This is a genomic window from Streptomyces sp. NPDC043896 (assembly GCF_056435605.1).
The window spans coordinates 242636-299565 of sequence record NZ_JBWKEE010000007.1; the positions used below are offsets into that span (position 1 = coordinate 242636).

Annotated in this window: 51 protein-coding genes and 1 pseudogene (2 of these 52 running past the window's edge); 26 read left to right on the forward strand and 26 right to left on the reverse strand. The window is 72.9% G+C overall.

Going from position 1 to position 56930, the window contains the following annotated elements; genetic code table 11:
* Positions 1-104: the beginning of a type I glutamate--ammonia ligase gene (gene glnA / locus AC069X_RS12945; protein WP_478727966.1), read on the reverse strand. 1306 nt of this gene lie to the left of the window's left edge; 104 of the gene's 1410 nt are visible here — the first part of the coding sequence; its start codon is at positions 102-104; its stop codon lies beyond the left edge, outside the window.
* A 185-nt stretch (positions 105-289) separates the two neighbouring features.
* On the opposite strand from glnA, the gene AC069X_RS12950 reads away from it, so the two are divergent.
* Entirely contained in the window at positions 290-757 is a 468-nt protein-coding gene (locus tag AC069X_RS12950; protein ID WP_478727967.1) for an RDD family protein, read from the forward strand.
* 258 nt (positions 758-1015) lie between these two features.
* Here AC069X_RS12950 and AC069X_RS12955 read toward each other — a convergent pair whose 3' ends face one another.
* The 5 genes from AC069X_RS12955 to AC069X_RS12975 form a co-directional block, all read right to left on the reverse strand.
* Positions 1016-1714: a DUF4191 domain-containing protein gene (locus AC069X_RS12955; RefSeq protein WP_478727968.1), complete on the reverse strand. Its 699-nt coding sequence runs from the start codon at positions 1712-1714 to the stop codon at positions 1016-1018.
* Positions 1715-1724: 10 nt separating this feature from the next.
* Positions 1725-1922, reverse strand: coding sequence for an SCO2195 family GlnR-regulated protein (locus AC069X_RS12960; protein WP_267035224.1), 198 nt, complete (start codon positions 1920-1922; stop codon positions 1725-1727).
* A gap of 242 nt (positions 1923-2164) precedes the next feature.
* Positions 2165-3139 carry a lipoyl synthase gene (gene lipA, locus AC069X_RS12965; RefSeq protein WP_478727970.1) on the reverse strand — a complete coding sequence of 325 codons (975 nt, stop codon included), beginning with the start codon at positions 3137-3139 and terminating at the stop codon, positions 2165-2167.
* Positions 3140-3250: 111 nt separating this feature from the next.
* On the reverse strand, positions 3251-4048 hold the full coding sequence (lipB, locus tag AC069X_RS12970; RefSeq protein ID WP_478727971.1) for a lipoyl(octanoyl) transferase LipB: 798 nt from the start codon (positions 4046-4048) through the stop codon (positions 3251-3253).
* 78 nt (positions 4049-4126) lie between these two features.
* Positions 4127-4435 carry a hypothetical protein gene (locus tag AC069X_RS12975; RefSeq protein ID WP_478727973.1) on the reverse strand — a complete coding sequence of 103 codons (309 nt, stop codon included), beginning with the start codon at positions 4433-4435 and terminating at the stop codon, positions 4127-4129.
* Between the two features lie 173 nt (positions 4436-4608).
* Here AC069X_RS12975 and AC069X_RS12980 point away from each other — a divergent pair, with 173 nt between their 5' ends.
* A complete protein-coding gene (locus tag AC069X_RS12980; RefSeq protein WP_125595524.1) occupies positions 4609-6048 on the forward strand; it encodes an NsdA family TPR-like regulatory protein in 1440 nt (479 codons plus the stop codon).
* A 49-nt stretch (positions 6049-6097) separates the two neighbouring features.
* Here the strand turns inward: AC069X_RS12980 and AC069X_RS12985 are convergent, their stop codons facing one another.
* Complete coding sequence (locus AC069X_RS12985) at positions 6098-7372, reverse strand: FAD-dependent oxidoreductase (protein WP_478727975.1); 1275 nt, start codon at positions 7370-7372, stop codon at positions 6098-6100.
* Between the two features lie 162 nt (positions 7373-7534).
* Positions 7535-8428 carry a TIGR01777 family oxidoreductase gene (locus AC069X_RS12990; RefSeq protein WP_478727977.1) on the reverse strand — a complete coding sequence of 298 codons (894 nt, stop codon included), beginning with the start codon at positions 8426-8428 and terminating at the stop codon, positions 7535-7537.
* Between the two features lie 236 nt (positions 8429-8664).
* Between AC069X_RS12990 and AC069X_RS12995 the strand changes: the two genes are divergently transcribed.
* The 3 genes from AC069X_RS12995 to AC069X_RS13005 all read left to right on the forward strand — a co-directional run bounded on the left by AC069X_RS12995 (position 8665) and on the right by AC069X_RS13005 (position 10649).
* Positions 8665-9750, forward strand: a complete 1086-nt coding sequence (locus AC069X_RS12995) for a PP2C family protein-serine/threonine phosphatase (protein WP_478727979.1) — start codon at positions 8665-8667, stop codon at positions 9748-9750.
* A gap of 8 nt (positions 9751-9758) precedes the next feature.
* Positions 9759-10022, forward strand: a complete 264-nt coding sequence (locus tag AC069X_RS13000) for a hypothetical protein (protein ID WP_478727981.1) — start codon at positions 9759-9761, stop codon at positions 10020-10022.
* A 63-nt stretch (positions 10023-10085) separates the two neighbouring features.
* On the forward strand, positions 10086-10649 hold the full coding sequence (locus AC069X_RS13005; RefSeq protein ID WP_478727983.1) for a hypothetical protein: 564 nt from the start codon (positions 10086-10088) through the stop codon (positions 10647-10649).
* An 88-nt stretch (positions 10650-10737) separates the two neighbouring features.
* Here the strand turns inward: AC069X_RS13005 and AC069X_RS13010 are convergent, their stop codons facing one another.
* Complete coding sequence (locus tag AC069X_RS13010; protein WP_478727985.1) at positions 10738-10995, reverse strand: hypothetical protein; 258 nt, start codon at positions 10993-10995, stop codon at positions 10738-10740.
* A gap of 106 nt (positions 10996-11101) precedes the next feature.
* Between AC069X_RS13010 and AC069X_RS13015 the strand changes: the two genes are divergently transcribed.
* Positions 11102-11485 carry an ArsC/Spx/MgsR family protein gene (locus AC069X_RS13015; protein ID WP_478727987.1) on the forward strand — a complete coding sequence of 128 codons (384 nt, stop codon included), beginning with the start codon at positions 11102-11104 and terminating at the stop codon, positions 11483-11485.
* Between the two features lie 130 nt (positions 11486-11615).
* On the forward strand, positions 11616-12890 hold the full coding sequence (locus AC069X_RS13020; protein ID WP_478727989.1) for an alpha/beta hydrolase: 1275 nt from the start codon (positions 11616-11618) through the stop codon (positions 12888-12890).
* Between the two features lie 5 nt (positions 12891-12895).
* On the opposite strand, the gene AC069X_RS13025 is transcribed toward AC069X_RS13020, so the two are convergent.
* Positions 12896-13831 (reverse strand): alpha/beta fold hydrolase, encoded by a 936-nt coding sequence (locus tag AC069X_RS13025; protein ID WP_478727991.1) that lies wholly within the window; start codon positions 13829-13831, stop codon positions 12896-12898.
* Between the two features lie 62 nt (positions 13832-13893).
* On the opposite strand from AC069X_RS13025, the gene AC069X_RS13030 reads away from it, so the two are divergent.
* A complete protein-coding gene (locus AC069X_RS13030; protein WP_478727993.1) occupies positions 13894-14376 on the forward strand; it encodes a MarR family winged helix-turn-helix transcriptional regulator in 483 nt (160 codons plus the stop codon).
* Here AC069X_RS13030 and AC069X_RS13035 read toward each other — a convergent pair.
* Positions 14366-14869 carry an ATP-binding protein gene (locus AC069X_RS13035; protein ID WP_478727994.1) on the reverse strand — a complete coding sequence of 168 codons (504 nt, stop codon included), beginning with the start codon at positions 14867-14869 and terminating at the stop codon, positions 14366-14368. The genes AC069X_RS13030 and AC069X_RS13035 overlap by 11 nt on opposite strands.
* Before the next feature lie 195 nt (positions 14870-15064).
* Here AC069X_RS13035 and AC069X_RS13040 point away from each other — a divergent pair, with 195 nt between their 5' ends.
* Positions 15065-15874: a helix-turn-helix domain-containing protein gene (locus AC069X_RS13040; RefSeq protein ID WP_478727996.1), complete on the forward strand. Its 810-nt coding sequence runs from the start codon at positions 15065-15067 to the stop codon at positions 15872-15874.
* A 2-nt stretch (positions 15875-15876) separates the two neighbouring features.
* On the forward strand, positions 15877-16071 hold the full coding sequence (locus AC069X_RS13045; RefSeq protein ID WP_478728193.1) for a DUF397 domain-containing protein: 195 nt from the start codon (positions 15877-15879) through the stop codon (positions 16069-16071).
* Positions 16072-16508: 437 nt separating this feature from the next.
* Here AC069X_RS13045 and AC069X_RS13050 read toward each other — a convergent pair whose 3' ends face one another.
* A complete protein-coding gene (locus tag AC069X_RS13050; RefSeq protein WP_478727998.1) occupies positions 16509-17156 on the reverse strand; it encodes a TetR/AcrR family transcriptional regulator in 648 nt (215 codons plus the stop codon).
* A 101-nt stretch (positions 17157-17257) separates the two neighbouring features.
* On the opposite strand from AC069X_RS13050, the gene AC069X_RS13055 reads away from it, so the two are divergent.
* Both AC069X_RS13055 and AC069X_RS13060 read left to right on the forward strand, forming a co-directional pair.
* The gene (locus AC069X_RS13055) at positions 17258-17650 is read left to right on the forward strand and encodes a VOC family protein (protein WP_478728000.1); all 393 of its coding nucleotides are present in this window, start codon (positions 17258-17260) and stop codon (positions 17648-17650) included.
* Between the two features lie 103 nt (positions 17651-17753).
* Positions 17754-19370 carry a TlrC/CarA/OleB/SrmB family ABC-F type ribosomal protection protein gene (locus tag AC069X_RS13060; RefSeq protein WP_478728002.1) on the forward strand — a complete coding sequence of 539 codons (1617 nt, stop codon included), beginning with the start codon at positions 17754-17756 and terminating at the stop codon, positions 19368-19370.
* On the opposite strand, the gene AC069X_RS13065 is transcribed toward AC069X_RS13060, so the two are convergent.
* On the reverse strand, positions 19349-20272 hold the full coding sequence (locus AC069X_RS13065) for a GDSL-type esterase/lipase family protein (protein WP_478728003.1): 924 nt from the start codon (positions 20270-20272) through the stop codon (positions 19349-19351). The two genes, AC069X_RS13060 and AC069X_RS13065, sit on opposite strands and share 22 nt — an antisense overlap.
* Positions 20273-20864: 592 nt before the next feature.
* Between AC069X_RS13065 and AC069X_RS13070 the strand changes: the two genes are divergently transcribed.
* On the forward strand, positions 20865-21380 hold the full coding sequence (locus AC069X_RS13070; RefSeq protein ID WP_478728005.1) for a hypothetical protein: 516 nt from the start codon (positions 20865-20867) through the stop codon (positions 21378-21380).
* Here AC069X_RS13070 and AC069X_RS13075 read toward each other — a convergent pair.
* Positions 21373-22308, reverse strand: coding sequence for a Gfo/Idh/MocA family protein (locus AC069X_RS13075; protein WP_478728195.1), 936 nt, complete (start codon positions 22306-22308; stop codon positions 21373-21375). The genes AC069X_RS13070 and AC069X_RS13075 overlap by 8 nt on opposite strands.
* A 229-nt stretch (positions 22309-22537) precedes the next feature.
* Here AC069X_RS13075 and glnII point away from each other — a divergent pair, with 229 nt between their 5' ends.
* Complete coding sequence (gene glnII, locus AC069X_RS13080) at positions 22538-23587, forward strand: glutamine synthetase (protein WP_478728007.1); 1050 nt, start codon at positions 22538-22540, stop codon at positions 23585-23587.
* Between the two features lie 579 nt (positions 23588-24166).
* On the forward strand, positions 24167-24784 hold the full coding sequence (locus AC069X_RS13085; protein WP_478728009.1) for a winged helix-turn-helix domain-containing protein: 618 nt from the start codon (positions 24167-24169) through the stop codon (positions 24782-24784).
* Positions 24785-24859: 75 nt separating this feature from the next.
* Here AC069X_RS13085 and AC069X_RS13090 read toward each other — a convergent pair whose 3' ends face one another.
* Together AC069X_RS13090 and AC069X_RS13095 are read right to left on the reverse strand one after the other, a co-directional pair.
* Positions 24860-26347 (reverse strand): PepSY-associated TM helix domain-containing protein, encoded by a 1488-nt coding sequence (locus tag AC069X_RS13090; protein WP_478728011.1) that lies wholly within the window; start codon positions 26345-26347, stop codon positions 24860-24862.
* 72 nt (positions 26348-26419) lie between these two features.
* Positions 26420-27475 carry a hypothetical protein gene (locus AC069X_RS13095; RefSeq protein ID WP_478728013.1) on the reverse strand — a complete coding sequence of 352 codons (1056 nt, stop codon included), beginning with the start codon at positions 27473-27475 and terminating at the stop codon, positions 26420-26422.
* A gap of 92 nt (positions 27476-27567) precedes the next feature.
* On the opposite strand from AC069X_RS13095, the gene AC069X_RS13100 reads away from it, so the two are divergent.
* From AC069X_RS13100 to AC069X_RS13130, 7 genes are all read left to right on the forward strand, one after another.
* Positions 27568-28152, forward strand: coding sequence for a rhomboid-like protein (locus AC069X_RS13100; protein ID WP_478728015.1), 585 nt, complete (start codon positions 27568-27570; stop codon positions 28150-28152).
* Positions 28153-28289: 137 nt separating this feature from the next.
* A complete protein-coding gene (locus AC069X_RS13105; protein WP_478728017.1) occupies positions 28290-29084 on the forward strand; it encodes a tyrosine-protein phosphatase in 795 nt (264 codons plus the stop codon).
* Positions 29085-29222: 138 nt separating this feature from the next.
* Positions 29223-31145 (forward strand): hypothetical protein, encoded by a 1923-nt coding sequence (locus AC069X_RS13110; protein ID WP_478728019.1) that lies wholly within the window; start codon positions 29223-29225, stop codon positions 31143-31145.
* Positions 31146-31363: 218 nt separating this feature from the next.
* Entirely contained in the window at positions 31364-32260 is an 897-nt protein-coding gene (locus AC069X_RS13115; RefSeq protein ID WP_478728021.1) for a metal-dependent hydrolase, read from the forward strand.
* Positions 32257-33300: a PDR/VanB family oxidoreductase gene (locus AC069X_RS13120; protein ID WP_478728023.1), complete on the forward strand. Its 1044-nt coding sequence runs from the start codon at positions 32257-32259 to the stop codon at positions 33298-33300. Before AC069X_RS13115 ends, AC069X_RS13120 begins: the two co-directional genes overlap by 4 nt.
* Positions 33301-33355: 55 nt before the next feature.
* Entirely contained in the window at positions 33356-34063 is a 708-nt protein-coding gene (locus AC069X_RS13125; RefSeq protein WP_478728025.1) for a TetR/AcrR family transcriptional regulator, read from the forward strand.
* A 70-nt stretch (positions 34064-34133) separates the two neighbouring features.
* Positions 34134-34658: an N-acetyltransferase family protein gene (locus tag AC069X_RS13130; protein ID WP_478728027.1), complete on the forward strand. Its 525-nt coding sequence runs from the start codon at positions 34134-34136 to the stop codon at positions 34656-34658.
* A gap of 121 nt (positions 34659-34779) precedes the next feature.
* Here the strand turns inward: AC069X_RS13130 and pulA are convergent, their stop codons facing one another.
* From pulA to AC069X_RS13145, 3 genes are all read right to left on the reverse strand, one after another.
* Positions 34780-40185 (reverse strand): pullulanase-type alpha-1,6-glucosidase, encoded by a 5406-nt coding sequence (gene pulA / locus AC069X_RS13135; protein ID WP_478728029.1) that lies wholly within the window; start codon positions 40183-40185, stop codon positions 34780-34782.
* Positions 40186-40225: 40 nt separating this feature from the next.
* Positions 40226-41971 (reverse strand): carbohydrate-binding module family 20 domain-containing protein, encoded by a 1746-nt coding sequence (locus tag AC069X_RS13140; protein WP_478728031.1) that lies wholly within the window; start codon positions 41969-41971, stop codon positions 40226-40228.
* A gap of 647 nt (positions 41972-42618) precedes the next feature.
* Complete coding sequence (locus AC069X_RS13145) at positions 42619-43383, reverse strand: alpha/beta fold hydrolase (RefSeq protein WP_478728033.1); 765 nt, start codon at positions 43381-43383, stop codon at positions 42619-42621.
* Positions 43384-43529: 146 nt separating this feature from the next.
* On the opposite strand from AC069X_RS13145, the gene AC069X_RS13150 reads away from it, so the two are divergent.
* Entirely contained in the window at positions 43530-43784 is a 255-nt protein-coding gene (locus tag AC069X_RS13150) for a hypothetical protein (protein ID WP_478728035.1), read from the forward strand.
* A 534-nt stretch (positions 43785-44318) separates the two neighbouring features.
* Here AC069X_RS13150 and AC069X_RS13155 read toward each other — a convergent pair.
* The 5 genes from AC069X_RS13155 to AC069X_RS13175 all read right to left on the reverse strand — a co-directional run bounded on the left by AC069X_RS13155 (position 44319) and on the right by AC069X_RS13175 (position 50310).
* Positions 44319-45341 carry a LacI family DNA-binding transcriptional regulator gene (locus tag AC069X_RS13155; protein WP_478728037.1) on the reverse strand — a complete coding sequence of 341 codons (1023 nt, stop codon included), beginning with the start codon at positions 45339-45341 and terminating at the stop codon, positions 44319-44321.
* Positions 45329-46918, reverse strand: coding sequence for a glycoside hydrolase family 13 protein (locus AC069X_RS13160; protein WP_478728039.1), 1590 nt, complete (start codon positions 46916-46918; stop codon positions 45329-45331). Before AC069X_RS13160 ends, AC069X_RS13155 begins: the two co-directional genes overlap by 13 nt.
* Positions 46919-47081: 163 nt before the next feature.
* A complete protein-coding gene (locus AC069X_RS13165) occupies positions 47082-47948 on the reverse strand; it encodes a sugar ABC transporter permease (protein WP_478728041.1) in 867 nt (288 codons plus the stop codon).
* Positions 47949-47950: 2 nt separating this feature from the next.
* Positions 47951-49027, reverse strand: a complete 1077-nt coding sequence (locus AC069X_RS13170; protein WP_478728043.1) for a carbohydrate ABC transporter permease — start codon at positions 49025-49027, stop codon at positions 47951-47953.
* Positions 49028-49035: 8 nt separating this feature from the next.
* Positions 49036-50310 carry an extracellular solute-binding protein gene (locus tag AC069X_RS13175; RefSeq protein WP_478728045.1) on the reverse strand — a complete coding sequence of 425 codons (1275 nt, stop codon included), beginning with the start codon at positions 50308-50310 and terminating at the stop codon, positions 49036-49038.
* A gap of 222 nt (positions 50311-50532) precedes the next feature.
* Between AC069X_RS13175 and AC069X_RS13180 the strand changes: the two genes are divergently transcribed.
* The 3 genes from AC069X_RS13180 (at position 50533) to AC069X_RS13190 (ending at position 54346) form a co-directional block, all read left to right on the forward strand.
* On the forward strand, positions 50533-52305 hold the full coding sequence (locus tag AC069X_RS13180; protein ID WP_478728047.1) for a glycoside hydrolase family 13 protein: 1773 nt from the start codon (positions 50533-50535) through the stop codon (positions 52303-52305).
* Between the two features lie 26 nt (positions 52306-52331).
* The gene (locus tag AC069X_RS13185; protein ID WP_478728049.1) at positions 52332-53363 is read left to right on the forward strand and encodes a LacI family DNA-binding transcriptional regulator; all 1032 of its coding nucleotides are present in this window, start codon (positions 52332-52334) and stop codon (positions 53361-53363) included.
* Positions 53364-53458: 95 nt separating this feature from the next.
* Positions 53459-54346: a phosphatase PAP2 family protein gene (locus tag AC069X_RS13190; protein ID WP_478728051.1), complete on the forward strand. Its 888-nt coding sequence runs from the start codon at positions 53459-53461 to the stop codon at positions 54344-54346.
* Between the two features lie 55 nt (positions 54347-54401).
* Here the strand turns inward: AC069X_RS13190 and AC069X_RS13195 are convergent, their stop codons facing one another.
* Together AC069X_RS13195 and AC069X_RS13200 are read right to left on the reverse strand one after the other, a co-directional pair.
* Positions 54402-55985 carry an amidohydrolase gene (locus AC069X_RS13195; protein ID WP_478728053.1) on the reverse strand — a complete coding sequence of 528 codons (1584 nt, stop codon included), beginning with the start codon at positions 55983-55985 and terminating at the stop codon, positions 54402-54404.
* A pseudogene (locus AC069X_RS13200) lies at positions 55907-56930 on the reverse strand (APC family permease) (it continues 573 nt past the right edge of the window). The gene AC069X_RS13195 and the pseudogene AC069X_RS13200 overlap by 79 nt, the downstream one beginning before the upstream one ends.

The window sequence follows — 56930 nt, forward strand, 5'->3', positions numbered from 1 at the left end:
GTGAAGTGCTGCATCACACCAGGCAGGTCGCAGAAGCGGACGTCGACGAACTTGACGTCGTTCTCCTCGATGTACTGCTTCACTTCGTCGGCGTTCTTGAACATCCAACTCCTCCTACTCCCGGTCCCGGGGCAGGGACGGGCTTTATAGCTCGTGGTGCGTCAGTGCGGTGCCGCACGCTGACCCGACCATAAGCAGACGGGATTTCCCAAGCATGACCCATTTGTTTCGCACAAGTTAACCAGGGTCCGGTCCAGGTGCCGTGGAGGACCACCGGTACCGTGGTGGAGTGGACAACAGGCAAGCAATCGGATCCTGGCTCTCCGGCCCCCGCGCGGCCGCCGAGGAAATGGGCGTCGACTTCGGGTATCCGGGCCAGCGTCTCGGCCTGCCCCAGTCGGGCCCCGGCTCCGCGGCCCGTTTCGGACGCCGGCTCGGCGCCGTCGCCGTCGACTGGATCGGCTGCCAGCTGATCGCGTACGGGCTCATCACCCACGGCGACCTCGCCGCGGCGGGCAACTGGACGCTGGCGCTCTTCCTGTCCCTGACCCTGCTGACCGTGGGCACCGTGGGCTTCACCCCCGGCAAGCGGATGTTCGGCCTCCGGGTGATCGGGCAGAACGGGGGCCGCCTCGGCGTCCTCCGCGTACTGCTGCGCACCGTGCTGCTGGCCCTCGTCATCCCGGCGCTGGTCTGGGACCGCGACGGCCGCGGACTCCACGACCGCCTCGCGGGCGCGGTGCAGGTCCGGATCTAGCGCTGCGGCGCCACCGCGGCGCCCGGCAGGGACCGGATCCGGCCCGTCCGGATCCGGCCGCGCCGGCCTCCCGCGAGTCCGGATCGACCGGTACACCACCGCCGTGGGGTACCACGCGTACGCGCGGCTCGTATACACACGGCGCGCACCGTCGGCACGCCCGCCGGTACGCACCTCCGGTACGGCACCGCCGGTACGCACAGGGGCGCCCCCGAAGCCGGCCGGCTCGGGGGCGCCCCTGTGCGTGTACGAGGAGGGTCAGCGCATCTTTCCGCCGCGCGGCATGCGCATGCCCTTGGGCATCGGGCCCTTCGGGACGGGCATGTTGCTCATGAGGTCGCCCATGGCCCGGAGCTTGTCGTTGACCTGGGTGATCTGCGGGCCGGACAGGACGCGCGGCAGCTTCAGCAGCGTCGTACGGACCTTCTTGAGCGGCACCTCGCCCTCGCCGGTGCCCACGATGAAGTCGTGGACCGGGACGTCGGGCATGATCCGCGCGAGCTTCTTCTTCTCGGCCGCGAGCAGGGTCTTGACCCGGTTCGGGTTGCCCTCCGCGATGAGGACCACGCCCGCCTTGCCGACGGCCCGGTGGACGATGTCCTGGTTGCGGTTCATCGCGATGGCCGGGGTGGTCGTCCAGCCCCGTCCCACGTTGTCCAGGACGGCCGCGGCAGCGCCCGGCTGCCCCTCCATCTGCCCGAAGGCAGCCCGCTCGGCACGCCGCCCGAAGACGATCGCCATCGCGAGGAACGCCACCAGGAAGCCCAGGATGCCCAGGTAGACCGGGTGGCCGATCAGGAAGCCGATCGCAAGGAAGACACCGAAGGTGACGATTCCCACGCCCGCGACGATCAGACCGACCTTCGGGTCGGCCTTGCGCGTCATCTTGTACGTCAGGGCGATCTGCTTCATTCGCCCGGGGTTCGCAGCAGTCTCTGCGTTTGACTTCCTCGCCATAAGGCGAAGTTTACGTGTCCTGCGGGGTCCGGGTCGCCGCGGCCTCGAGTACGTGCTCGGTTTCCACGCGGTCCTTCGCCCGGCGGCGGTCCTCCAGGACGGCGGTCCACGCGTTGCGCCGCGCACCGCTCATGAGCAGCGATTCCAGGCCGCGGAAGGCCTCACTGAAGGACGGGATGGCGATGGCGCGGACTGGCGCGGCCTGCATGATGTCGACCCCTACTCTCGCTGCTCGCATCGATGGCGTGTGCGGTGCGTGGATCCAGCGTCACTGACTGGTGTTACCAGGGCGTGACCGGTCGGTCAAATGTGATGGACACGTTGCAAACACAGACGCGACCCGCCGGGCTCTCCACACGAAAAGAGCCTAGGGGCCGCGTCGATGCGTGTTACCGATTGGTAGGCATTGTGCGTGACTTCACACGCACACAGAGTCAGCCGACGGCCGGATCAGACGGCGGCGTGCTGCTCCGCGCCCCCGGTCGAGCCGCGCTTCTCCATCGCCTGGGTGTAGAGGCGGCCCGCCCGGTACGAGGACCGGACCAGCGGGCCGGACATCACGCCCGAGAAGCCGATCTCCTCGGCCTCCTTGGCCAGCTCGACGAACTCGGCCGGCTTCACCCAGCGCTCCACGGGGTGGTGCCGCGGCGAGGGGCGCAGGTACTGGGTGATGGTGATGAGCTCGCAGCCGGCCGCGTGCAGCTCCTTCAGCGCCTCCGAGACCTCCTCGCGCTCCTCGCCCATGCCCAGGATCAGGTTGGACTTGGTGACGAGGCCGTAGGCGCGGGCCTGCCGGATCACGTCGAGCGAGCGCTCGTAGCGGAAGCCGGGGCGGATCCGCTTGAAGATCCGGGGCACGGTCTCGACGTTGTGCGCGAAGACCTCGGGGCGGGAGGCGAAGACCTCCTCCAGCAGCTCCGGGACCGCGTTGAAGTCGGGGGCCAGCAGCTCGACCTTGGTGTGGCCGCCCTCGCGGCCGGCCGTCTGCCGGTGGATCTGGCGCACGGTCTCCGCGTACAGCCAGGCGCCGCCGTCGGCCAGGTCGTCGCGGGCGACGCCGGTGATGGTGGCGTAGTTCAGGTCCATGGTGACGACGGACTCGCCGACGCGGCGCGGCTCGTCCCGGTCCAGCGCCTCGGGCTTGCCCGTGTCGATCTGGCAGAAGTCACAGCGCCGGGTGCACTGGTCGCCGCCGATGAGGAACGTGGCCTCGCGGTCTTCCCAGCACTCGTAGATGTTCGGACAGCCGGCTTCCTGGCACACGGTGTGCAGCCCCTCGCCCTTCACGAGGTTCTGCATCTTCGTGTACTCGGGACCCATCTTCGCCCGGGTCTTGATCCACTCGGGCTTGCGCTCGATGGGGGTCTGGCTGTTGCGGACCTCCAGGCGCAGCATCTTGCGTCCGTCGGGTGCGACTGCGGACACGACCGGCTCCCTGTGACTTCGATTCTTCGGCGCCCACCAGGGTACGCCCGTAATTCGTACGCTCTTACGTCCGGCCAACCGGGGGGAGGTCGGACGCATTCCCCGGGCCCGTCAGGCCCCGGCGGCTTCGATCTCGCGCGGGCGCAGCTCGGCGTTCTCCAGCACGTCCTTCAGGTGCCGTTCGACGACCGGCAGGACTTCCGCGATGGTGATGTCGCGGCCCAGTTCGTACGAGAGCGAGGTCACACCGGCGTCCCGGATCCCGCAGGGGATGATCCGGTCGAACCAGGTGCTGTCCGGGTTCACGTTGAGGGAGAAGCCGTGCATCGTGACGCCCTTGGCGACGCGGATGCCGATCGCGGCGAGCTTGCGGTCCTCGCGGCGCTGGCCGGCGTTGGACGGGGCGTACTCGGGGCCGTTGAGGCGGGCGTCGAACTCGTCGTCGCCTATGCGGGGGTCGAAGTCCAGGGAGAGGCCGCCGATCTTCGGGCGCTCCTCCACCGGGTCGCCGAGCACCCAGACACCGGAGCGGCCCTCGACCCGGGTGGTCTCCAGGCCGAAGTCGGCGGCGGTGCGGATGAGGGCGTCCTCCAGACGGCGGACGTGGGCGACCACGTCGACCGGGCGGGGCAGCTTCATGATCGGGTAGCCGACCAGCTGGCCCGGGCCGTGCCAGGTGATCTTGCCGCCGCGGTCCACGTCGATGACCGGGGTCCCGTCCAGGGGACGCTCGCTGGGGTCGGTGCGCCGGCCGGCCGTGTAGACGGGCTCGTGTTCCACCATCAGGCAGGTGTCGTCGATCTCGTCCGCGAAGCGGGCGGCGTGCACCCGGCGCTGCTCTTCCCAGGCCTCGGTGTACTCGACGGATTCCGGCCCGAAGCCCAGATGGACAAACCGAAGCTCAGTCACCGCAGCGCCTCCTCGTTGAACCTGCTGTGTGCACCCATCGCACTCCGGTCAAGGGTACGGCGACCCGCGCGCGGCCCCTCAGGCCCCCGGGACCGGCCCCGGTACGGGCCCGGCCGGGAGCTCCGGCGGCACGGCCGGCAGCTGCCGGGGGCGGCGGCGGCCCGCGCGCGGCCGGTCCGGGTCCTCGTCGGCCCGCGGCAGCCTGCGGTGGCCCTCGGAGTGGTCGTTGACCCAGCCGCACACCCCGCACGCGTAGCGCCCGTCGAGTCCCGCGATGAGCGTGCCGCAGCGGCGGCACTCCGCCTCCGTGAGCTCGGGGGCGGGCAGCGGGGCGGTGGATTCCGCGGACGGATCGGGGAGGTACGCCCCGTGGGGACGGCGGTTCATGTGGCGCAGAGTACGCGGACCGAGTGGGTCGGTCCGTAAAGAGCCCTACCCATTCTGCACACGATCGGATGAATGTGGGGCAGAGAGGGCGGTGTGAGCGGAGTTGGCCGCTACATTCACGCCGTTCACAGGGCCGGGACCCCGGTCCGTCACGTACGGAAACCGTGGAGCCGATGACCGAACGACCCGCCCAGCGTGTCCCCAACCGGCAGCTCGCGGCACTGATCGCGGAAGCCGGGTTCTCCAACGCCGGGCTCGCCCGCCGTGTCGACCAGCTCGGCCTGGAACACGGACTGGACCTGCGGTACGACAAAACATCCGTGACCCGCTGGCTGCGCGGCCAGCAGCCCCGCGGCACCACGCCGGCGCTGATCGCGGAGGTCTTCACCCGGCGCCTCGGGCGGCGGCTGTCGGCGCAGGATCTGGGCCTGGACGCGTGCGCCCCCGTGTACGCCGGGCTGGAGTTCGCGGCCACCCCGGAGGAGGCCGTGGACATCGCGAGCGGGCTGTGGCGCAAGGACTCCGGCTCGCACGCCGAGCTCCGCAAGATCGCCTTCACCCCGGCCGGGCTGGTGGTGCCCAGCCGGGACTGGCTCATCGGCCGGGCCGACGAACGCGTCGGGCGCGGCGCCGACCCCGCGGCGCACCGGGTGCCCACCCAGGGCCGTACCTCCGTCCCCCGCCAGCGGCAGATCGACCGCGGCCCCGGGCAGCGGGTGACCAGCGGGGACATCGCGGCGCTGCGGTCGGTGAGCGAGCTGTTCCGGACCCTGGACCACACCTACGGCGGCGGCCACGCCCGGCAGGCCCTGGTGCGGTACCTGGAGCACGAGGCCGAGCCGATGCTGCGCGGCACCTACGGGGAGACCACCGGGCGCCGGCTGTTCGCCGCCGCCGCGGACCTCACCCGGCTCGCCGGCTGGACCTCGTACGACATCGCCGCGCACGGGCTGGCCCAGCGGTACTTCGTCCAGGCGCTGCGGCTGGCGCAGGCCGCCGGCGACCGGCCGTACGGGTCGTACGTGCTGATCACCATGAGCCGCCAGGCGGTCTACCTGGGGCACGGGCGGGAGGCGGTGCAGCTGGCCCGGGTCGCCCAGCAGGGCGTGGGCTCGGGCCCGCCGCCGGTGGTGCAGTCGCTGCTGCACGCGTCGGAGGCGCGGGGGCACGCGGTGCTGGGCGAGGTGCGGGCGGCGACGGCCTCGCTGGTGCGGGCCGAGCGGGCGCTGGGCGCGGCCCGGCCGGGGGACGACGTACCGCACTGGGCGCGGCTGTTCGACGAGGGGCAGCTGGCGGACGAGTTCGGGCACTGCCACCGCGACCTCCAGCAGTACCGGGCCTCGGCCCAGCACGCGGAGCGTTCGCTCCAGCTGCGTGCGCCGGGGTTCGCGCGCTCGCGGCTGTTCTGCCGGGTGGTGCTGGCGACGGCGCGGCTGGGGCTGGGCGAGCTGGACCAGGCGTGCGCGCTGGGCGCGGAGGCCGCGCAGCAGGCGATGGAGATGCGGTCGGTGCGCGCGGTGGAGTACGTACGGGACTTCGAGCGCCGGCTCGAACCGTACCGGGACGCCGCCGCGGTGCGGACGTACCGGGACCGGGTGTCGGCGCTGTCCTGACGCGGGTGGGCCCGGCCCCGCGCGGGGACCGGGCCCGTCGGGCGCGGGCTCAGGCCGCCGCCGGGAGGGCCGGCTCCGGCTGGGCCGGGAGCGGGATCCCGAAGTCGCGCAGCAGCGCGGTGGCGGCGCGGCGGGCGGAGTGCAGGGCGCCCTGGACGGTGTTGGAGTCGCGGTGGTCGCCGCAGACGTAGAGCCCGGCCAGGACCCGTACGGGCCGCTGCCGGTCGTGCGGCGGGGGCATCGCGGGGACGGCCTCCGGGGTGTGGTGGACGGCCAGGAGCTCCCAGTCCCGGGTGGAGGTCTCGTACAGCCGGGCCAGCCGGGAGGCGACCGTCCGGGCGGGCGGTGGCGGGCCGTGCACGGTGGTGGTGACCAGGCTGCGGCCGGCCGGCGCCCGGGTGGGGTCGACCGCGCTCATCACGGTGGTGTGGGCGACGGGCCACTTGGGGTCGGCGTCCAGCAGCAGCGAGCCGTCCCAGGGCAGGGTTTCGGGGGTCGCGTGGTGGATGACCGTGACCTGGTGGAAGGCGGGCACCCTGAGTCCCGGGAGGAGTTCGGCGGCGGCCCGGGCGCCGGTGGCGAGGAGCACGGCTCGGCAGCCGAAGTCCCCGTGTTCCTCGGTGGTGACGAGGTTCGTCGCCACCGACCGGACCCGGATGCCGGTGCGGACGGTGCCGGGCGGCAGGGCCGCCGCGAGCAGTCCGGGCAGGGTGGCGGCGCCGCCTTCCGGCACGGCGAGGCGGCCTCTGGCGAAGGTGCGCAGCGCCAGGTCGGCGACGCGGCTGGAGGTGGTGAGCTCCGGGTCGCGGAGCAGGGCGGACAGCAGGGGGCGCAGGACGCCGGTGACGGTGCGCGGGGGCAGGCCCCGGGAGCCGAGGGCGGCGAGGGCGGTGCGCTCGGGCCGGGCGAGCAGGCGCTCGGGCGGGAGCGCGGCGAGCCGGCCGAGTGCGGCGCTGAAGCGGGCCTGGTCGAGGGAGCCGCTGGCCAGGGCGCGGGCGGGGGTGAGGGCCCCGGCCCGCTGCTGCCTGCCGTCGGATCCGTGCACCAGGACGCCGGGTGCGAAGGGGCGCAGGTTCAGGCCCGTGAGGCCCGGGGTGCGGGCCGGTTCGGTGTAGGCGGTGTTGAGGAGCTGGCCGACCCGGTCGAGACGGAACCCGTCGGCCGTTTCGGTGGCCATGCGGCCGCCGGGGTCGTCGGCGGTCTCCAGGACGCTGACGGTGACCCCCGCCGCGATCAGGTGGTGCGCGGCCGCGAGTCCTGAGACTCCGGCTCCTACGATGACGACGTCCGCGTGATGTGCGGCATGGTGTGAGCTGCTGAGCACGTGCCCCTCCCCGAGGTCGGCGCGGCTGTGTGGGGATGCTCCTTCCCCCAACGGGCTCCAGGAGAACCCGAGTCCGGCGGGGGATTGCACACAAGTCCGGTCGCACGGCGGTCGCACACGGGTCACGAACGGTCGCACACGATCGCGCCCCTGCTCCCGTCTTTACTTGTTGATGGCCGCCCTGATCGACTCCTCCAGGCCGGGGTGGGTGAAGACGAACCCGGACTCCAACAGCCGGGCGGGGCGCGCCCGCTGACTGCCGAGCACGTCCTGGGAGAGCTCGCCGAGCACGAGGCGCAGGGCGGGGGCGGGCACGGCGAACGGCGTCGGGCGGCGCAGTACGCGTCCCATGGCGGCGGTGACCTCACGGTTGGTCAGGGGCTGCGGGGCGGTGAGGTTGAAGGGGCCCGACAGTCCGGGAGTCTCGACGAGGAACCGCAGGGCGGCGACCTCGTCGTGCAGGGAGATGTACGACCAGTACTGGCGGCCGCTGCCGAGCCGGCCGCCGAGACCGGCCCGGAAGAGGGGGAACATCCGCCCCCAGGCCCCGCCCCGGGCGGCCACGACCAGCCCGGTGCGGGCGAAGGCGGTCCTGATCCCGGCCTCGGCCGCCGGGGCGGCGGCGGCCTCCCACTCGACGCACACGGAGGGCAGGAAACCGGTGCCGGCGGGGGCGCTCTCGTCGACGGCCCGCTCCCCCGTGTCCCCGTAGTACCCGACGGCGGAACCGCAGACGAGCACGGGCGGCGGGGCGTCGAGCGCCGCCATGGCCCGGGAGACGGCGGCGGTCCCGAGCACCCGGCTGTCGCGGATCTCCCGCTTGTACGCGTCCGTCCACCGGTGGTCCCCGACCCCGGCCCCGGCCAGGTGCACGACGGCGTCACACCCCCGCAGCCCGTCGGGGTCGACGTACCCGCCGGCGGGGTCCCACCGCGCCTCCCCCGGCCGGGCGGGGTCGCGGCGCACGAAGCGGACGGTGTCGTGGCCGTCGTCGTGGAGGGAGCGCACGAGGGCCTGGCCGATGAGTCCGGAGGATCCTGTGATGGCGATACGCATGGGGCCAGTCTCCCCGCCCGCACGCGGCCGGATGCGGACTCGCCGCCGTTCGGGGCGGCGCGGGGGTCCGGGGGCGGCGGTGGCCGGGGGCGGAGCCGCCGGACGGCGAGCGGGGGCGGGACAAGGGCGGGGAGCGGGGGGCGGGGAGCAGGGGCGGGGGCGGGGGGCGGGCGGCGCACCACCGGCCGACGGCGCCACCGGGTGCGCGCGCCGGGCCGCCGTACCAGGGTGGAGGGGTGAGACCCCGACGCGAGGAGCCCGGCCGGCTGCAAGGGGCACCGCCACCGCGCTGGGCCCGGATCGCGCCCGCGGTGGCCCTGGTCGTGCTCTGCCTCACCCAGTGGACCACCCGCACCCAGGAGCTGGCCTACTTCCTGGCCGCCCTGCCCGCCGTGGCCGCCTTCGCCTACGGGCCCGCCGGCACCGCCGTCTTCGCCACGCTCGTGCTGCTGCTGCTCGGCGTGCCCGAGCTGCGGGTGGGGAACGCCCGCGGCAGCGATCTGGCCACCGTGGCCACCGTCGGCCTGCTCAGCGTGATCATCGCCTGGGTGCGCAGGCGCCGGGACGCCCAGCTGGTCAGCGTGCGGACGGTCGCCGAGGCCGCCCAGCTGGCGGTGCTGCCGCCGGTCCCCGAGCGGGTCGGCCGGGTGCGGTGCGCGGGGCTGTACCGGGCCGCGCAGCGGGGCACGCTGGTCGGCGGTGACCTGTTCGACGTCCGGGCCGGGCCGTACGGGGTGCGGGCGGTGGTCGGGGACGTGCAGGGGCACGGGCTGGCGGCCGTCGCGACGGTGGCCTCGCTGCTCGGCGCGTTCCGCGAGGCGGTGCTGGACGACACGGAGCTGGCGGCGGTCGCCGTCCGGCTGGACCGGCGGCTGGCCGCGGACGCGGCCGCGGACTCCGTGGCGCACCCGGAGCTGTTCGCGACGGCGCTGCTGCTGGAGTTCCCGGCCGGGCTGGACCTCGTACGGGTCGTCTCGTGCGGGCATCCGCCCGCGCTGCTGCTGCGGGGCTTCGCCGTCACGGAGGTGGCCGCGGAGCCCGGTCCTCCGCTGGGCCTGGGGCTCGCCGGGCCTGCCGTGCCCACGGTGGCCGAGCTGCCGCTGCTGCCGGGCGACCGGCTGCTCGCGCACACGGACGGGGTCACGGAGGCGCGCGACGCCGCCGGGAACTTCTACCCGCTGGCCGTCCGCGTGCCGGTGCTGGCGAACGACCCGGCGGGCCTGGTCCCGGCGGTGTGGCGGGACCTCGCCGCCTTCTCCGGGGGCGGGCCTCGCGATGACGTGGCCCTGCTGTTGCTGTCACTGGATTCACGAGATCCGTAGGAGCAATCATGTCCATGCTGATCATCAAGGGGAACTTCCGGGCGAAGGGCCTCCAGCCCGACGGGGACACCATCGCCTTCACCCCGGACGACGTGGCGGACTGGAGACTCGTGCGGGGCGTCCACCGGGTCCTGCCGAAGGCCGACGGCCGCGCGTCCGTCCGGCTGGAGGGCGTGGACGCGCTGGAGACCCATTACGGGAACGACGAGACGGGCGTGGAGCACCAGCCCCTCCCCCTGGCCCACGCGGCCGCCGACGCGCTGCTCACGTAGCTCGGCTTCACCGACTTCCACCGGGACGACGAGGAGACCGTCATCTCGACCATCCCCGAGTCCGTGCCCGGTTTCGTCCTCACCGGCGGCGCCGACCTCTTCGGCCGGTGCGTGGCGCTGGTCGGCCGCAGGAACCCGCCGGCCTTCAACGGGTACGAGATCGACGTCGACGTCGAACAGCTGAAGAAGACGGCCAACCACCACCTGGTCAAGCAGGGGCTGGCCTATCCGACCTTCTACACCGGCTTCCCCGACCACCTGCGCACGGCCCTGGCCGTCGCCGCCCTGGAGGCGAGGAACGCCACACCCAGGATGGGCGTGTGGGCCGAGGACGTGACCACCGACGACTTCAAGGTCACGGACATCACCTCGCTCACCGCCGACGACGGGGCCGTGATCCTCCCGAAGCTGTTCCGCAGGCTGAAGGACTACCTGGACCTGGGCTTCGGGCCGGAGGGCGCTCCCCTGGCATGCCTCCCCGCCTTCCTCGCGGGGGCCGGCGACCGGTACTACCTCCAGGGGAAGGCCGACCAGGTCACCGGCCTGCAGCACATCGTGAAGGTCACCGACGGCTACACCATGAGAATGACCCGCCGGGTCGAGGAGATCACCTTCGACGAGGCGTGAACGGGGCCGGCCGACCCACGGGCCGGGCGGCCGCCGCATGGGCCGGCCGGCCGCCGCACGGGGCCGGCCGCTGCCGCCCCGGTGCGCGTCAGCCGGCGTTCGCCACGATGAAGGCGCGGACCATCCGGCAGGTGAGGTTGGACGGGCGGTGGATCCCCACGCGCACCGCCATCGTCCGTATCTTGCGGTTGGTGGCGCGCTTCGCGTCGTACGTCCCCGAGTCGAGCAGGGAGATGGCGAGCCGCATGGCCTTCAGGCGGCGGTTGTGGTTCTCGTACCACTCGCGGGGCAGGCCCGCCGGCAGCGGCTTCTTCTTGGGCATCGAAATGATCGCGGCAGCGGCCATCTACAGCCTCCCAAACGGTAGTTGGCTTCCTGTCGTGCTCCTTCGATTTTACCGGCGGGCACTGACAAAAGCCCTGGCCGGACGGAGTCTGGCTAGGCTTGCGGGCATGGAGATCTGGATCAATCCCGCCTGTTCGAAGTGCCGGAGCGCGCTGACCCTGCTGGACGCGGAGGGCGCCGCGTACACCGTGCGCCGCTACCTGGAGGACGTCCCCTCCGAGGACGAGATCCGCGAGGTTCTGGGCCGGCTCGGGCTGGAGCCGTGGGACATCACCCGCACCTCCGACGCCCTGGCGAAGGAGACCGGCGTACGGGACCTGCCGCGCGAGGAGACCGACGAGGCGCGGGGCCGCTGGATCGCCCACCTGGCCGCCCATCCGAAGCTGATCCAGCGCCCGATCATCACCGCCGAGGACGGCACGGCCGTGGTCGCCCGCTCGGAGGAGGCCGTCCGGGAGGCCCTTTCCCGTACGGTCGCCGATCACGGATAGCGACCATACAGGGACGAAAACGGCAATTGTCGCCCGCTCTGCAACCGGACGGGGCATTCCCCCATCAGGACTGACAGGGGAATACCGCCGACTGCCCGCAGGGCAGCATGACCGCTCGGAGTGAAGTTCGTTGCAGCAGCAGTACCCGCAGTCATCGCCGTACGGTCAGCCGTACGGGCAGTCGTACGGACACCCGTCCACGAGCCACGACCCCGGCCCCGGATCCGGTCCCGGGTCCCGGCCCCAGCAGCTGTGCGTGCACTGCGGGCGGCCGCCGTTCGACCCGCACGGCCCCGGCCCCGGCCCCGGTGACGGGTACGACGGGTACGACGGGTACGACGGGCACGAGCCGCCGAAGCGGTCGAAGGCGAAGATCTGGATCGGCGCCGCCGTGATCGCCGCGCTGCTCGCCGGCGGAGGCGGCTGGGCCTACTGGAAGACGGACTGGTTCAGCGGCAACGGCGAGGACGTCAGCTACGCCAAGCCCAAGTCCCCGGGCAAGGACGGGGGCTCCGGCGGCGCGGCCGCGCCCGCCGGCGACTCGGACGTGTCGCTGCCGACCGGGCCCGCCGCGCAGTTCAAGCAGACGACCAAGCTGGACGACGGCACCCGAATATCCAAGACCCGCCTCAAGGGAGCCAAGTCCGGCTTCGAGGGCGACGTCTGGGTGTGGACGCCGAAGGAGTACGACGACCCGAAGTACGCCAAGAGCGCCTTCCCGGTGATGATCGCGCTCCCCGGCGGCAACGGCTACCCCGACAACTACTGGGCGACGATGCCGAACCTGGGCCTCCAGAAGGCGATCGCGGAGTCCTCGGCCAAGGGCACGGGGCTGCCGTACATCCTGGTCATGCCACTCCTGAACCCCGACGCGAAGTACTACTACGACGGCTCCGACATACCCGGCCAGGCCAAGATGGGCACCTGGATCGCCGAGGACGTCCCCGACCTGGCCAAGGCCAACTTCCGCACGTACAAGTCCCGTGACGGCTGGGCCCTCATGGGCAACTCCTCCGGCGCCTTCGTCGGCCTCAAGCAGGTCCTGCAGCACCCGCAGAAGTTCCGGGCCGTGATCGCGAACGGCGGCGAGACCGCGCCCGACTCCCCGCTGTGGAAGAACTACAAGGCGGAGATGGACGCGAACGATCCCGGCAAGCTGGCCCAGAAGCTGATCCAGTCGAAGGGCCCGGAGGTGTACGTCAACTTCCAGTACGGGACGAAGGAGGGCGGCCGGGACCGGCTGGAGAAGTTCCAGCTGGAGAACGGCAAGGGGCCCATCAAGATCGACCTCTACGAGATCAAGGGCGGCGACCACAACGGCTGGGACTACGTGCGCGGCATGAAGGAGCAGGGGCTGGCGGCCCTCAGCAAGGTCATGAAGGGGCCGAAGCCGAGCGCCGGCTGAGCCCTTCAGGCCGACGGGTCCAGGAGCCGGGCGACCTGCGCGGCCGCCGTCAGCGGCAGCGCGTGGTGCGAGACCCCGTCCAGTACGCCGACCCGCGCGCCCGGCAGCGCCCGGCGCGCCGCGTCGGCGGCCCGGCGGGGGTCGTGGCAGCGGGCCCGCCCCGCGAAGAGGACCTCCACCGGCAGCTCCCCGAGCCCGGCCGGGCCGGGGCGCGGGCCGGTGACCGGCCGCACGGTGGGGAAGGCGGCCGTCTCCTCCTGGAGCCGCGTCCAGGCGGGGTCGAGCGCCGCCCCGCCGGTCTCCCAGGCCAGGAAGGAGCGGATCCGCTCCGGGGTCGGCCGCGCCAGCATCGGCAGCGCCCGCAGCACGTAGCCGGGACGCAGCCCGGCGAAGACCCGGGTCGGGTCGAGCAGGACGAGCCGGTCGACCCGCTCGGGCCGCCGCGCGGCGGCGTGGGCGGCGATCCAGGCCCCGTAGGAGTGCCCGGCCAGGGTCACGGGCCCGCCGCCGAGGCCGCCGAGGCCGCTGAGGCCGCTGAGGCCGTCGAGACCGCCGAGACCGCTGAGACCGCTGAGACCGCTGACGCCGTCGAGGCCGTCGAGCAGCGCGTCGAACCAGGCGGTGAGGTCCCCGACGGTGCGCACCGCCCGCCCGGGCGCCGGCACGCTGAGCCCGGGCTCCCCCACCAGGTCCACGGCATGCACCCGCCGCCCCCGCCCCAGCCCGGCCGCCACGCAGGCCCCCCACACGGTGGATGTGGCCCCGCCCCCGGGCAGCAGCACCAGCGGCGGCGCGGACGCTCCGCCCACCGGACCGCAGCTGTTGACGCGGGTGACTCCGTAGGGGGTGGGCACGTCGACGGCCTCGACGGGCCCGGGCCACCGGGCGAGGGCCGCGTCGTAGGCGGCGCGGAAGGAAGTCCGGACGGGGGTGGGGGACATGGCCTGCTCCGATCCCTCGATGGGCGATAATCTCGCTCAGCGAGAGATATTAGGGTGGGGGCATGGTGGACGACAAGGATGAGCAGGACGACAAGGGCGAGAAGGGCGAGAAGGGCGAGAACCTGGAACTGGTGCACCTGCTCCGCGCGGTGACCGTCGAATTCAGCCTCCGCCAGGCGGAGTTCGCCGCCGCCAACGGCATGCACCCGACCGACGTACGGGCCCTGATCTGCCTCCTGGACGCAGGCCGCGCCGCCGAACCCGCCACCCCGGGCCTCCTGGCCACCCGACTCGGTCTCAACTCGGCCGGCACCACGGCGGTGATCGACCGCCTGGAACGCCTGGGCCACGCGGAGCGCGTCCGCGACCCCGAAGACCGCCGCCGCGTGCTGGTCCGCGTGACCCCGGAGGCGATCGAGCTCGGCCAGACCTTCTTCGGCCCGATGCTCACCGCCGTCCAGGACTCCCTGGCCGCCCTCAGCCCCGCCGAGCGCGAGACGATCCGCGCCTTCCTGACGGCGGCGCGGACGGCGTTCACGCCCTGAGGGCACACTCGGCCCACACGGTCTTCCCGACCACGCGGTCGGAAACACCCCACGCGGCGGCGACGCCCTCGACGACCCGCAGCCCGTACCCGCCCTCCGTCAGGCGGGGCCGCCGATCCCGCCGCCCGTCGGACACCTCGACCCGCACCACCCCGCCCAGCCGGCTGACCCGCAACTCGAAGTCCCGCCCGGCCACCCGCCCGTGCGTCACGGCGTTGGCGGCGAGCTCGGCGATGACGAGCCCGACGTCATCGCCGACCCCGCTCCCGTGCGGAATCCCCCAGGCGTGCAGCTGCACGAGCGCGAGATGCCGGGCGAGCCGGGCACCTCGGGGCGTGGCGCTGAACCGCTGGACGAAGACGAACCCCTGGAGGGCGGCGTCCAGGCCGGTGACCAGATCGGCCCAGGCCCGGTCGAGCCGGGGGAGGACACCGGCGAGCCAGTCGATGTCGTCCGCGCTGGTCCCACCGTCCGCGCCGGTCGCATCACGCATGACATTCCACCATCCGTTCGAGTGCTCAATTACCTTGCGTGAGGCCAGAGTTACGCAGGCGGAGCTACGATCGAAAGCGCCCGCTTGACCGACCTGTGCCTTGGTCGGAGCGGCATATTCCGACCCGCTTGGCCTGCGGGAACGCGTCAGGTCCGGTCGTGACCAACCGCATGGGAACGTGGAAAGGGGGCGTCCGTGGAGTCGGATCCACGCCGCCGATTCGCCGAGGAACTCAAGAGCGCCCGAGAGCTGTACCCGGAACGCCGCCTCTCCCAGACGAGCGCGGCCCGTCTGGCGCGCACGTCGAAGAGCACGATCAGCCGCATGGAGTCGGGGGAAGGGGCGATCCCACCGGAGCTGCCGGCGGTGTTGGATCAGATCTTCGAGACGGACGGCTTGTTCAAGCGACTGTACGAGGAGGCAGTGGCACAGAGTTTCCCGGCGATACACCGACGTCGCATGCGGCTGGAACGGGAGGCGATCGCCATCTGGGAGTGGTCGCAGCATGTAGTACCCGGGCTGCTCCAGACCTCCGATTACGCGCGTGCCATCCTGTGCAAGGGCGACCCCCGCGCCGGCGAGACCGAGATCATGAAGGCCGTACGCGCCCGGCTCACTCGGCAAGACATCCTCCGGGGGGCGGCTCCTCCAGAGGTTCGCGTGGTCTTGTGTGAATCCGTACTCCACCGCCACTTGGGTCAGCGCGATGTAATGCGAAGTCAGCTCCGAGCGCTACTGACGCACATGGAGCACCCCACGATCGGCATCCGCGTGCTGCCTTTCGACGCTGAGGCACACTTGATGATCAACAGTTCGGCAAGCTTCCGCACAGCACCCAGCCACGTGACCGTGGTCTGCGTGGAGGCGTACCGTACTACCGGAATCATCGATGAGCCGGAGCATGTGCGGGCAGCGCAGCGCGCCTTCGAGGACCTGATGGGCGAGGCGCTTTCCGCGCGGAGCAGTGCAGACCTCATCAGAGAGCAGATGGAGAAACTGACGTGAAGATGCACCCTGCCCGGAAACAGGATCGGTGGATAAAGTCCAGCCACAGCGGGGCTGACCAAGGCAACTGCATCGAGGTTGCCGCCGGTACGGGCGCCGTCCGCATCCGGGACTCCAAAGTAACGGGTGGCCCCGAGCTAGCGGTGACCCCCACCACCTGGGCCACTTTCCTGGACGGCATCACGACGGCCGGCTGACCCGGAGCGGTCTCACAGCCGGGCTGGGGGCTTCCCGTCAGTCCCATCGTCCTTCCGGTTCGGTCCGGTCCGTCAAGGGCGCTCACTGCGTTCGCGTCACTTCGTGATCGCCTTCGGCGACCCTTGACCGACCGTCCCGCCCCGGAAAGCCGAAAGACTGCCGGGAAACCCCCAAAAGAACGGTCACGGGGCAGAAGAGGGAGGGACGGGTCCGTCAGAGACCAGGCGAGGGGCCGGGCGCCGGCCCACCGGGCATCCGGGCTCCCAGATCCCTGCCGCCAGGGCCGGGGGCGCGGCTACCCGCAGGAAAGGTCGATCAGAGCGACCTGCGGAGCACCCGGGCGCGGCAGATCGCTACGCGCTCCTCATCGATTGGCGTCCGGCGGCCGCCCTGGGCTGATACCCGCGCCGGATGGCGGCCGCCCGGCCCGGGTCGGTCACGCCGGGGCGTAGTCGCCGAGCGCGGGCTCCAGCAGGGCGAAGGCGGTTTCCGCCTCGGCGGTGACGGTGGCGGAGATCCGGGTGCCGGGCCAGCCGGCCAGGGTGAGTTCCTGGATGCGCCGGAACAGGGTGCGGTGCACGGCGCCGAGCAGGGCCGCGGCGGCGCGGAGGGTGATGTCGTCGCGGGATGCGCCGGTGGCGTCGGCCAGGGCGTCGGCCAGGGCCGCTTCGCGCAGGTCGTGCAGGTCGCGCAGGCGGGCGGAGAGGGTGGGGCTGTCGGCGACCATGCGGGCGAAGTCGGGGCCGGAGAAGCCCGCGACCGGCTCTTGCGCCTTCGCCGAGTCGACGAACGCCCGGCGCAGTGCCGCCAGGGCGGACTCGCCGGGCCGGCGGGCTCCGACCACGCCCGCCAGAGAGGCGATGAAGAGGTCCTGGTGGTCCAGGGCCAGGTCCTCCTTGCGCGGGAAGTAGTTGGTGACGGTCTTCTTGGCGACCCGGGCGGCGGCGGCGATCTCGGCGATGGCGGTCTGCTCGAAGCCCTGGGCGATGAACAGCCGGGTGGCGTGGTCGGAGATCAGCTGCCGGGTCTCCTGCTTCTTCGATTCCCGGAGGCCGACGGAGGGCGCGGTGGCGTCAGTACTCATGGAGCAATCTTACCCCCGTGGCATTTTTATGTTGACACCCCGGGGGCCCGTGGTCTAACTTTACGTCCGTCGTAAGTTTCGCCTTGACCTAAGGATGCGCCTTGCAGATCACCACCTCCACCGTCTCGCTCACCGTCGACGACGTAGCCGCGTCCCAGAGGTTCTTCACGACCCACCTCGGCTACACCGAGCAGGCCGCCTCCGACGGCTTCGCGTCCCTGACCCGCCCGGACGCGGCGGTCGACATCGTCCTGCTCGCCCGCGGCACCGAGGTCCTGCCGGCCGATCAGCGCGACCGGCGCGCCTCCGGCCTCATCCTCGCCTTCACCGTCCCCAGCGGCATCGCGGACGAGGAAGAGCGCATGCGGGCCGCGGGCGTGGACGTCACCATGCCGCTGCGCGAAGAGCCCTGGGGCGAACGCCTCTTCCAGATCACCGACCCCAACGGCGTGATCGTCCAGTTCGTGGAGTGGGCCGCACCGGCCACCGCCTGACCCCGCACAGAGGAGAACTTCCATACGAAACCCGCTCCCCCCTCGCCCGCGCACGACACCGAACGACATCCACCGGCCCGGCCGAGAACAGGGGAACCGCACCTTGCGCACGTCACAGCTCACCCTCCACGACCTCACCAAGCGGTACGACGACCACGTCGTCCTGGACCGCGTCAGCCTCACCGTCAAGCCCGGCGAGAAGGTCGGCGTCATCGGTGACAACGGCTCCGGGAAGTCCACCCTGCTCCGGCTGATCGCCCGCCAGGAGCGCTTCGACAGCGGCGAACTGACCGTCGAGGCACCCGGGGGCACCGGATACCTGCCCCAGACCCTGGACCTCCCGCCCGGCGCGACCGTTCAGGACGCCGTCGACCTGGCCCTCGCCGACCTCCGCGCGCTCGAAGCGCGCATGCGCCGCGCCGAAGCCGAGCTGACCACGTCTGAGTCCGCGCCGACGGCCTACGCCGCACTGATCGAGCAGTACGAGGCCCGGGGCGGCTACGCGGCGGACACCCGGGTGGGCATCGCCCTGCACGGCCTGGGGCTGCCCCGGCTGGACCGCGACAGGCGGCTGGGCACCCTCTCGGGCGGCGAGCGGTCCCGCCTGGCACTGGCCGCCACCCTGGCCTCGGCCCCCGAGCTGCTGCTGCTGGACGAGCCGACGAACGACCTCGACGACCAGGCGGTCGGCTGGCTCGAAGAGCACCTGCGCGCCCACCGCGGCACGGTGATCGCGGTCAGTCACGACCGCGTGTTCCTGGAGCGCCTCACCACCACGGTTCTGGAGGTCGGGTCAGGCGGCGTCTCCCGCCACGGCAACGGCTACGACGGCTACCTCTCCGCGAAGGCGGCCGAACGCCGGCGACGGCTGCAGGAGTACGACGACTGGCGGACCGAGCTCGGCCGCAACCGGCAGCTCGCCGAGTCCAACGTGGCGCGGCTGGACGCCATCCCGCGCAAGATGCCGCTCAGCGTCTTCGGTCACGGCGGCTTCCGTGCGCGCGGACGCGGACACGGAGCCATGGTCCGCATCCGCAACGCCAAGGAACGGGTCGAGCGGCTGACCGCCAGCCCTGTGGCCCCGCCTCCCGAGCCCCTCGTCCTCACCACGCGCATCGCCACGGGCCCCGGCACCGCGAGGACGGCCGCCCGCCTCACCGACGTCCGGGTCGGCGAGCGGCTCGACGTCCCCTCCCTGTCGATCGGGGCCGGCGAACGGCTGCTGGTGACCGGCCCCAACGGCGCGGGCAAGAGCACCCTGATGCGCGTACTCGCGGGAGAACTCGCCCCGGACGCCGGCTCGGTGGACGTCAGCGGACGGGTGGGCCACCTGCGCCAGGAGGAGACGCCCTGGCCGCCCGGGCTCACCGTCGCCGAGGCCTTCGCGGCGGGGCGCGCGGGCGACCCGGACGAGCACACCGCCGCGCTGCTCGCGCTCGGCCTGTTCCGGCCGGCCGATCTGCGGCTGCGCGTCGGGGACCTCTCCTACGGACAGCGGCGCCGGATCGAGCTGGCCCGGCTGGTGAGCGACCCGGTCGACCTGCTGCTCCTGGACGAGCCCACCAACCACCTGGCGCCCGCCCTCGTCGAGGAACTCGAAGAGGCCCTGGCCGACTACCAGGGCGCCCTGGTCCTCGTCACCCACGACCGCCGGATGCGGTCGCGGTTCAGGGGCTCGCACCTCGAACTGTGCCGGGATCAGCCGGTGAGGTGCCGGTAGAGCGCCTCGTGCCCCTCGCCGGTGGGGTGTATGCCGTCGGCGAGGAGCTCGGGCTTCCCCTCCAGCGGCTCCCACATGTCGACGAAGTCGATGTGCTCCTCCTCGCACCAGGCCCGCATCGACTCCCGGAGGGTGAGCGCTCGTTGCCGGGTGAAGCACAGGCCCTCGTAGTCACGAGTGCGCTCTTCGTCGAGCCAGACGGGACCCAGAACGACCAGGCGCGCATGGTGCGCATGGGCCGTGGCGGCCAGTGCGTCGAGACCGTCCTCGATGTTCGCCAGTCCATCGGCATCCGGCGTCGACAGGGGCACGGCGGAGTCGTTGATGCCTGCCGCGAGCACGATCGTGTCAGGCAGGCGGGGAGGCAGAAGGGTGGGCGTCTGCTCGCTGACGGCCGCCAACGTGGAACCGGGGACGGCGAGGTTGAAGACGCGGTGCGCGGTCTCGTTCCCGGCTATGTGGGCGGCGGCCAGGCGGGCCGCCCATCCACCCTGCGGATCGCAACGCCCGTAGGCGATGCTGTCGCCCACGATCACGATCCGCGCCGCCGGCCGGAGCGGCTTCGCGTCCAGGTAGGCCCAGGCGCTCTCCCCGGACGAAAGGACCACCCGCCGGCGGGTGTAGTCGTCGACCTCGTAGTCGTCGGCTGCGGCGAGTTCCTCATCGGTGAGGTGAAGGACGGCTCCCTCGACCTCACTGCCGAGCTTGCGCTCCAGGGTCAGGTGAACGTCCAGGCCGCTGGCGGCGATCACGTCCGGGTCGGTGATCTTCAGCGGCCTGGTCGTGTACCCGGCCAGCGACGCGGGACGACTGGGCACGACCCGGCCGAAGAGGGCCCGCTGAACCTTCGGGTCCATCAGCGTGCCGAAGGAGAACAGGATGTGGGGGCGCGAATCGCTCACGACGACGCTTTCTTCAGAAATCGATCAGCTGTGTGGATCACGGTACCCACTCCCCGTCCGCACCGGATCTCAGCCCAGGACGGCAGCCGGACGCCAATCGATGAGGAGCGCGTAGCGATCTGCCGCGCCCGGGTGCTCCGCAGGTCGCTCTGATCAACCTCTCGTGCAGGTAGCCGCGCCCCCGTCCCTGAACCAGGAATCAAGGCCGCCCGGATGCCCGGCGGGCCGGCCCCCGGCCCCTCGCCCATCGCTGACGGGGCCGCTCCTCCCTCTCTTGCCCCGTGACCGTTCTTTTGGGGGTTTCCCGGCAGTCTTTCGGCTTTCCGGGGCGGGCCGGTCGGTCAAGGGGCGCCGAAGGCGATCACGAAGTGACGCGACGAAGGAGCGCCCTTGAGGGACCGGCACGACACGGAAGGACGATGGGACTGACGGGAAACCCCCATCCCCTCCCCGACCCGGGCCAAGGGGCTGCCGCTCCCGCACCCCCGCCCCGCACCCGCACCCGCACCCACCTTCACGCCGCCCCCATCCCCTCCCCACTAGGGTGACCCGAGGAGCAAATGCACCCAAAACGCACCAGAGGACCATGCCTATGACCGAACAGCCCACCCCCTACCCCATCGCCCCGCCCCGCCGCGGGGCCGACTGGATGTTCGGCGGGGTGTACGGGACCGTGCTGGCCAGTGGGCTGCTGGCCGCGCTGGACCAGCGGGGCGGGGAATACACGCCGTTCTACGACGCCTGCTGGATCCTCGTCACCGCCGCCGCCGGCGCCCTCGCCCACGGCTACGCGCACCACATGGCCGACCACCAGACCGGATCCGCCGCGCACCGGTGGCGGCTGCTGGGCCGGGCCCTGTGGAACGAGTGGCCGATGATCGCCGCCACCCTCCCCACCGTGGTCCTGCTCCTGCTCGCCTGGGTCGGGGGCTGGGAGCCGTACGGGGTGACGGCCGTCGGACTCGGGCTGAACACGGCGCTGCTGTTCGCCTGGGGGGCCTTCGTGGCGCTGCGGGTCGGCTACCGGATCGGCTCGGCCCTGCTCATCGGCCTGGCCGACGCCGCGATCGGGCTGGTGATCATCGTGGCCAACGCCCTCATCAAGTAGCGTGCCCCAGCTGCCCTTCCGCCTCCGCCAGGATCTCCGTCAGCCGGGCCCCGAACTCCGCCCCGCGCGGGTCCGGCACCCCGGTGCGCGCGGCGTCGAGCAGCGCGTCCAGGGCGCGCCCGTAGGCACCCGGTACGTCGCTCCAGTCCGGCAGCGAGAAGACGCCTTCGGCCCCGCGCAGTTCGAGCCCCACCCCGGCGGCCGCGCGCGGGGCGCCCAGGCTGAGCACGGCGGTACTGGCGGCGCCCGAGGCGTGCCGCAGGGCCAGCTGCACCAGGTCGGACGGGCCCCGGGTGGCGGAGACGGCGGTGACCTCGCCGAGCACCGGGATCAGGACGGACAGGGCGTGCGGGCCGACGTCCCACAGCCCGCCCTTGGCCTTGCGCCAGGGCGAGTCGGCGTACGCGCTGGGCTCGCCGGCGGGCGGGAAGACCGCGCCGAGCCAGCGGGCGGAGGCGGTGAACCACCCGGAGCGCCCGGCCTGTTCGCGGACCCAGCCCGCCGTCGGCTCGGCGAAGCGCAGGGTCAGGAAGACGACGGAGGCGACCGTGTGCGCCGCGGCGGCGTCGGCGACGGCGCGGGCGTCCGCGACCGTCGTGGCGACGGGCTTGTCGAGCAGCAGGTGGCAGCCGGCGGCGGCCGCGCGGACGGCGAGCGGAGCCTGGACGTCGGGCGGCAGGGCGAAGGCCACGACGTCGCAGTCGGCGAACAGCGCGTCGGGGTCTTCGTACACCTTCACCCCGTACGCCTCGGCGAGCTCGGCCGCGGCTTCGGGGCGGCGGCCCCAGACTCCGGCGAACTCGGAGCCGGTGTGCGCGGCGAGGGCGGGGGCGTGGGTGCGGCGGGCCCAGGGGCCGGTGCCGAGCAGGCCGACGCGGGGGCGGGCGCGGCGGGGGCCGTCGCCCGGGCCGTCACCGGAAGAGTTCAAATCGTACGAAATGCTCACCCGCTCAGTGTGCCGCACTCGGACGGATGCACAGCGACCGACTCGATCAAGCCACCCGACCTGCGGCGTAAACCCCGGTAACACAGGGTTCACACATGGGCAACGGATGAGAAATCGCCACGGGGCACGCTGCGGTCAACACCGCAGCGTTCCGCAGCGCCCGCAGAGTCAGCACCCGCAGAGTCAGCACCCGCAGAGTCAGGATGGTCCCGTGAGCTACAAGGCTGAGTACATCTGGATCGACGGCACCGAGCCGACGGCGAAGCTCCGCTCCAAGACGAAGATCCTGGCTGGGAGCCCCTCCCACACCGAAGGTCCTGGGGGAGGCGCGGAGCTGCCGATCTGGGGCTTCGACGGTTCGAGCACGAACCAGGCCGAGGGCCACGCCTCGGACCGGGTCCTCCAGCCGGTCTTCTCCTGCCCGGACCCGATCCGCGGCGGGAACGACATCCTCGTCCTGTGCGAGGTGCTCAACATCGACATGACCCCGCACGAGTCGAACACCCGCGCGCTGCTGCGTCCGGTCGCGGAGAAGTTCGCCGCGCAGGAGGCCATCTTCGGCATCGAGCAGGAGTACACCTTCTTCGACGGAACCCGCCCGCTCGGCTTCCCGGTGGGCGGCTTCCCGGCGGCGCAGGGCGGCTACTACTGCGGTGTCGGCGCGGACGAGATCTTCGGCCGCGACATCGTCGAGAAGCACCTGGACCACTGCCTCGCCGCCGGCCTGGAGATCTCCGGCATCAACGCCGAGGTCATGCCGGGCCAGTGGGAGTTCCAGGTCGGCCCGCTGGGCCCGCTGGAGGTCTCCGACCAGCTGTGGATCGCGCGCTGGCTGCTGTACCGCACGGCGGAGGACTTCAACGTGTCGGCGACGCTGAACCCGAAGCCGGTGAAGGGCGACTGGAACGGCGCGGGCGCGCACACCAACTTCTCCACGAAGGCGATGCGCGAGGACTACCGCGCGATCATCTCGGCGTGCGAGGCGCTGGGCGAGGGCAGCAAGCCGCTGGACCACGTCAAGAACTACGGCGCGGGCATCGACGAGCGCCTGACGGGTCTGCACGAGACGGCCCCGTGGAACGAGTTCAGCTACGGCGTCTCGGACCGCGGCGCGTCGGTCCGCATCCCGTGGCAGGTGGAGAAGGACGGCAAGGGCTACATCGAGGACCGCCGCCCGAACGCGAACGTGGACCCGTACGTGGTGACCCGCCTGATCACGGACACCTGCTGCACGGGCCTGGAGAAGGACGGCCTGGTCTGATCCGACCGGCCCCCGGACCTGACGACGACGGCGGCGCCCGCCCTCCCCCGGGAGCGCGGGCGCCGCCGTCGTCAGGCCCGGGTCGTCGCGGCGCTCGACGCAAGCGGGATCGCGGCGCCGGACGGCGAGGGGCTGTCGTGGGCGTGGGACGGGTCCGCCCACGATGCGATACGGGTGACCGGGCTCGACTGGCGGAAGCGGCTTTCGGGCTGACGGTATGTCGGGATTGTGACGGCCTGACGAAGACGTGACGACAGAATATGAGATTCCGGTCCGGCAAGTGAGACGCAACCTGCCCCGGGGTCCTCGTTTCTGCTTCAATGGCGCCCATGGCCAGCCATCCGTACTACCCCAGAGGTCGCAGCGACCTGGAGCCGTTCTGGCCGTCCCGTCAGGATCACGACTTCGACCGGGTGTGTTGCCGCGCCGAGAACGCGCCGGCCCTCTAAAGCCTTCCGGGACCACTCACCAGACCCGCCCCGGGGCCTTCGGTCTGCGCGGTACGCAACGACTACGTGCACACGAACCTGCACACGTACGTCCTCTGCCGATCACTCCGCGTGAAAGAGCTGACCACTCATGACGAACACCCGTTCCTTCGCTTCTGCCGCCTCCGCCGCGACCTCCGCTCCCCTGCCCTTCCCGCCGAGTCCGCGCCACCGGCTCCGCGCCGTGGACCGGGACGAGGTGGCCCGCGTGGTGGACCTGCTCCCGCCGGGCGCCACCTGGCTGCCCGCGCCCCAGCACGCCGTGCCGGCGCTGCCGGGCCAGCCGCCGATGGTCGGCTACCTGGTCCTCGTACCGGCCGACCAGCAGCCGGTCGCCTTCGCCCCGCAGTCCGTTCCCGTCGCGGCGCCCGCCGCCGGACCGGCCGCGCACACCCAGCCTGCGACCGGGCCGTCCACGACCACCGGAGACGCGCTCGTGCGGATCGACGCCGCCCGGCGCACGGCCGAGGTCGACGGCGAGCAGCTGGACCTGACCTACCTGGAGTTCGAGCTGCTCGCCCACCTGGTGGCCCACCCGCACCGGGTGCACAGCCGCGACCAGCTGGTGACCACGGTGTGGGGGTACGGGCACGTGGGCGACGGCCGGACCGTCGACGTCCACATCGCCCGGCTGCGCCGCAAGCTGGGCGCGGCGCACCGCGGGGCGATCCAGACCGTCCGCCGGGTCGGGTACAAGTACACGCCCTGACGCCCTGACGCCCGGTATGACCGTGGGCCCGTGCGCGCGCGAGCGCGTACGGGCCCACGGCCGTTCAGGCCCCGGCTACACGCCGGCGGCGGCCTTCGCCGCGCGCCGGCGCCCGGCGAACCCCACGGCCAGGTCGATCACGAGGAACGCCAGCAGGCTGAGGCCCAGCAGCGGGACGAACCAGCCCACGACCGCCGTCACGCAGGCGAACGGCAGCAGTACGGTCACCGGCAGCCTGCGCCAGGCGCCGCGCGGCTGGGCCCGGCCGACCGAGCGGCGGTTCTCCTTGGTGGGGCGGCGCATCCACCACATCCGGTAGCCCCACACGACGAGGAACATCACGGCGACGGCGAGCGCGGCCAGCGCGATCTCGTTGGCGATGCCGAAGGTGAGGCCCATGTGCAGGTCGATGCCGAAGCGGGTCATCTTGGCGAGCAGCGGGTAGTCGGCGAAGCGCAGGGTGTCCATGACCCGGCCGTCGGCGGGGTCGACGGCGGCCGAGTCCAGGTTCACCGGGAGCGTCTTGTCGTTCTCCTTGACGACGTAGCCCTTGCCCTTGGCGGGCAGGGTCACGCGCAGGTTCTCGGTGACCCCGGCGGCGCGGGCGGCCGCCACCGCCTGGTCGATGCCGATGTCGTGGACGGGGGCCGGCGGGGGCATCTCCATGCCGTCGGTCATGACGTGTCCGGCGTGCTCGTCGCCGCCGTCGGCGCCGGCGCCCGCGCCGGGATCGAGCTTGGCCGTGACGGAGGGGGTGGCGCCGCCGAGCCGGTCCTGGAGCTGTCCGATGTTCTCGCCGGCGTAGTTCGACCAGGTCAGGCCGGTCACGGAGAGGCCGACGAGCCCGGCGGCGGCCCACAGGCCGACGGTGCCGTGCCAGGAGAGGGTCTTGCGGCGGCCGGTGGCCTTGCGGTCGGGGAGGACCAGGTCGGCCTTGCGGGCGCGGCGCCGGCCGATCCACAGGGCGAGTCCGCCGAGGGCGACCACCCAGAGCCAGCTGGCGGCGAGTTCGCTGTAGTTGCGGCCGAACTCGCCGAGCTGGAGGCTCGCGTGGAACTCGCTCAGCCAGGCCCGCAGCGGCAGCGCGTCACCGGCGGTGGTCAGCTGCCCGCGCACGTCGGTGGTGTAGGGGTCGACGAAGACGGTGAGGGTCTCGCCCTCCGCGAGACCCGGCTTCTCCATGATGACCCGGGTGGTCGCGTCCGCTTCGGGCGCGGGCCACACGCCGAGCACCTTGCCGTCGGGGGCGGCGGCCTGGGCGGCCTTCACCTGGGTGCTGAGCGGCACGGCGGCTTCGCCGACTCTGTCGACGGTCAGCTCGTGGGAGTAGAGGACGCGCTCCGCCTGCCAGGAGCCGGCGTACAGCAGGCCGGTGGCGGCGGCGAGGAAGAGGAACGGGGCTATGAGCAGGCCCGCGTAGAAGTGCATGCGCAGGAGCAGGGGCCGCAGCGCGGCCCAGCCGCCGCCGGTGCGGCGGGCGGGTGAGGCGGCGGCCGGTGCTCCGGCTTCGCGGACGGGGTCGTCCTGACGTTCGTCACGGGACGTGTCGACGATGTCGGTCATGTCGGTCCTGGGGTTCGGCGAGACAGGGGGAATCGGCCCCCAGGTCCCGTCCGCCGCCCGGGATCGCGCCGGTCAGGCGTGCGCGGGGAGCGGTACGGGTGTCGCCGGAGCGGTTCCGGCCGCCCTGCGGGCGGGGCCGGCGGCGCCCGGTGCGTGCGCGCGCGAAGGGGCGCACCGGCGGCCCGGGGCGACGCGGTGGGCGTGCGCTGCGGGGTCCGCCGGCCGGGCGGGGCTCTGGCGACACGGCCTCGGGGCCGTGGTGCGGGTGTCGGGCCGGCCGGGCGGACCGCGGCGGACCGCGGTGTGGGCGTGTACGGCTCCGCGCAGCCGGCGCGGGCGTTCGTACGGAGGGCAGTGCGCGGGCGGGGCCGGTACGGGGGCCGGCCGGGTCAGCAGCAGGGCGAGGACGCGGGCGAGCGGCCGGGCGGCGAGCAGCGCGGTGGCGCCGAGCGCTCCGGCGATCCGGAAGACGGCGGCTTCGCCGCGGGCGAGCCAGGCGGCGCAGAAGAGCCCGGCGAGGAGGTGCGCGGCGATCATGCCGAGGCCACCGTGCCCGGCCATCGCGAGCACGTCGCCGACACCGCCGGCCATGTCGCCCATGGCGTCCGCGCCGCCGGCCATGTCGCCCATGCCGGCGACCGTGGTCCCGGAGCCCATGCCCCCCGAGCCCGTGCCGCCGGCCGTTCCGCCCGCCAAGTCGCCCATGCCGCCCATGCGGGCGGCGCCTTCGGCGCCCGTGCCCGGCACGTGCGCGGCGGCGGCCGGGGCGTCCATCCGCATGCCGGGTACGTGGTGGTGTCCGGGCATCGGCTCGGGCAGGACGGCGGCGGGGGCGGCGGGGCCGTTGTGTCCGTGGCCGTGCCCGGCCGCCTGGCCGGCGGAGAAGGCGAGGTGCAGGACGCCCTGGACGGCGAGCAGCGCGGCGGTGATCCCGGCCGGGCCGCAGCGGCGCCCGGCGGCGGCCCAGGCGAGGGCGCCGGTCACGGCGAAAGCCAGCAGAAGACTGCCGATGGGGACATCCGTCCCGGACATGTACGAATGCCCCACCGCGCCCAGAGCGACGCACACGGCCGCGAACATCGCGGCCCGCGTACCGCGCATCGGCGCACGGAGTGGGGATTCAGTCATGTTCCGGTCATCGTCTCACGGGGCCCGCCGCCGCCCGCAAGAGGGCCGTATCCGATCATGGACCGGTGAATCCATCGCCGTGGTCATGGTCAGTGCCGCTGGGAGCGGTCTACGCGGGCGGGGTCCAGCTCGGGGCGCACGCCCTCGGACGGCTGGATCCGGCCGCGCGGGAGCGGGTGCTGCGCGGCTGCTCGACCAACGTCGACAACCTCGACACCGGCCACTGGGAGACCCTGCTGAGCAGCGCCTTCGTGGTCGAGGAGCCGATGCCGCTGCCGTACGCCCTGCTGCTGGTCGCGGTCCTGGGCTACGCGGAGTACGCGTACGGGGCGTGGTGGACGGCCGCCGCCTTCCTCTTCGGGCACGCCTCGGCGACGCTCCTCGTCTACGGCGCCCTGCGCCGTACCGCCGGTCCCGAGACCCGCCGGGCCCTGGACGTCGGCACGAGCTACGGGTTCAACGCCGTCCTGGGCGCCCTGACCTCGGCGCTGCCGCGCGGCCCCGTGCGGGGCGCCGCCCGGGCGGGCCTGCTGGTCCTCGCCGCGCAGCCGCTGCTGCGGCGCGGGCGGACGTTCACCGACGCCGGGCACCTGGTGGCGCTGGGCGTGGGGATGGGCCTCTCGGTCGCCGTCGATTGTCTTTCCCGACCGAAGCATCGGAAAATCGCTCTTACCTGACCAAATCCCCAAGAACCGGGAAGGTCGCGCATGGATGAGCACAAGCAACACGAGTAAGTCACCCGGGCACCCCACCCACCTCCACACCCCGCCCGGGTCCGCCACGCACTACGAGCCACACCGCTGGAGCCGCCACGATGACCGCCACCCCTTCCGCCACCGTCGCCAACCTCCGCGACCTCGGCGGCACCCCGCTCGCCGGCGGCCGCACGGTCCGCCCCGGCCTCCTGCTGCGCTCGGGCGCGCTGGACCGGCTGGACGTCGACGCCGACCCGGTGGTGGCGGCGCTCGGCCTGCGGACCGTCATCGACCTGCGCAGCGACGCCGAGCGGGCCGACCACCCGGACCGGATACCCGACGGGGTCCGGCTGCTGGTCCGCGACGTGCTGGCCGACAAGATGAGCGACCACCGGATGCCGGCCGCCGCGCAGCTGAAGGACCTCCTGGCCGACCCGGCGGTGGCCATGGAGCACCTGGGCGGCGGGAAGGCGCAGACCCTGTTCGGCTCCGTGTACCGCTCCTTCGTCAGCACCGGCTCCGCGCACGCCGCGTACCGCACCCTGCTCACCGAGGCCGCCGACCCCGAGGGCGGCCCGCTGCTCTTCCACTGCACGGCCGGCAAGGACCGTACGGGCTGGGGCGCGACGCTGGTCCTCGCGCTGCTCGGCGCCGACGAGGACACCCTGATGGCCGAATACCTGTCGGTGAACCCGGCGGTCAAGCAGGCCTTCGCCCCGATGATCGAGGGCTTCACGGCCGCGGGCGGGGACCCGGACATCGCGCTGGCCCTGATCGGGGTGTTCCCCTCCTACCTGGAGGCGGGCCTGGACGAGGTCCGCGTCCGCTACGGCTCGATGGAGAAGTACGTGCACGAGGGCCTCGGCGTCTCCGAGGAGACGGTCGCGGCGCTGCGCGCGAAGCTCATCGCCTGAGGGGCGCCGGACGGATCGCCCGGGGGCCGTCGACGCGGCACGCCGGCAACCCGCCGCGTACACCTCGGCACCCGGAATTCGCCCGAACGGGTGCGCGAAGACGGGTGACCATCCGACGATTCCCTCGTTCTGCTGAACGTGACTGCGCCGGATACCGCCACCCGCCCCCTGCCCCCCGACGTCGAGCAGGCCGAGGCCGCCATCGTCGAGCACTACCCGCGGCTGGTGCGGCTGGCCTACCTGGTGCTGCCGCCCTCCCTCGGCCGCAACCGGCGGGTGCTCACCGCCCATTCGCTGACCCAGCGGGCGCTGCCGCGCGGGCGGCGGGGCGCCGACCCGGCGGCCGTGCAGGGCGGGGTGCCGGCGCAGCGCGGCGGGCTGGGCGGGCCCGAGTCCGGTTACGCGTACGTCCGGCTGCGCGTGCTGCGCTCCGCCCTGGAGGCGGGGATCCCGCTGACCTTCAAGGCGCTCCCGCTGCGCGGGCAGCTGCCCGCGCTGCTGCCGCAGGTCTGGGGGCTGCGGCTGTTCCCGCGCGCGGGCGGGGCCGAGGAGCTGGCCCTTGACCAGTGGCTGGCCACGCTGAACGGCCCCGGCCGCGCGGCCTGCGTGCTGCGGGCGCTGGAGGGGCTGGACGGGCCGGAGGTGCTCAGGGTGCTCGCGGAGGCAGGGGTCGCCGACCCGGCGGCGGCGGTCGCGGAGTCGGGGGATCCGGCGCACGACGGCCTGTTCGCCTCCCCCGAGTTCGACCCCTGCGTGCTCCAGGCCCGGCCCACCGACCTGCTGCGGCGGCGCCGGTTCGCGCGGGCCGGACTGGCCGCCGCCGCCGCGCTCGCGGTGTGCGGGGCGCTGCTGGCCCTGCCGGGCGGCGGCTGGGGCTCGGACGGGCCCTCGGCCCCGCTGTACGCGCGCAACGCCGCGGCGGAGCAGGCCCTGGACCCGGCGCAGCTGGTGCGGGTCGCGCCGGCGGTGTGGCGTACGTCCTCCCGGACGGACTACTCCGCCTGGCCGGCGCGCGGCGACCGCGTCCAGGACGCGGAGCTGCTGCGCCGGGCGCTCGCGGTGTGGGCCCGGCCCGGCAAGGAGGTGGTGGTCTCGGCGACCCCGGGCAGCCCGTCGGGGCCGCCGATGGGGCCGGCGCAGCTGCTGTTCGCGGGCACGGTCGACCAGGCGGTGGTGGTCCTGCTGTACGACGGGCTGCGCGTGGTCCGGTACGCCGAGCCGCGCAACGGCACGGCGGGCGCCGCCCTCGACTTCGCCCGGACCGACGGGGCCACGGCGGACACGGCGACCGCCCTGGTCCTCAGCCGCGTCGACGGCAACGTCCGCTACCTGACGGCCCCCTGGGTGACCGGCGCCGCCCTGCGCGACCTGCTCAAGCCGGGCGAGCAGGCGGCCGCGCTGAAGCTCACCCCCGACGGGGTCACCCCGCCGGTGCTGGGCCCCGCCCCGAACGGCGACTGCACCAGCTGGAGCGCGCTGTCCCTGACCGGGGACGGCGCCACCCGGCTGGTGACCGACTTGGGCGAGCTGACCGCGGCCCGGCTGACCTCGGGCGCACCGGGTGCCGCGCGGGACGTGACGGAGGCCGCGGAGCTCGGGGAGTGGTCGAAGACGGCGTGCCTGCTGCCGTCGGTGCGCTCGCACGGGGTGCGTTCCGTCAACGCCTGGACGTACGCGAAGCAGCCGCTGCCCGAGGGCGACGGGACGGCCACCTGGCTGTGCACCCGGGCCGAGACCTGGCAGGGCACGGCGGACCGGGTGCAGGCCCAGTTCCTGGCCCCGGGTGCGCCGCTGGCGGCCCAGGCGGCCAAGGCGGAGGGCTCCCCGGCGTGCGGGCCGCGCGAGCCCCGGGTGCTGGCCGGGGTGCTGTGGAAGTCCCGCGCGGGGCAGTGGTACGTCCTGGCGGCGGGCAGCGCGCAGTTCGCGTCGCTGTCGGCGTCGGGCGCGGGGGTGAGCGGGAGCGCGCACGGCAACCGGCTGGCCCTGAAGGCGCCGGAGGGCGCGCAGGTGGACCTGACGGGGAAGCTGACGGACGGCAGCAAGGCCGGGGTGCTCCGCTAGGTTTGGCGGGGTCGGGCGGGGCGGGCTGGGGTGCGGCGCGTCCGCCTCGGGCCGCGGGCCGTGGGTGGCTGAGCGCGCGGTTCCCCGCGCCCCCGGGGTGGTGTGCGGGTCGGCCGGGGCCGGTCGCGCGGTTCCCGGCGCGCCTGTCGGACGCCTTCGGGCGGATTCGGCGGCGCCGGGGGGTTTTCCTGGCGGGTACCCGTCAGTACATTGACGCCATGTCTAATAGGCCGCCCGCCCCCGCCCCCGTGGCGTCGGAACACATAGACCTCGAACCCCGCGACGTGTCCTTCTCCTGGGAGGACACCCCGCTGCACTGGCTGCCCGGCGAGCCCTTCGCCGGGCACACCATCAACGTGCTGCACCTGCTGCTGCCCGCCGGTGAGCGCTGGTTCGTGCACGTGTACAAGCAGGCCCTCCCCCACATCACGGACGACCGGCTGCGGGCGGACGTCATCGGCTTCATCGGCCAGGAGGCGATGCACGCCGCCGCGCACGACGACGTGCTCCCCCACCTCAAGCGCCTCGGGCTGGACCCCACGCCCTACACCGCCCAAGTGGACTGGATGTTCGAGAAGCTCCTCGGCGACCGCACCTTCCCCCCGGGCCGGGCCCGCAGGTGGTGGCTCATGGAGCGGGTCGCGATGATCGCCGCGATCGAGCACTACACCGCCTTCCTCGGCAACTGGGTGCTCAACGCCAAGGAGCTCGACCGGCGCGGCGCCGACCCGATGATGCTGGACCTGCTGCGCTGGCACGGCGCGGAGGAGGTCGAGCACCGCTCCGTCGCCTTCGACCTGTTCATGCACCTGGACGGCAGCTACCGCCGCCGGGTGCGGACCTGGGCCGGCGGCTTCGCCGCCCTGCTCTTCCTCTGGCAGCGCGGCGCCCGCTTCTTCGTCGAGAACGACCCCCAGCGGCCCGGCGCCAAGGCCTCCTACGGGCAGTTCCTGCGGGCCGGCCGCCGGGGCGTCCTCCCCTCGGCCGGGGCGATGGCACGGTCCATCCCCACCTACCTCTCCCGTACGTACCACCCCTCGCAGGAGGGCTCGACCGCCCAGGCCCGGGCCTACCTGGCCTCCTCCCCCGGCGCCAACGGCGGGGTGCGGCCGTGAGGCGGGCCCTGGCCGTCACGGCGGTGGCGGGGGCCGCCGTCCTGGCCCGGCGCGCGGTGCTCAAGCGGATCGGCCGCTCCCCGCTGTGGCCGCTGCCGGCCCTGGAGAACCCGGTGTCGGGGTACTCCCCGCGCCGCGCGCTGCACGCCGTGGTCGTCTCGCGCACCGAACCGGCCGAAGGGGTGCTGCGGCTGGTGCTGGAGTCCGGCGAGCTGCCGGCCTGGACCCCGGGCGCGCACGTGGACCTGACCCTGCCCTCGGGGCTGGTGCGCCAGTACTCGCTGTGCGGGGACCCGTCCGAGGCGGGGCGCTGGACGGTCGCGATCCGGCTCGTCGAGGACGGCCGGGGCGGCTCCCGCGAGGCGCACGAGCAGCTGGTGGAGGGCACCGAGGTGCGGGTACGGCCGCCCCGCAACCGGTTCGAGCTGGAGCCCGCGGCCTCGTACGCGTTCGTCGCGGGCGGCATCGGGATCACCCCGGTCCTGCCGATGCTCCGCGCGGCGACCGCCGCCGGCGCGGACTGGACCCTGCTGTACGGGGGTCGGTCGCGCGCCTCGATGCCGTTCCTGCCCGAACTCGCCGCCTACGGGGACCGGGTGACCGTCGCCGCCGAGGACGAGACGGGCCTGCCCGACCTGGCCCCGCTGGCGGGGATCCGGCCCGGCACCCTGGTCTACTGCTGCGGCCCCGAGCCGCTGATGCGGGCGGTCACCGAGGCCGTACCGGATCCGGGGGCGGTCCGCCTGGAGCGGTTCGCCGCGGCGGCGCCCGCCGAGGCGAAGCCCTTCACGGTGGAACTCGCCCGCACCGGCGGCGTCGTCGAGGTCGCGGCGGACGAGACCGCGCTGACGGCGGTGCGCCGGGCGCTGCCCAACACCCCCTACTCCTGCGGGCAGGGCTTCTGCGGGACCTGCCGGCACCGGGTGCTGGCGGGCCGGGTGGACCACCGCGACGAGCTCCTCACCGACGGGGAGCGCGCCGGGTCGATGCTGCTGTGCGTCTCCCGCGCGGACGGGGACCGGCTCGTACTGGACCTGTAGCGACGCGCGCCTTCACCCGTACGGCCCACGCCCGCCCGGGAAGTAGGGTGTCGGCATGACAACCGGGGTGCGACGCAGGATGGGTGTCGAGGAGCGGCGGCAACAGCTGATCGGGGTCGCCCTGGAGCTGTTCAGCAACCGCTCCCCCGACGACGTGTCGATCGACGAGATCGCGGCGGCCGCCGGGATATCCCGCCCGCTCGTCTACCACTACTTCCCGGGCAAGCTCAGCCTGTACGAGGCCGCGCTGCGGCGGGCCGCCGACGAGCTGGCGGCCCGGTTCGCCGAACCGCAGGAAGGGCCGCTGGGCGCCCGGCTGCTGCGGGTGATGGGCCGGTACTTCGCGTTCGTCGACGAACACGGGCCCGGTTTCTCGGCGTTGCTGCGCGGCGGTCCGGCGGCGGGCAGCAGCCGGGCCAACGCGATGATCGACGAGGTCCGGCAGGCCGCGTACGAGCAGATCCTGTTCCACATCGGCGTGCAGGAGCCGCCGGCCCGGCTGGAGCTCGTCGTACGGTCGTGGGTGTCGCTGGCCGAGTCCACCGCCCTGCTGTGGCTGGACGGCCGGCGGATCCCCCGGGGCGAGCTGGAACTCCAGCTGGTGCACGACTTCGCGGCGCTGGCGGCGGTGAGCGCGGCGTACGACGCGGAGATGGCGGGGATCCTCGTACGGATCCTGGCGGACGAACCGGCCGACGGGCCCTTCGGGGAACTGGTCGGACGGCTGGCGGCGCTCGTGCCCGGGTCCCCGCGGGACGAGTAGGCGGGTAGGCGGGTAGGCGGGTGAGCGGGTAGGCGGGTGAGCGGGCGGCTCGGCTGGCGATAATGCCCGCGTGATCATTGACGACGGGATGTTGTTCCGGGCGGCCGGGGAGAAGGACGCCGGCACGCTGGTGGAGCTGTACGACCAGGCCGCCCGGTGGATGCGCGGCCAGGGGATCGACCAGTGGAAGCCGGGCGAGAAGGACGCCGGGCACTTCCGCCGGGTCATGCGCGACGGCGAGGTCTGGCTCGCGGAGGACGCCGACGGGCGGGTCGTGGGGGCGTACGAGCTCTGGTGGTCCGACGAGGAGGCCTGGGGCGTCCAGCCCCCGGTGGCGGGATACGTGCACCGGCTGATGGTGGAGCGCGAGGCCGCGCCGTCCGGGGCGGGGATGCGGATCCTGGAGCACGCCGAGTACCGGATCGCCCGGACGGGCCGGGAACGGGCACGGCTGGACTGCGTGTCCACCAACCCGAAGCTGCTGGCGTACTACCGGGCAGCGGGCTACCGGGTGGTCGGCGAGTTCCCGTCGAAGGAGGGCAAGGACGGCCGGGTGTACGGGGTGATCCTGCTGGAGCGGCGCCTCGACGTCTGAGGCCCGGCCGCCGGACGGAAGCCGTACGCGTCCGGGACTGACCGCCCGGGACGCGCACAACGCGCGGCGGCGGTGCCGGAGTTCCTCCTCCGGCACCGCCGTTCTTGCTTCCGGGTGGTGCTCAGCCGCGCTTGAACACCGCGACGGTGCGCGCCGGGACGGTGAAGCCGCCCGTCGCCGCGTCGTACGCCGACCGCTTCACCGCCGGGTCCGACCCGCCCGCCTGCACGGGGTGCAGGGCGTAGCCGGTGCCGGCGAGGGCGGGGACCAGCTGGTGCCCGTCGGCGGGGGTGGCGTTGAAGACCACCACCAGGTCGCCCAGGGCCATGGTGAGGACGCCCGGGGTCTCCTGCGGTCCGGAGAGCGGGAAGGACAGCCGCTGCTGCACCTCCTCGGCCGTGGTGAGCGCGAAGGCGGCTTCCGTCGTACGGATCCTCAGCAGGTCGCGGTAGGCGGCGGAGGCGCCGTTGATCTCCGCGCAGCCGGGGGCCGGGCCGCTGAGCAGGGGCTTCGCGTAGGGCCACTTGGCGCGGTTGTCGGCGGCGGGCGGCAGACCCCGGCCGAAGCCGTTGCCCGCGCGGCAGTCCCAGTGCAGGGCGTTGAACCAGTCTCCGCTGTCGTAGGAGTTGCGGTCCAGGGACTTCGAGCGGAGCAGGTCGGTGCCCGCCTGGGAGAGGGCCGGGCCCTGGGAGAGGGCGGCCGTGGCCATCGCCAGGACCTGCATGCGGGCCCGGTCGGCGGTGGAGGTGCCCGCGGGCAGCTTGTAGGCCAGGGCGTCGTACAGCGACTCGTTGTCGTGGGCGTCGGCGTAGGCGAGGGCGTCGCCCGGGGCCGCCGCGTAACCGGCGGGGGCTCCGTTGTAGTCCACCTCGGAGCCCTTGGTGCGGCGGCCGGTGGAGTCCGTGAAGGCGTACCCGGCCAGGTTGCCGGAGAGGCCGACCTTCAGCAGGTCCTGGGCGTGCAGCAGGCGGGTGCGCTGCTCGGCCGGGGTGCCGTTCGCCGGGGAGGCGTTCGGGTCGGTGAACAGGCCGGAGGCGAAGCCCTGCACCCGGGGGTCCTCGTCGAAGGGGCCGCCGCCGCGCACGGCGTCGCGGGCGCGGTCGGAGAAGGTGGCGATGCCCGTGCCGGCCATGTTCTTCTGGGTGGCCTGGACGAATCGGGCGTCGTCGGCGACCTCGCCGAAGTTCCAGCCCTCCCCGTAGAGGACGATCTCCTTGCCGTCGACCCCGTCCTTGGCGACGGTCAGCTCGTCGAGGGCCTTGCGGACGGCCAGGATGTTGGCCTTCGGGTGGTGTCCCATCAGGTCGAAGCGGAAGCCGTCGACCTTGTACTGCCGGGCCCAGGTGACGAGGGAGTCCACGACGAGGCGGCCCATCATGGCGTTCTCGGGTGCGGTGTTGGAGCAGCAGGTGGAGGTGGCGACGGAGCCGTCGGCGAGGAGGCGCTGGTAGTAGCCGGGGACGATGCGGTCGAGGACCGACTTGTCCGACTGCCCGGCGGCGACGGTGTGGTTGTAGACCACGTCCATGACGGTGCGCAGGCCGGCGCCGTTCAGCGACTGGACCATCCTGCGGAACTCGACCGTGCGGGCGGTGCCGTTCGGGTCGCCGGCGTACGAGCCCTCGGGGACGGTGTAGTGCAGCGGGTCGTAGCCCCAGTTGAAGCCGTCCTTCGCGGCGGCCGCGGCCACGCAGGCCTGCTGCTCCTCGGAGTCCGGGGCGTACGGCCTCAGGTCGCAGGCCGGTTCGGTGCGGTCCTTCGGGTTCTCCGGGACGGTGCCGAAGTCGAAGGCGGGGAGCAGGTGGACGTAGGAGGTGCCGGCGGCGGCCAGTTCGCGCAGGTGGCGCATGCCGGCGGATCCGGTGTCGGTGAAGGCGAGGTACTGGCCGGGGTGCTTGCTGGTGGCGTCCGCGATGGAGAAGTCGCGGATGTGCAGTTCCTGGATCTGGGCGCCGGTGAGGGGGACGGGCGCGGGCTTGCGCAGTTCCTTCCAGCCGGGCGGGGCGAGCTTCGGGTCGGCCAGGTCGACGGCGAGGCTGTGGGTGGAGTCGGTGGTCAGGGCGGTGGAGTAGGGGTCGGTGACCAGGTTGCGGACGATCTGGCGGGTGCTGGGCGCCCAGACGGTGACGGCGTAGCGGTAGGGCTTGCCGGTCCAGGAGCGTTCGCCGCGCACCGACCAGACGCCGGTGGTGTCGTCGCGGCGCATGGGGACGGCGCGGCCGTCGATGTCGAGGGCGACCTGCTGGGCGGTGGGGGCCCAGACGGAGAGGGTGGGGCGGCCGTCCTTGAAGACGGGGCCGAGGGGGCTGTTGTTGGCGTACAGGTCGTCGAGGACGCCGGCGAGCTGGACGCCGGTGGCGGCGAGGACGGCGCCGTTGGCGGCGCGGGCGCTCGCGACGAGCTGCCCGCGCAGGGCCTCCCGTACGCGGTCGCGGTCGCGGGGGTCGACGGCGTAGGCGCCGTACGCCGACAGGTGCGGGAACTTCTGCTTCTGGGCGGGGGTGAGGGCGGAGCGGTTCAGGCGCAGCCACTGGGCTCCGGCCTCGTGCAGGACGCCGTTCGCGGTGGTGATCCGGCCGTCGCGGGAGGCGAGGAGCTGGAGGGAGGCGGCGGTCTGCGGAGCGTTCCAGGCGAGGGTGTCGCGGTCGATCCAGACGGCCTCGGCCTTGGTGAGGTCGAGGGCGGCGGAGGAGCCGGCGGGCTGCGGGAGGAGGTACTTCTCGCGGCCGCCGAGCATCCACACCTCGTGGCCGGTGGCCTTCAGGTCGAGGGACTGGTCGGCGGGGAGGTCCTTCTCGTCGCCCTTGTGGAGGATGTAGCTCAGGCTCGTGGCGCCGGGGGCGAGGGGGACCTCGTAGACGGCGCCGTAGGAGTCGGTGCGGGCGGGCATCAAGGGCTTGGACCAGTCGGTGGGGGTGGCGGCGCCGGTCCACACGTGCAGGCCCCAGCCGTCGTGGGCGCCGTCGGCGCGCTGGTAGTGCAGTACGGCCTTGGACCGGTCCTGCGGCGGGTGGGCGGGGCGGTCGGTGCGGGCGGGTTCCTTGCCCTGTTCGAGCCAGATCTCGCCGGTCCGCGTGACGTCGAGGGTGCGGTCGGCGGCGACGTCCTTGTTGCCGTCCTTGTCGATGACGAGGTAGCCGATGCTCGACGCGCCGGGCTTGAGGCGGACGTACGCGAAGGCGCCGTAGGCGTCGCGGCCGGTGAAGGGGTGCCCCTCGGGCCAGGGGGTGGCTTCGCCCTCGGCGAGGTCGCCCCAGGCGTACAGGCGCCAGTTCGTGTAGTCGCCGTCGGGGCGGTTGTAGTGGACGACGGCGTAGTCGCGCTGGGTGGCGGTGGGGGGTGTGGGCGGCGGGGTCTGGCCGGTGACGGACGCGGCGAGGGCGGAGGCGGTGCGGCCCGCGGAGTCCACGGCGACGGCCTTGTAGCGCAGGGGCGTGCCGGCCGGGGTGGCCGGGTCGATGGCCTGGGTGACCTTGTAGGGGGCGTGGTCGGCGGAGCCGAGGACCTGCCACTTGCCGGTGCCGGTCTGCGCGGCGAACACGACCCGGGTGAGGGCGCCGGGGCCGCCGCCGGGCGTGAGGTCGGCGGACAGTTCGACGGTGCCGGTGGCGCCCGGGGCGGGGGCCTTGAGGGTGAGGCCGGGCTTCGCGGCGGGGGCGGGCAGGGGGGTGGTGGCCCGGAGGACGACCGTGCCGAGGGCGGGCAGGTCCAGGGTGAGCTTGCCGGCCGGGGAGGCGGTGACGGGGGCGGGGGCCGCGTAGGGGGTGCCGCCGGGGCCGGTGGCTCCGTACAGGGGGAGGTAGGCGGTGCCGGGCGGGGCGTCGACCTCGACGGTGCGGGCGGTGCCGCTGTTGTTGGCGGCGACCAGGTACTCGGTGCGGGCCTTGGGGTCGGTGCGGGCGAAGACGTACGCGGAGCCGTCGGCGAGGCGCTCGCTCTGGATGCCGTCGCGCAGGGCCGGGTGGGCCTTGGTCAGCTTCGAGAGAGCACTGATCTGCAAGTAGACCGGGTGCTCCGGATCGTAAGCGTCGCTCTCGTGCGTGCGCGCCGTTCCGAGCTGGTCGTCGTCCAGGTAGTCGGCGACGCGGGTGGCGAAGAGGGGCGCGCGGGCGTCCTTGTCGCCGCCGGAGCCGGTGAAGCCCTGCTCGTCACCGGAGTAGATCACCGGGTTGCCCCGTGAGAGGAACATCAGCTCGTTGGCCAGCCGGTGGCGGTCGAGGAGCTCCCGCTCCCCCGCGCCGGGCCGGTCCTGCTTCAGGAAGGAGGCGAAGCGGCCCATGTCGTGGTTGCCGAGGAAGGTCACCTGCTCGTAGGCGTTGGCCTTGTCGGTGGTGTACCGGTAGTCCTCGGCGAGTACGGAACCCAGCCGGCCGGCGGGCGCGCCCTGGGAGGCGTAGGCGCGGACGGCGTCCTGGAGCGGGAAGTCGAGGGTGGCGTCGAGGCGGCCGCGGGTGACGTACGGGGAGGTGACGGCGGTGTCGGCGGAGTAGACCTCGCCGAACATGAAGAAGTCGGGGCGTCCGCGCTGGGCGGCGTACTTGTCGAGGGCGGTGGCCCACTGGGTCCAGAAGCCGGTGTTGACGTGCTTGACCGTGTCGATGCGGAAGCCGTCGATCTCGTAGTCCCTGACCCACTTCTCGTAGATCTTCTCCATCCCGCTGACGACCTCGGGGCGCTCGGTCCACAGGTCGTCGAGGCCGGAGAAGTCGCCCTGCCCGGAGGACTCCCCGGCGAAGGTGGACTCGCCCCGGTTGTGGTACATCGCGGGGTCGTTGAGCCAGCCGGGGACCTTGAGGTCCTTCTTCTCCTCCGGCACGAAGGGGGTGCGGGGGAAGGAGCGGGCGGCGTCGACGGCCGGGAACTTCCCCTTGCCGCCGGCGCGGCCGTCGCCGTACTCGGAGTCGTCGAAGGGGACGCCGTCCTTCGTCAGGTAGGGGAAGGCCCCCTTCGACAGGTACTCGTGCGAGCCCTCGCGGTAGTCGACGACGTCGGCGGTGTGGTTGGTGATGACGTCGAAGAAGACCTTCATCCCCTTGCGGTGCGCCTTGTCGATGAGCCGTTCCAGGTCGGCGTTGGTGCCGAAGTGCGGGTCGACCTGGGTGAAGTCGGTGATCCAGTAGCCGTGGTAGCCGGCGGATGCGTCCTTGCCCTCGCCCTGCACGGGCTGGTTCTTGAAGATCGGCGCCAGCCAGATGGCGGTGGTGCCGAGCCCCTTGATGTAGTCGAGGCGGTCGGTGAGCCCCTTGAGGTCCCCGCCCTGGTAGAAGCCCTTGTCCGTGGGGTCCAGGCCGGTCTGCAGGCGTCCGCCGGTCAGCCCGCCCCGGTCGTTGCGCGGGTCGCCGTTGGCGAACCGGTCCGGGAGCACGAAGTAGAACTGCTCGCGGGTGAGGTCGTGCCGGGCGGGCTCGGCGGCGAGCTTCGCGTCCGGCGGCGGTGCCGGGGCCTGCGCGGCGGCGGCCGCGGGGAGGGCGGGCAGGAGCGTCACGGCCAGGGCGGCGGCGAGGGCTCCTGCGGCGGGGCGTATCAAGGGGTCTCTCCTCGGAGTCGGGCGGAGGTGCCGGGGCGTGTCAGTTGCGCCAGGTGTCGGTCAGCGTGACCGTGCCGTTGGCCGGGACGGTGGCGTTGCGGTTGGCCCCGCTCTCCCAGGTGACGTTCCCGGAGGCGTCCTTGCGGACGTACTTGTAGGCGAAGGAGGTCCCGGCCGGGAGGGGGACGTCGAGCTTCCAGACGGGGTAGGCGGCGGGGTCGAGCTTGAGGGCGGCGGAGGTGTTCCAGCCACCGAGCTCGGGGCGGTCGCCGATGACGTGGACGTCCTGGCCCGGGACGGTGGTGGCGTTGACGGCGAACGAGGCCCCGGCGGCGGCCGACGGCGCGCAGGTACGGGCGCCGACGTGCAGGGCGAGGGCGGTCTGCGGCTGGAGCGTCGCGGTGAACCGGCCGGCGGAGTCCACGGTCACGGTGCGCGTACCGCCGCTCTGCACATCGCAGTAGGTGCCGGCGGGGAGGGAGGTCTGGAAGGTCCGGGTCAGTGCGCCCGCCTCGTGGTTGACGGCGACGTACGCCTTGGCCCCGCGTCCGAAGGCGATCCGGTCGGCGCCGTTGTCCCACCAGTCGGTGACGCCCTGCCCGCGGGCGGCGTTGCGGAAGCCGACCATGGAGGCGATCTCCGGCCAGGCGTGCTGGCACTTCCACCCGTCGGAGTAGCAGGCGTTCACGGTGCCGCCGTTGGGCGGGCCGGCGTCCTTGTCGGTCCACTCGTACCCGGAGTGCACGTCCGGGGATCCGTAGGGCCAGGCCAGCATGAACACGCTGGCGAGGGTGTAGTCGGAGCCGTTCTTGTAGCTGAGGGTCTCGCCGTTGCGCTCGGTGTCGTGGTTGTCGACGAACACCCCGGACTTGCCGGAGGCCATGTACCCCCATCCCTCCCCGAAGTTCTTCAGGTAGGCGAGGTTCTCGCTCTGGAAGACCCGCTTCAGGTCGCGGGCGTACCGGAACTCCTGCACGTCACCGGACGGCAGGTACTCGGCCGGGTCGACGGCCTCCCCGGCGCCGTGTATCGCCTCCTGCTTCCAGTACACGGAGGGGTTGCTCAGCCGGGACTTGATGTTGGCGAGGTCGGCGGCGGGCATGTGCTTGGCGGCGTCGATCCGGAAGCCGTCGACGCCGAGGGAGAGCAGGTCGTTGAGGTAGCCGGCGATGCGCCCGCGTACGTAGTCCTCGCCGGTGTCGAGGTCGGCGAGCTTGACGAGCTCGCAGTTCTGGACGTTGCCCTTGTCCTGGTAGTTCGAGATCTCGGCCCGGCAGTCGTCCATGTCGGCGCCGGAGTAGATCCCGGGGTAGGAGTACTTGCCGTACGCCGACCCGCCGGTCCCGGTGAACGTGGCGCCGGAGTCGGCGGGTCCGGCCATGTGGTTGATGACGGAGTCGGCGACGACCTTGACCCCGGCGGCGTGGCAGGTGTCGACCATGGCCTTGAAGGCGGCCCGGTCACCGAGCCGCCCGGCGATCTTGTAGCTGACGGGCTGGTACGAGGTCCACCACTGGGACCCCTGCACGTGCTCCTGCGGCGGCGACACCTGCACGTACCCGTACCCGGCGGGCCCGAGGCTCCCGATGCACGCCTTGGCGACATCGGCGAACCGCCACTCGAACAGCACGGCGGTGACGTCCTTCTCCCCGGGCGGAACCGCCGCGGCCTGCGGCGCCTGCGCGGTGAGCGAAGCGGCGACGAGCGCCGCCACGACCAGCGCGGCCCTGCGGGCGGGGGTGGGTGCGGTGGGGGCGGATCTGGCGGATCGAGCGGATCGAGCCATGTGGGGGTCCTCCTGGCGGGAAGGCGTGGGGGGTTGCACGCGACCGTAGGGGGCGGCCAGGAGTGTTGCAAGAGCTTGCGCAAGAGATTGCAGAATTGTTTCCGCGGGGCGGGCGCACTGCGGAGCGGGGACGACGGAACGGCGTCCAACTGGACCGCATCAGGGAGGGTATGGGGGTTTCCCGTCAGTCCCATCGTCGTTCCGTGTCGTGCCGGTCCGTCAAGGGCGCTCACTGCGTTCGCGTCACTTCGTGATCGCCTTCGGCGACCCTTGACCGACCGTCCCGCCCCGGAAAGCCGAAAGACTGCCGGGAAACCCCCAAAAGAACGGTCACGGGGGAGAGGAGGGAGGGGCGGGTCTGTCATGGACGAGACGAGGGACCGGGGGCCGGCCCGCCGGGCATCCGGGCCCTCAACAGCCGAGATCCGGGACCACAGGGCCTCCTACCTACAAGGAAGGACGACAGGACCACCCTGCGGACCACCCAAGCGCGGCAGATCGCTACGCGCTCCTCATCGATTGGCGTCCTGCGACCGTCCGGGGCTGATGTCCCCGGCAGAGGACGAGCGGCCAGGCACGAGCGATCGCTCCACGTCGTCACGGGCTGATCAGCCCGTGACGGTGGGGCGTACCGAGGGGATGAGGGCTTAGCGGGCCAGGAAGGGGGTGAGCTGCGTCGCCAGCTCGGTGGGCGCGTCGAGGGCGATGAGGTGGGCGGCGGTGGGGAATTCGACCAGGGTCGCGCCGGGGATCTCGGAGGCGTAGCGCCCTGCGATGTCCTGGAAGTCCGCGACGTCGAGCTTTCCGACACCCACCAGTGTGGGAACGGAGATGGCGGCGAGGTCGCCCCGCTCCGGCCCCTGCCCGTGCTCGTCGCGGACACCCATGTTCACCAGCGACGTGCGCATCGGCTCACGGACCCGGTCGGCCAGACCGGCTGCGACGTCCGCCCACTGCCGGGCCGGTCCGCGCAGCCACATGTCCAGGTTGACCTGCGTGGCGGCATCCACGTCGCCGGCGGCCAGGGCCGCCGTCTCCGCCGCGTCGTACGCGTGCATCTCCGCGGACCAGTCGTAGCCGGGCCACGGCGCGGCGAACAGCGCCAGGGAGTGCACCCGGCCGGGATGGGCGAGGGTGAAGTCCACGGCCACGCGGCCGCCCCAGGACGCGCCGACCAGCCGGACGCACTCGTGGCCGAGGTGGTCCAGCAGGCTCCGCAGGTCGTCGATGTCGCTGTACGGGCCCGTCGGCACCGCGGACGCGCCGAAGCCCCGGAGGTCGTACCGGATGACGGTGTACCGCTCCGCCAGGACGGGCACGACCCCGTCCCACATCCGGCGGTCCGCGACACCGGCGTGAACGAGCACGACGGGCGGCCCGTCACCGGCGACATCGTAGGCAAGTGTGATCATCCGCAGATGCTTGCACGGGCCACCCAACAAGGGGAAGGGTTGCGGGCATTGGAGTGAACGACCGTTCCCGGCGGCCCTCTCCGGCGTTGGACCGGCCGACGCGCGGATCGAACCAGCGCGTCCCTCCATTGATCCTTAGGGGAGTCATGCGCATTCGTTCTGCTGTCACCGCGTCCGTCCTGGCCGCCGGCATCCTGCTGGGCGGGGCCGGTGCCGCCCTGGCCGACGACGGAGTCGACATCGACTACTTCAACGGCGGGCGCAAGGCCCACTCGTCGAACTGTTCCTCGTTCGCCGCGGTGCCCCACAACCTCCCGGCGTTCGCCGGCCCCGTCTACCACTCCAGCTGCCTCAAGGAAGGCGACAAGGAGTGGGCGAAGGGCCACCACATCGGCGCCTGACCCGATGCCCCGGGCGGCCCGAGCCCTACGCCGGGCCGCCCCCGGGCCTCCGTCCGCAATGCCTCCGCCACAGGCGCTGCGACGCACGTCGGGTAGCGATCTGCCGCGCCTGGGTGCTCCGCAGGTCGCTCTGATCGACCTTTCCTGCGGGTAGCCGCGGCCCCGGCCCTGGCGGCAGGGATCAAGGGGCCCGGATGCCCGGCGGGCCGGCCCCCGGTCCCTCGTCTCGTCCATGACAGGCCTGTCCCTCCCTCTTCTGCCCCGTGACCGTTCTTTTGGGGGTTTCCCGGCAGTCTTTCGGCTTTCCGGGGCGGGCCGGTCGGTCAAGGGTCGCCGAAGGCGATCACGAAGTGACGCGACGAAGGAGCGCCCTTGAGGGACCGGGCCGACACGGAACGACGATGGGACTGACGGGAAACCCCCAGCCCCTCCCCGACCCGGCCCAAGGGGATACCGCCCCCTGGCCCCCGGCCCGCAGACGAGGGGCGGGTGGGCAGCCACCAAACCCGCCCCCCACCCCTACGCCCCCACCCTCTACACCCCCACCCCCCGTACCGTCCCCGTCGAGCCCCTCACCACCAGCTCCGGCTGGAAGACGTACTCCGTGCGCTGGACCGGGGTGCCCGCCACCGCCTCCAGGAGGGCTCCGACCGCCGCCGTGGCCATCGCGCGGACCGGCTGGCGGACGGTCGTCAGCGGGGGGTCCGTGAAGGCGATCAGCGGGGAGTCGTCGAAGCCGACCACCGAGACGTCCTCCGGGACGCGCAGCCCCCGTTCGCGGGCGGCGCGGATGACGCCGAGGGCCATCATGTCGCTCGCGCAGACCACCCCGGTGCAGCCGCGCTCCAGCAGGGCGCCGCCCGCGGCATGCCCTCCCTCGACGGTGAACAGGGTGCGCTGGACCAGGCCTTCCTTCGCGGCGTCGGGCCGCACCGCCAGGAACCCCTGTTCCTTGCGGGCCGAGGGGACGTACCGCGTCGGGCCGATGGCCAGCCCGATGCGCCGGTGTCCCAGTTCCTCCAGGTGCCGTACGGCCATCTCCGCCGCCGCCCGGTCGTCCGGGGACACGAACGGGGCGCTGACGGCCTCGTTGAAGCCGTTGATCAGCACGAACGGCAGCCCGCGCGCGGACAGCCGCTGGTAGCGGGCCGGGTCCTGGGACGCGTCCGCGTGCAGGCCGGACAGGAAGACGATCCCGGTGACGCCCCGCTCTTCCAGCTGCTCGACCAGTTCGTCTTCCGTCGCCCCGCCCGGGGTCTGGGTGCACAGCACCGGCGTGTACCCGTGCCCGGCCAGCGCCTGCTCGATGACCTGCGCGAACGCCGGGAAGATGGGGTTGGTGAGCTCCGGGATCAGCAGCCCCACCAGTCCGTTGCTGCGCCGTTTCAGCCGCACGGGCCGTTCGTACCCGAGCAGGTCCATGGCGGCCAGCACCCGGTGCCGGGTGCCGGCCGCCACGCCCGCCTTGCCGTTGAGCACGCGGCTGACGGTCGCCTCGCTGACCTGGGCCTGCGAGGCGATGTCCGTCAGCCGCAACGGGGAGCTCACCCCTGCCACCACACCGCCGTGTCACCGGGCAGGACGTCGGGGTCCGGCTGCTCGCCGCTCGACAGCAGCACGACGCCCGGCGCGGGCATCCGTACGGCGGCGGCCGTGGTGTTGGCCGCGCACACGAAGCCGCCCCGGCGGAACATCAGCACCCCCTCGGGCGCGTCCAGCCACTCCACGGCGTCGCCCGCGCCCAGGTCCCGGTGCTCGCGCCGGATCCGCAGGGCGGTGCGGTACAGCTCCAGGGTGGACGCGGCGTCGCCGGTCTGCGCCTCGACGCTCAGCCCCGCCCACTCCTCGGGCTGCGGCAGCCAGCTGCCGCCGGCGCCGAAGCCGTAGGGGGCCTGGTCGCCGGACCACGGGATGGGGACGCGGCAGCCGTCGCGCAGCCCGTCCTGGCCGTTCGCCTTGAAGAACGAGGGGTCCTGGCGCACCTCGTCCGGCAGGTCGGTGACCTCGGGCAGGCCGAGCTCCTCGCCCTGGTAGACGTACGCGGACCCGGGCAGCGCCAGCATCAGCAGCGCGGCCGCCCGCGCCCGCTCCAGGCTGCCGAATCGGGTCCGGTGGCGGACCACGTCGTGGTTGGACAGCACCCAGGTGGTGGGCGCGCCGACGGGCCGCATGGCGTCCAGCGACGCGTCGATGGTGGCGCGGAGTGCCGCGGCGTCCCAGCCGGTGGTCAGGTAGTGGAAGTTGAAGGCCTGGTGCAGTTCGTCGTGGCGGACGTAGAGGGCGGTGCGCTCGACGTTGGGGGCCCAGGCCTCGGCGACGCCGATGCGGTCGCCGGCGTACTCGTCGAGCACGGTCCGCCAGGCCCGGTAGATCTCGTGGACGCCGTCCTGGTCGAAGAAGGGCAGTACCTGGTTGCCGAGCAGCTTGAGCTGCTCGTCCCGGCCGAGGTCCGGCAGTCCGGCGGCCTTGACCAGCCCGTGGGCGACGTCGATCCGGAAGCCGTCCACTCCCAGGTCGAGCCAGAACCGGAGCACGGACCGGAACTCGTCCTGTACGGCGGGGTGTTCCCAGTTGAAGTCGGGCTGCTCGGGGGCGAAGAGGTGGAGGTACCACTCCCCGTCCTCGACGCGCGTCCACGCCGGGCCGCCGAAGATGGACTCCCAGTCGTTGGGCGGCTCCTCGCCCGTCTCGCCCTTGCCGGGCCGGAAGTGGAAGCGTTCGCGCAGGGTGCTGCCGGGGCCTTCCCGCAGCGCCTGCTTGAACCATTCGTGCTGGTCGGAGCAGTGGTTGGGGACGAGGTCGACGATGATCCGCAGGCCCAGGGCGTGTGCTTCGCGGATCACGGCGTCGGCGTCGTGCAGGGTGCCGAACATGGGGTCGATGGCCCGGTAGTCGGCGACGTCGTAGCCGGCGTCGGCCTGCGGGGAGGCGTAGAAGGGGCTGAGCCAGACGGCGTCGACTCCCAGGTCGCGCAGGTAGGGGAGCCGGCTGCGGATGCCTTCGAGGTCCCCCATGCCGTCCCCGTTGGAGTCGGCGAAGCTGCGCGGATAGACCTGGTAGATCACCGCGTCTCTCCACCAGCCGGGCTGGGTCCCGGTCGGGGTGGGGAGTGCGTCGGCGAGGTGCTGGGTCATGGTGTCCTTGAGAGGTCGGGCCGGCAACGGAAGACGAACGAACGGAACCTCCAGCCGCGGGAGCTCCGGGTGCGGAGTTCCCGGGGACGGAGTTCCCGAGGGCGGAATACCGCGTACGAAGTACCGCGTGCGGGACTCGGACACGGATGCGGACGCCGGGTGGTCAGCCCTTGGTGGCGCCCGCCGTCATGCCGGCGACGAGGTGACGCTGGGCGAAGAGGAAGAAGACGGCCGCCGGGATCGCGATGAGGACGGAAGCCGCGCTCATGGCGCCCCAGTTGGAGGTGTACTGCGTGACGAAGGTCTGCAGCCCGCCCGCGAGGGTGAGGTTCTCCTCGCCGACCATGAAGGCGGAGGCGTAGGCGACCTCGCCCCAGGCCGTGATGAAGGCGTAGAAGCCGGTCACGGCGAGGCCGGGCTTGGCGAGCGGCAGGATCAGGCGCCAGAAGGTGCCGAAGGGGTTGAGCCCGTCGACGCGGCCGGATTCGTCGATCTCGACCGGGATCGTGTCGAAGAAGCCCTTCATCATCCAGGCGCAGAACGGTACGGCGATGGTGAGGTACGTGATGATCAGGCCGAGCGGCTGGTTCAGCAGCCCGAGCTCTCCCATCAGGTTGTAGAGCGGGACGATCAGGATGGCCATGGGGAACATCTGCGTGATGAGCAGGGTCCACATGAGGGGCTTCATGCCGGGGAACTTGAAGCGGCTGACGGCGTAGCCGGTGGTGGCGGCGATGAAGACGCCGAGCACGGTGGTGACGCCCGCGACCAGGACGGAGTTCCAGAACCAGCTGAGGAAGTGGCTGTCCTCCAGCAGGTGCGAGTAGTTCGCGAGGGTCGGTTCCTTCACGAAGTCCGTGGTGATCGCGTGCTGGGCCGGCTTGATCGAGGTCAGCAGGATCCACAGCACGGGGAAGACGGCGATGACGGACGCGACGACGAGCGTGGCGTGCAGGCCGAAGGAGGCGAGCGGGGAGCGGGCGCCGCGCGCCCGGACCTTCCGCCCGGCGGGGGTCTCGGTCGTGGCCACGGTCACCACACCTCTCCCTGCTTGCGCAGCGAACGCCGGTAGACCAGCGCGAAGATCATGAGCAGGCCGAGGATCAGCACGCCCCAGGTCGCGGAGCCGGCGAAGTCGCGCGGGCTCTCGATGAAGGCCTCGCGGAAGGCCTGGGTCACCAGGATCTCGGTGGAGTCGCCGGGGCCGCCCCGCGTGAGCAGGAAGATCACCGGGAACATGTTGAAGGTCCAGATGGTGGAGAGCAGGATCACCGTCATGCTCACGGCGCGCAGTCCGGGCAGGGTGATGTGCCGGAAGCGCTGCCAGGGGCCGGCGCCGTCCATCTCGGCGGCCTCGTACAGCTCGCCGGGGATGGACTGGAGGCCGCCGAGGAGGGCGACCATCATGAAGGGGACGCCGAGCCAGACGTTGACGGCGATGACGGCGAGCTTGGCCCAGGTGGGGTCGTCGAGCCACGGCACGGCCGCGATGCCGCCGCCGTCGAGGACCTTGTTGAGGATGCCGTTGTCGCGGTTGAAGAGGAACCGCCAGGCGAAGACGGAGACGAAGCCGGGCACGGCCCAGGGCAGGATGAGCGCCATCCGGTAGGCGGCGCGGCCCCGGAACTGCCGGTTGAGCATGTTGGCCAGGGTGAGGCCGAGGACGAAGGTGACCGACACGCACGCGACGGTCCACACCACCGTCCACACCAGCCGCTGCCAGAACACGGGGTCGCCGAGGACCGCCGTGTAGTTGTCGAGGCCGACGAACTCGTAGGTGGCCTCGATGTGGCGCACGCCGATGGTGCGGGCGACGTTGCGCTCGCTGGCGTTCGTCAGCGACAGGTAGACGCCGCGGACGAGGGGCCAGCCGACGATCACGCCGAGGACGAGCACGACCGGGGCGACCATGGCCCACGCGTACCAGTGCGTGGCGAGGGCGCGGCCGATGCCGCCGCGCGGGCTTCGGCCCGGCGTGCTCGCGCCGCGCGTGCTTCCGCCGCTTCCGCGGTCGCTTCCGGTGGCAGTCGTGCGGCTGGGGCCGCGGGCGGCGAGGGTCGTCTCGCCGTCCGCGGCCTTCGCCACCGACCGGCTGGTGTCAGCAGCCATGGTTCGTACTACTTCCAGCCCTTGAGGATCTTGCGGAACTCGGCGCCGGCCGCCTTGGCCGCGTCCTCGGGGCTGGACGCCCCGGTGACGGCCTTGGTGTATTCGATCTTCAGCGGCTCGAAGAGGGAGCCGTTCTCCGGGATCCAGGCGCGCTCGACGGCCTTGTCCACGGCGGGCTTGAAGAACTGGACCATCTCGCTGCTCTTGACGTCCGGCTGCTCGTAGGCGGCGGTGCGCGTCGGGAGCAGGCTCAGCTCCTTGGCGGACTGGACCTGGACCTCCTGGGAGGTCATGTACTCGACGAAGGCGTGCGCGGCGGCGGTGTTCTTGGAGCCCGCGTACACGGCGAGGTCGTGGCCGCCCTGCGGGGCGCCGGCCTTGGCGGAGCCGGCCGGGACGGGGGCGACGCCGAGGTTGGCCTTGTCCTTGAACTGGTCGCCCGCGTAGCTGTCGGCGACGGCCCAGGGGCCGTTGATCATCATGGCGACCTCCCCGGACTTGAAGGCGGTCTGCATGTTGGTCCAGCCGTCGGTCGCGTTGGTGACCGCCGCGCCGGAGGTGACCAGGTCGCGGGCGGCCTTGAAGCCCTTGACGCCGGCCGGGTTGTCGACGGTGACCGTCTTGGTCTTGGCGTCGACGAGGTCGCCGCCCTCGCCGTAGATGAAGGGCAGGAACCAGTAGGAGTCGTCGCCGCGCAGGTAGAGGCCGGTCTTGCCGGTCTTGGCCTTGATGGCGGTGGCGGCGGTCTTCAGCTCCTCAAGGGTCTTGGGGGGCTGGACGCCGGCGTCGGCGAGCATCTTCTTGTTGTAGAAGAGGCCGAGGGTGTCGATGACCTGCGGGACGGCGAAGGTCTTGCCCTCGTACTTGCCGCTGGCGGCGGCCTGCGGCAGGAACTCGGCGTCGATCTTCTTCGCGGTCTCGGCCGGGACCTCGTCGAGGTAGCCGAGGGAGGCGAAGTCGGCGACCCAGCCGACGTCGGCGCGGATCACGTCGGGAGCGTCGGCGCCGCTGCTGAAGGCGTTCTTGACCTTGTTCTGCGCGTCGCCGTAGGGCACGTTGACGTACTTGACGGTCACCTTCGGGTGCTTCGCGGTGAAGGCCTCGGCGATCTTCTGGAAGCTCGCCTTCTCGGCCTCGTTCGACGTGTCCCACCAGGTGACCGTGCCGGACAGCTCGCCGCCGGCCTTCGTCTCGCCACCGTCGCCCTTGGTGTCACCGCCGCAAGCCGTCGCCGCGAGCGCCAGGGTCGCGACCAGCGCGGTGGCCGCTATGCCACGCCGCATATGAACTCCTTCGATGATCCCGGCCGCGCCCTCGCGGTCCCGAGTTGCGAGGAACGTAACAAGCCTGAAAGCCGACGGAAAGGCCTTGCGGCAATTTTCTGCAAGCGGAGCTGATCGTTACATCCGTGTGTCCCTACGGTTGCCGCAGCTTGCTGTTAGTTCGAGTCCGCTTCGATTGCGCAGGCCCGCAACCACGGGGCGTGTACGCGCGTTGACTCGGTCATGAACCACGAGTTGACGGCCCTCCCGCTTGCAAGAGCTTCCAGCAACCCTTCCAGCAGCCCGACCGTGAGCGGGGGCTGGTGGCGCGATGCCGTCATCTACCAGGTGTACGTCCGCTCCTTCGCCGACAGCGACGGCGACGGCGTCGGAGACCTGCGCGGGGTGCGCGAGCGGCTCCCGCACCTGGCCCGGCTGGGCGTGGACGCCGTGTGGCTGACCCCCTTCTACGTGTCCCCGCAGGCGGACGGCGGCTACGACGTCGCCGACTACCGGGCCGTCGACCCCCTCTTCGGCGACCTCGCCGACGCCGACGACCTGGTCCGGTCCGCGCACGCGCTGGGCCTGCGGGTGATCGTCGACGTGGTGCCGAACCACACCTCCGAGGCCCACCCCTGGTTCCGGGAGGCCCTCGCGGGCGTGCCCGGTGCCCGCGAGCGGTACCTGTTCCGCCCGGGGCGCGGGGCGGGCGGGGCGCTGCCGCCCAACGACTGGGAGTCGGTCTTCGGGGGTCCGGCCTGGACCCGGGTCCCGGACGGCGACTGGTACCTGCACCTCTTCGCCCCCGAGCAGCCCGATCTGAACTGGGAGAATCCGGAGGTCGCGGAGGAGTTCGCCTCGGTGCTGCGCTTCTGGCTCGACCTGGGGGTGGACGGCTTCCGGGTGGACGTGGCGCACGGGATGGTCAAGGCCCCGGGCCTGCCGGACATCGGCCGGGGCGCGCAGGCCACGCTGATCGGCACCGAGCCGCTGCCCTTCTTCGACCAGGACGGGGTGCACGCCATCCACCGCGCCTGGCGGCGGCTGCTCGACGGGTACGAGGGCCGGCGGATCGGGGTCGCGGAGGCCTGGGCGCCGACCTCGGAGCGGCTCGCGCTGTACGTCCGGCCCGACGAAATGCACCAGGCCTTCAACTTCCGGTTCCTGAACTGCCCCTGGGACCCGGCCGCGATGCGGACCGTCATCGACGAGTCCCTGGCCGCCACCGCCTCCGTGGGCGCCCCCACCACCTGGGTGCTGTCCAACCACGACGTCGTCCGGCACGTCACGCGGTACGGGGGCGGGGCGCGGGGTCTGGCCCGGGCGCGGGCGGCGGCGCTGCTGATGCTGGCGCTGCCCGGGTCCGCGTACGTCTACCAGGGCGAGGAGCTCGGCCTGCCGGAGGTGACGGACCTCCCGGACGCGGCCCGCCAGGACCCGGCGTTCCGCCGCGGGCGGCGCCGGGACGCGGAACGGTCCGGGGGCACGGCGGCGGCCGGCCCCGCCGCGGAGGCCGCGGCCGGGGCGGACGCCGAGGGGCAGGACGGGCTGCGCGACGGGTGCCGGGTGCCGATCCCGTGGTCCGGCGACGAGCCCCCGTACGGCTTCGGCCCCGGCGGCAGCTGGCTGCCGCAGCCCGCCGGCTGGGCGGGGCTGAGCGTCGCCGCGCAGACCGGCGACCCGCACTCCACGCTGGAGCTGTACCGCGCCGCCCTGGAGCTGCGCCGGGCCATCCCCGGCCTGGGCGCGCCCGAGGCGGGGCAGGGCGGCTGTCCCGAGGAGTGGCCCGGGACGGGGGCGGGGCCCGCGGTGTTCACCCGGGGCATGCGCTGGCGACCCGCGCCCGAGGGCGTTCTCCTCTTCACCCGCCCCGGCTTCGCCTGCACCCTCAACACCCGGCCGACCCCCGTCGAGCTCCCCTCCCCCGGCCGGCCGGTGCTGTCCAGCGCCCCGGTGGAGACGGACGGCCGTACGGTCCGTCTTCCCGCGGATTCGTGCACGTGGTGGGCTTTGTGAGCCCGCTACCGGTACAGTCCCATCCCGTGACCGCACGGCTAGCCGACATCGCAGCCCAGGCGGGGGTCAGCGAAGCCACAGTCAGCCGCGTGCTCAACGGCAAGCCCGGCGTGGCCGCGGGCACCCGCGAGTCCGTGCTGGCCGCGCTCGACGTGCTCGGCTACGAGCGGCCCGTGCGGCTGCGGCAGCGCAGCGCGGGCCTCGTCGGGCTGATAACCCCCGAGCTGGACAACCCCATCTTCCCGGCACTGGCGCAGGTCATCGGCCAGGCCCTGACCCGGCAGGGGTACACGCCGGTGCTGGCCACCCAGACGCCCGGCGGGTCCACCGAGGACGAACTGACCGAGATGCTGGTGGACCGGGGGGTCTCCGGGATCATCTTCGTCTCCGGACTGCACGCCGACACCACCGCCGACATGGGCCGCTACGACCAACTGCGCGGCCAGGGCGTCCCGTACGTCCTGATCAACGGCTTCTCCGACAAGGTGCGGGCCCCCTTCGTCTCCCCCGACGACCGGGCCGCGATGCAGCTCGCCGTGACCCACCTGACGGCGCTGGGGCACACCCGGATCGGGCTCGCGGTCGGACCGAAGCGGTTCGTGCCGGTGCTCCGCAAGATCGAGGGCTTCCGCGTGGCGATGCGGGAGCGGCTGGGGGTCGGCGAGGCCGAGGTGGAGGAGCTGGTCCAGCACTCCCTCTACACCCTGGAGGGCGGCCAGGCCGCGGCGGCCGCGCTCATCGGGCGGGGCTGCACGGCGGTGGTGTGCGCGAGCGACATGATGGCGCTGGGCGCGATCAGGGCGGCCCGGCAGCAGGGGCTGCGGGTGCCGCAGGACGTGTCGGTGGTCGGCTTCGACGACTCCCCCCTCATAGCGTTCACCGATCCCCCGCTGACCACGATCCGGCAGCCGGTGCACGCCATGGGTCAGGCGGCGGTGCGGACCCTGCTGGAGGAGATCGGCGGTACGCCGGCCCCGCACAGCGAGTTCGTGTTCCTCCCGGAACTGGTGGTGCGCGGCTCGACGGCCTCGGGGCCGGCGCAGCGGCGTACCCCCTAGGGGTTCGCGGGTAGTCCGTGAGGCTGAGCGGAGGCGCCGAAGACCGTCCCGAGGGATGATCGAAGGCGGGAAGTCATCTGGCAGACTCTCTCCCCATGGGTGAAGCGAGCGTGAAGACACTGGAAACCCGGACGGACGTCTCGTCACCCATCGCGGTGGAGCACGAGGCCCGTCCGGAGCCGGACCGCGCGCTCCTGACCCGGCTGCGGGCCCCGCGGCGGCCGCGGATCTGGTTCGAGATCCTGCTGATCGCCGTCAGCTACTGGACGTACTCGCTGATCCGCAACGCCGTGCCCGAGCAGAAGGCGGCGGCGCTCGCGAACGCGGACTGGATCTGGTCCGTGGAGCGGGGACTCGGCATCGCCGTGGAGCAGTCCGTCAACCACGCCGTGAACTCCGTGACGTGGCTGATCGTGGGCATGAACTACTACTACGCGACGCTGCACTTCATCGTGACCATCGGCGTGCTGGTGTGGATCTACCGTTTCCATCCGGGGCGCTACGCCGCCACCCGTCTCGTCCTCTTCGCCACCACGGGCGTCGCCCTGGTCGGCTACTACTTCTACCCGCTGGCGCCGCCCCGGCTGATGAACGGGGAGCGCTTCATCGACACCGTGCTGGTGCACCACACCTGGGGCTCGATGGCCTCGGGGAACCTCAAGCACATGTCGAACCAGTACGCGGCGATGCCCTCCATGCACATCGGGTGGTCGCTGTGGTGCGGGCTGACGATCTTCGCGGTGGCCTCCGCGCCGTGGGCGCGGATCCTGGGGCTGCTGTACCCGGCGGCGACCCTGGTCGTGATCGTGGCCACCGCCAACCACTTCTGGCTCGACGCCGTCGGCGGCGTGCTGTGCCTGGCCTTCGGGTACTTCGTCTCCCGCGCCTGGTACGGATCGCTGCCGCACCGGCTGCCGCGCCGGCCGGTGCACACCGGTCCGCACCCGGCGTCGGAGCTGCTGACCCGCTTCCGCCGGGCCTAGGGCCGGGCGGCGCGGGGCAGCCGGGGGTTTGCGGCAGGCCCCGGGACCCGGCCCGTCAGATCCCGTCGCGGTGGGTGATGCGGCCGCCTGACACGGTCAGGCGTACCGGGGTCTCCGCGAGTTCGTCGGCGGGGGTCGTGACCGGGTCGAGGGCGAGGGCCGTCAGGTCCGCGCGGAAGCCCGGGGCGATCCGGCCCGCGACGGCCTGCTCGCCCGCCGCGAGGGCCGCGTGGGAGGTCATGCCCTCCAGTGCCATCAGCCCGGTGAGGGTCCGGCCGCCGGACGCGGCGCCGCGGGGGCTCAGGGCGGTGGCGAGGACCTGGCGGGCGTCGTGGTGGGCGATGGGCCAGTCGGAGCCGAGGGCGAGGACCGCGCCCGCGTCGCGCAGGTCCCGGCAGCGCCAGGCGCGGCCGGCCCGTTCGTCGCCGAGCCGCCGGGACCACTCGTCGGTGTGGTCGGCCCGGGTGTAGGCGGTGTGCGGGGGCTGCATGGAGGCGATGACCCCGAGTTCGGCGAAGCGCTTGAGCTGGTCGTCGGGGACGGTCTCGATGTGTTCGATGCGGTGCCGCATGCGGGCCCCTTCGCCGAGGGCGGCGACCGTGTCCAGGACGTGCCGGACGGCGGCGTCGCCGATGGCGTGGGTGGCGGTGCGGACCCCGGCCGCGTCGAGGACGCGTACGGCCCGCGCGTACGCGCGGGGGTCGGGCCAGAAGGCGTCGGTGCCCTGGCCGTGGCAGTCGGCGTGCTCCAGCCAGGCGGTGCCTCCCTCGACGGTGCCGTCCATGAAGAACTTGACGCCGCCGACCCGCCAGTGGCGTCCGTGCACGCCCTGGAGGGCGATCAGCTCCTCCAGGGCGGCGTCGTCGGTGCCGGGCATGCACCAGGGGGCCAGGCGCAGCCGCAGCGGCAGGTCCGTCTCGTACTCGACGGTGGCGAGGAGGGCGGGTACGTCTCCGTCTCCGAGGTCCATGACGTGGGCGCCGGTGAGGCCGGTGGCGGCCATGGCGTCGAGGAGGGCGAGGAGGCGGGTGCGCCGCTCGGCGGGTCCGGGCTTGGGGGCGAGGGCGCCGACGAGGGACATCGCCGCGTGTTCGACGAGGTGCCCGGTGGGGCGGCCGTCGGCGTCGCAGACGATCTCGGAGCGCTGGGCGAAGGCGCGCGGGCCGGTGACGCCGGCGGCGGCCAGGGCGGGGCCGGTGGCGAGGGCGGAGTGGCCGTCGTAGAGGCGCAGGAAGGCGGGGGTGCCGTCGAGGACGTCCTCGACGAGGTCCCGGTCGACGGGGCGGCCGCCGAAGGCGTTGTGGTCGAGGCCGAAGCCGAGGACCCAGCCGCCGGTGCGGGCGGCGGTGCGCAGGGCGGCGCGCAGCTGGTCGAGGTCCCGGACGGCCGAGAGGTCGGTGCCGGTGGCCATTTCGACGCCCCAGACGGGGTGGCTGTGGGCGTCGGTGAGGCCGGGGGTGAGGGTGGCGCCGCCGAGGTCGAGGACCTGGGTGCCGGGGCCGCGCCAGTCGCGTACGTCGTCCTCGTCTCCGACGGCGGTGATCTCGCCGCCGCGCAGGGCTACCGCGCGGGCTTCGGGGCGTGCGGGGTCGAGGGTGCGGACGCGGGCTCCGGTGAGGACGGTGTCGGCAGCGGGCACGGCGGGTGTTCTCCTTCGGTTGCGGGCTCTTCGGCGAAGCGGGCGTAGACGTCGGGGCGGCGGGTCTTGAGCCGCTGGGCGAGGGCGAGGCCGGCGAGGAAGACGGCGGGTACGAGGGCGACGAGGACGGTGTTGACGGTGGTGGAGGCCGCCGTGAAGAGGTCGACCTTGGAGATGACCAGGCCGATGGCGGCGGTGAGCAGTACCGCGGCGGTGACGGGTGCGACGAGGGTGCGCCAGGGTCCTTCCGCGTGGGCGGTGCGGCGGAAGTAGACGGGTACGGCGATCGCGGTCAGCAGCATCAGTGCCATGAGGCCGATCATGCCGGGGGTGTTCACCCAGAGCAGGAGCTGCTGGTAGGGGTCGGCTCCGGCGAGGGCGAAGCCGAGGACGACGACGGCGCCGAGCGCGGTCTGGACGGCTCCGGCCACGTACGGGGAGCGGTGGCGGGGGTGCACGCGGCCGAGGGCGGCGGGCAGGACGCCCTCTTCGGCGAGGGCGAGGGCGTAGCGGTTGATGGCGTTGTGGAAGGCGAGGAGGGAGGCGATGACGCTGGTGACGATGAAAGAGGTGCATCAGGTCGGCCGCCCAGGAGCCGACGTAGGTGGTGATGGCGGTGAAGAAGAGGCCGCCGGGGTCGTCGGCGGCGGCCTTGACGACTTCCTCGGTGCCGAAGGCCTGGATGACGGTCCAGACGGTGAAGGCGTAGAAGAGGCCGAGGAAGGCGACGGCGATGTAGGTGGCGCGGGGGATGGTGCGGTCGGGGTCGCGGGCTTCGCGGCGGTAGATGACGGTGGATTCGAAGCCGGTGAAGGCGGCGAAGGCGAAGGCGAGGACGGCGGCGGTGCCGGGGACGAGGACGGCGCCGGGGGCGAAGGACCCGGCGGAGAGCCCGTGGGCCCCGCCCTTGACCAGCACTCCGGCGGCGAGGAGGACGAGTATCCC

Bases quoted from the DNA above. Each gene is read 5' to 3' on its own strand.
- AC069X_RS13095 (WP_478728013.1), bottom strand. From the start codon at position 27,475: ATGACTGAATCCCCACTCCGTGCGCCGATGCGCGGTACGCGGGCCGCG.
- AC069X_RS13015 (WP_478727987.1), top strand. From the start codon at position 11,102: ATGGAGATCTGGATCAATCCCGCCTGTTCGAAGTGCCGGAGCGCGCTG.
- AC069X_RS13010 (WP_478727985.1), bottom strand. From the start codon at position 10,995: ATGGCCGCTGCCGCGATCATTTCGATGCCCAAGAAGAAGCCGCTGCCG.
- AC069X_RS13175 (WP_478728045.1), bottom strand. From the start codon at position 50,310: ATGCGGCGTGGCATAGCGGCCACCGCGCTGGTCGCGACCCTGGCGCTC.
- AC069X_RS13090 (WP_478728011.1), bottom strand. From the start codon at position 26,347: ATGACCGACATCGTCGACACGTCCCGTGACGAACGTCAGGACGACCCC.
- AC069X_RS12960 (WP_267035224.1), bottom strand. From the start codon at position 1,922: ATGCAGGCCGCGCCAGTCCGCGCCATCGCCATCCCGTCCTTCAGTGAG.
- AC069X_RS12975 (WP_478727973.1), bottom strand. From the start codon at position 4,435: ATGAACCGCCGTCCCCACGGGGCGTACCTCCCCGATCCGTCCGCGGAA.
- AC069X_RS13170 (WP_478728043.1), bottom strand. From the start codon at position 49,027: ATGGCTGCTGACACCAGCCGGTCGGTGGCGAAGGCCGCGGACGGCGAG.
- AC069X_RS13140 (WP_478728031.1), bottom strand. From the start codon at position 41,971: ATGGCTCGATCCGCTCGATCCGCCAGATCCGCCCCCACCGCACCCACC.
- AC069X_RS12955 (WP_478727968.1), bottom strand. From the start codon at position 1,714: ATGGCGAGGAAGTCAAACGCAGAGACTGCTGCGAACCCCGGGCGAATG.
- AC069X_RS13105 (WP_478728017.1), top strand. From the start codon at position 28,290: ATGACCGCCACCCCTTCCGCCACCGTCGCCAACCTCCGCGACCTCGGC.
- AC069X_RS13115 (WP_478728021.1), top strand. From the start codon at position 31,364: ATGTCTAATAGGCCGCCCGCCCCCGCCCCCGTGGCGTCGGAACACATA.
- AC069X_RS13000 (WP_478727981.1), top strand. From the start codon at position 9,759: ATGTCCATGCTGATCATCAAGGGGAACTTCCGGGCGAAGGGCCTCCAG.
- AC069X_RS13025 (WP_478727991.1), bottom strand. From the start codon at position 13,831: ATGTCCCCCACCCCCGTCCGGACTTCCTTCCGCGCCGCCTACGACGCG.
- AC069X_RS13145 (WP_478728033.1), bottom strand. From the start codon at position 43,383: ATGATCACACTTGCCTACGATGTCGCCGGTGACGGGCCGCCCGTCGTG.
- AC069X_RS13085 (WP_478728009.1), top strand. From the start codon at position 24,167: ATGACGAACACCCGTTCCTTCGCTTCTGCCGCCTCCGCCGCGACCTCC.
- AC069X_RS13180 (WP_478728047.1), top strand. From the start codon at position 50,533: ATGAACCACGAGTTGACGGCCCTCCCGCTTGCAAGAGCTTCCAGCAAC.
- AC069X_RS12990 (WP_478727977.1), bottom strand. From the start codon at position 8,428: ATGCGTATCGCCATCACAGGATCCTCCGGACTCATCGGCCAGGCCCTC.
- AC069X_RS13030 (WP_478727993.1), top strand. From the start codon at position 13,894: ATGGTGGACGACAAGGATGAGCAGGACGACAAGGGCGAGAAGGGCGAG.
- AC069X_RS13035 (WP_478727994.1), bottom strand. From the start codon at position 14,869: ATGCGTGATGCGACCGGCGCGGACGGTGGGACCAGCGCGGACGACATC.
- AC069X_RS12980 (WP_125595524.1), top strand. From the start codon at position 4,609: ATGACCGAACGACCCGCCCAGCGTGTCCCCAACCGGCAGCTCGCGGCA.
- AC069X_RS13160 (WP_478728039.1), bottom strand. From the start codon at position 46,918: ATGACCCAGCACCTCGCCGACGCACTCCCCACCCCGACCGGGACCCAG.
- AC069X_RS13050 (WP_478727998.1), bottom strand. From the start codon at position 17,156: ATGAGTACTGACGCCACCGCGCCCTCCGTCGGCCTCCGGGAATCGAAG.
- AC069X_RS13150 (WP_478728035.1), top strand. From the start codon at position 43,530: ATGCGCATTCGTTCTGCTGTCACCGCGTCCGTCCTGGCCGCCGGCATC.
- AC069X_RS13070 (WP_478728005.1), top strand. From the start codon at position 20,865: ATGACCGAACAGCCCACCCCCTACCCCATCGCCCCGCCCCGCCGCGGG.
- AC069X_RS13190 (WP_478728051.1), top strand. From the start codon at position 53,459: ATGGGTGAAGCGAGCGTGAAGACACTGGAAACCCGGACGGACGTCTCG.
- AC069X_RS13045 (WP_478728193.1), top strand. From the start codon at position 15,877: ATGCACCCTGCCCGGAAACAGGATCGGTGGATAAAGTCCAGCCACAGC.
- AC069X_RS13125 (WP_478728025.1), top strand. From the start codon at position 33,356: ATGACAACCGGGGTGCGACGCAGGATGGGTGTCGAGGAGCGGCGGCAA.